This window comes from Pseudomonas sp. NBRC 111132 (genome assembly GCF_001320565.1).
GTDB classification, from domain to species: domain Bacteria; phylum Pseudomonadota; class Gammaproteobacteria; order Pseudomonadales; family Pseudomonadaceae; genus Aquipseudomonas; species Aquipseudomonas putida_P.
On sequence record NZ_BCBI01000012.1, the window covers coordinates 1 to 55,706 of the forward strand.

The 55,706-nt window shown below is 63.1% G+C and carries 50 protein-coding genes, 4 tRNA genes and 1 riboswitch (1 of these 55 running past the window's edge); of the genes, 37 read left to right on the forward strand and 17 right to left on the reverse strand.

The annotated features are described in order from the left end of the window. From APH35_RS07965 to APH35_RS29290, 3 genes are all read left to right on the forward strand, one after another. Nucleotides 1–505: C40 family peptidase (locus tag APH35_RS07965; RefSeq protein ID WP_256213728.1), on the forward strand; the 505-nt coding region annotated here is incomplete at its 5' end. Nucleotides 506–680: 175 nt separating this feature from the next. Then, nucleotides 681–1,919: a dermonecrotic toxin domain-containing protein gene (locus APH35_RS29285; RefSeq protein WP_256213729.1), complete on the forward strand. Its 1,239-nt coding sequence runs from the start codon at nucleotides 681–683 to the stop codon at nucleotides 1,917–1,919. Beyond that, nucleotides 1,916–3,226, forward strand: a complete 1,311-nt coding sequence (locus APH35_RS29290) for a hypothetical protein (protein WP_256213730.1) — start codon at nucleotides 1,916–1,918, stop codon at nucleotides 3,224–3,226. Before APH35_RS29285 ends, APH35_RS29290 begins: the two co-directional genes overlap by 4 nt. Nucleotides 3,227–3,237: 11 nt before the next feature. On the opposite strand, the gene APH35_RS07975 is transcribed toward APH35_RS29290, so the two are convergent. Further along, nucleotides 3,238–4,602, reverse strand: coding sequence for a PQQ-dependent sugar dehydrogenase (locus APH35_RS07975; protein ID WP_060514518.1), 1,365 nt, complete (start codon nucleotides 4,600–4,602; stop codon nucleotides 3,238–3,240). Nucleotides 4,603–4,837: 235 nt separating this feature from the next. Then, nucleotides 4,838–5,059: riboswitch (cobalamin riboswitch) on the forward strand. Between the two features lie 119 nt (nucleotides 5,060–5,178). Here APH35_RS07975 and cobO point away from each other — a divergent pair. From cobO to APH35_RS08040, 14 genes are all read left to right on the forward strand, one after another. Continuing rightward, a complete protein-coding gene (gene cobO, locus APH35_RS07980) occupies nucleotides 5,179–5,790 on the forward strand; it encodes a cob(I)yrinic acid a,c-diamide adenosyltransferase (RefSeq protein ID WP_012270953.1) in 612 nt (203 codons plus the stop codon). Beyond that, the gene (locus tag APH35_RS07985; RefSeq protein WP_060494392.1) at nucleotides 5,787–7,082 is read left to right on the forward strand and encodes a cobyrinate a,c-diamide synthase; all 1,296 of its coding nucleotides are present in this window, start codon (nucleotides 5,787–5,789) and stop codon (nucleotides 7,080–7,082) included. Before cobO ends, APH35_RS07985 begins: the two co-directional genes overlap by 4 nt. Next, entirely contained in the window at nucleotides 7,079–7,729 is a 651-nt protein-coding gene (gene bluB, locus APH35_RS07990; protein ID WP_012270955.1) for a 5,6-dimethylbenzimidazole synthase, read from the forward strand. The genes APH35_RS07985 and bluB overlap by 4 nt, the downstream gene beginning before the upstream one ends. Beyond that, nucleotides 7,726–8,634, forward strand: coding sequence for an adenosylcobinamide-phosphate synthase CbiB (cbiB, locus tag APH35_RS07995; RefSeq protein ID WP_012270956.1), 909 nt, complete (start codon nucleotides 7,726–7,728; stop codon nucleotides 8,632–8,634). The genes bluB and cbiB overlap by 4 nt, the downstream gene beginning before the upstream one ends. Beyond that, a complete protein-coding gene (gene cobD, locus APH35_RS08000; RefSeq protein ID WP_060514519.1) occupies nucleotides 8,627–9,619 on the forward strand; it encodes a threonine-phosphate decarboxylase CobD in 993 nt (330 codons plus the stop codon). The genes cbiB and cobD overlap by 8 nt, the downstream gene beginning before the upstream one ends. Beyond that, a complete protein-coding gene (locus APH35_RS08005) occupies nucleotides 9,616–11,070 on the forward strand; it encodes a cobyric acid synthase (RefSeq protein ID WP_012270958.1) in 1,455 nt (484 codons plus the stop codon). The genes cobD and APH35_RS08005 overlap by 4 nt, the downstream gene beginning before the upstream one ends. Nucleotide 11,071: 1 nt before the next feature. Further along, the gene (gene cobU, locus APH35_RS08010; protein WP_060494396.1) at nucleotides 11,072–11,593 is read left to right on the forward strand and encodes a bifunctional adenosylcobinamide kinase/adenosylcobinamide-phosphate guanylyltransferase; all 522 of its coding nucleotides are present in this window, start codon (nucleotides 11,072–11,074) and stop codon (nucleotides 11,591–11,593) included. Further along, nucleotides 11,590–12,645 carry a nicotinate-nucleotide--dimethylbenzimidazole phosphoribosyltransferase gene (gene cobT / locus APH35_RS08015; RefSeq protein WP_060494390.1) on the forward strand — a complete coding sequence of 352 codons (1,056 nt, stop codon included), beginning with the start codon at nucleotides 11,590–11,592 and terminating at the stop codon, nucleotides 12,643–12,645. Before cobU ends, cobT begins: the two co-directional genes overlap by 4 nt. Continuing rightward, on the forward strand, nucleotides 12,642–13,208 hold the full coding sequence (gene cobC, locus APH35_RS08020) for an alpha-ribazole phosphatase family protein (protein ID WP_060514520.1): 567 nt from the start codon (nucleotides 12,642–12,644) through the stop codon (nucleotides 13,206–13,208). The genes cobT and cobC overlap by 4 nt, the downstream gene beginning before the upstream one ends. A 1-nt stretch (nucleotide 13,209) precedes the next feature. Beyond that, nucleotides 13,210–13,932 carry an adenosylcobinamide-GDP ribazoletransferase gene (locus tag APH35_RS08025; protein ID WP_012270962.1) on the forward strand — a complete coding sequence of 241 codons (723 nt, stop codon included), beginning with the start codon at nucleotides 13,210–13,212 and terminating at the stop codon, nucleotides 13,930–13,932. 69 nt (nucleotides 13,933–14,001) lie between these two features. Next, nucleotides 14,002–14,406: a MarR family winged helix-turn-helix transcriptional regulator gene (locus tag APH35_RS08030; RefSeq protein ID WP_060514521.1), complete on the forward strand. Its 405-nt coding sequence runs from the start codon at nucleotides 14,002–14,004 to the stop codon at nucleotides 14,404–14,406. A 64-nt stretch (nucleotides 14,407–14,470) separates the two neighbouring features. Further along, nucleotides 14,471–15,673: an MFS transporter gene (locus tag APH35_RS08035; protein WP_012270964.1), complete on the forward strand. Its 1,203-nt coding sequence runs from the start codon at nucleotides 14,471–14,473 to the stop codon at nucleotides 15,671–15,673. Then, nucleotides 15,670–15,792: a hypothetical protein gene (locus APH35_RS29295; protein ID WP_012270965.1), complete on the forward strand. Its 123-nt coding sequence runs from the start codon at nucleotides 15,670–15,672 to the stop codon at nucleotides 15,790–15,792. Before APH35_RS08035 ends, APH35_RS29295 begins: the two co-directional genes overlap by 4 nt. Before the next feature lie 46 nt (nucleotides 15,793–15,838). Continuing rightward, complete coding sequence (locus APH35_RS08040) at nucleotides 15,839–16,390, forward strand: glutathione peroxidase (protein ID WP_012270966.1); 552 nt, start codon at nucleotides 15,839–15,841, stop codon at nucleotides 16,388–16,390. Between the two features lie 222 nt (nucleotides 16,391–16,612). On the opposite strand, the gene APH35_RS08045 is transcribed toward APH35_RS08040, so the two are convergent. Further along, nucleotides 16,613–16,873: a DUF2798 domain-containing protein gene (locus APH35_RS08045; RefSeq protein WP_012270967.1), complete on the reverse strand. Its 261-nt coding sequence runs from the start codon at nucleotides 16,871–16,873 to the stop codon at nucleotides 16,613–16,615. Between the two features lie 114 nt (nucleotides 16,874–16,987). Between APH35_RS08045 and APH35_RS08050 the strand changes: the two genes are divergently transcribed. Continuing rightward, on the forward strand, nucleotides 16,988–17,917 hold the full coding sequence (locus APH35_RS08050) for a LysR family transcriptional regulator (RefSeq protein ID WP_060514522.1): 930 nt from the start codon (nucleotides 16,988–16,990) through the stop codon (nucleotides 17,915–17,917). 42 nt (nucleotides 17,918–17,959) lie between these two features. Here the strand turns inward: APH35_RS08050 and APH35_RS08055 are convergent, their stop codons facing one another. The 3 genes from APH35_RS08055 to APH35_RS08065 all read right to left on the reverse strand — a co-directional run bounded on the left by APH35_RS08055 (nucleotide 17,960) and on the right by APH35_RS08065 (nucleotide 20,329). Next, nucleotides 17,960–19,225 (reverse strand): OmpP1/FadL family transporter, encoded by a 1,266-nt coding sequence (locus tag APH35_RS08055; protein WP_060514523.1) that lies wholly within the window; start codon nucleotides 19,223–19,225, stop codon nucleotides 17,960–17,962. A 147-nt stretch (nucleotides 19,226–19,372) separates the two neighbouring features. Continuing rightward, nucleotides 19,373–19,855 (reverse strand): hypothetical protein, encoded by a 483-nt coding sequence (locus tag APH35_RS08060; protein WP_012270970.1) that lies wholly within the window; start codon nucleotides 19,853–19,855, stop codon nucleotides 19,373–19,375. A 249-nt stretch (nucleotides 19,856–20,104) separates the two neighbouring features. Continuing rightward, the gene (locus APH35_RS08065; RefSeq protein ID WP_009686213.1) at nucleotides 20,105–20,329 is read right to left on the reverse strand and encodes a hypothetical protein; all 225 of its coding nucleotides are present in this window, start codon (nucleotides 20,327–20,329) and stop codon (nucleotides 20,105–20,107) included. Between the two features lie 951 nt (nucleotides 20,330–21,280). On the opposite strand from APH35_RS08065, the gene APH35_RS08070 reads away from it, so the two are divergent. Then, nucleotides 21,281–21,700, forward strand: coding sequence for a tetratricopeptide repeat protein (locus APH35_RS08070; protein ID WP_012270971.1), 420 nt, complete (start codon nucleotides 21,281–21,283; stop codon nucleotides 21,698–21,700). A 205-nt stretch (nucleotides 21,701–21,905) separates the two neighbouring features. Further along, a complete protein-coding gene (gene rmuC, locus APH35_RS08075; RefSeq protein ID WP_176729427.1) occupies nucleotides 21,906–23,279 on the forward strand; it encodes a DNA recombination protein RmuC in 1,374 nt (457 codons plus the stop codon). Here the strand turns inward: rmuC and APH35_RS08080 are convergent. Continuing rightward, nucleotides 23,251–26,730 (reverse strand): hybrid sensor histidine kinase/response regulator, encoded by a 3,480-nt coding sequence (locus tag APH35_RS08080; RefSeq protein ID WP_012270973.1) that lies wholly within the window; start codon nucleotides 26,728–26,730, stop codon nucleotides 23,251–23,253. The two genes, rmuC and APH35_RS08080, sit on opposite strands and share 29 nt — an antisense overlap. A gap of 125 nt (nucleotides 26,731–26,855) precedes the next feature. Next, complete coding sequence (locus APH35_RS08085) at nucleotides 26,856–28,034, reverse strand: MFS transporter (RefSeq protein WP_060492611.1); 1,179 nt, start codon at nucleotides 28,032–28,034, stop codon at nucleotides 26,856–26,858. A gap of 153 nt (nucleotides 28,035–28,187) precedes the next feature. Here APH35_RS08085 and APH35_RS08090 point away from each other — a divergent pair, with 153 nt between their 5' ends. The 4 genes from APH35_RS08090 (at nucleotide 28,188) to APH35_RS08105 (ending at nucleotide 33,133) form a co-directional block, all read left to right on the forward strand. Beyond that, nucleotides 28,188–28,919 carry a GntR family transcriptional regulator gene (locus APH35_RS08090; RefSeq protein WP_060514525.1) on the forward strand — a complete coding sequence of 244 codons (732 nt, stop codon included), beginning with the start codon at nucleotides 28,188–28,190 and terminating at the stop codon, nucleotides 28,917–28,919. 91 nt (nucleotides 28,920–29,010) lie between these two features. Beyond that, nucleotides 29,011–30,285 (forward strand): MFS transporter, encoded by a 1,275-nt coding sequence (locus APH35_RS08095; RefSeq protein ID WP_060492609.1) that lies wholly within the window; start codon nucleotides 29,011–29,013, stop codon nucleotides 30,283–30,285. A 24-nt stretch (nucleotides 30,286–30,309) separates the two neighbouring features. Then, nucleotides 30,310–31,143 (forward strand): amidohydrolase family protein, encoded by an 834-nt coding sequence (locus APH35_RS08100; protein WP_012270977.1) that lies wholly within the window; start codon nucleotides 30,310–30,312, stop codon nucleotides 31,141–31,143. A 112-nt stretch (nucleotides 31,144–31,255) separates the two neighbouring features. Beyond that, complete coding sequence (locus tag APH35_RS08105; RefSeq protein ID WP_060492608.1) at nucleotides 31,256–33,133, forward strand: 1-acyl-sn-glycerol-3-phosphate acyltransferase; 1,878 nt, start codon at nucleotides 31,256–31,258, stop codon at nucleotides 33,131–33,133. A gap of 9 nt (nucleotides 33,134–33,142) precedes the next feature. Here APH35_RS08105 and sugE read toward each other — a convergent pair whose 3' ends face one another. The 3 genes from sugE to rdgC all read right to left on the reverse strand — a co-directional run bounded on the left by sugE (nucleotide 33,143) and on the right by rdgC (nucleotide 35,584). After that, nucleotides 33,143–33,460 carry a quaternary ammonium compound efflux SMR transporter SugE gene (gene sugE, locus APH35_RS08110; RefSeq protein ID WP_012270979.1) on the reverse strand — a complete coding sequence of 106 codons (318 nt, stop codon included), beginning with the start codon at nucleotides 33,458–33,460 and terminating at the stop codon, nucleotides 33,143–33,145. Between the two features lie 105 nt (nucleotides 33,461–33,565). Continuing rightward, complete coding sequence (locus APH35_RS08115) at nucleotides 33,566–34,540, reverse strand: bile acid:sodium symporter family protein (protein WP_060514526.1); 975 nt, start codon at nucleotides 34,538–34,540, stop codon at nucleotides 33,566–33,568. Nucleotides 34,541–34,663: 123 nt separating this feature from the next. Further along, nucleotides 34,664–35,584, reverse strand: a complete 921-nt coding sequence (gene rdgC, locus APH35_RS08120; protein ID WP_003252510.1) for a recombination-associated protein RdgC — start codon at nucleotides 35,582–35,584, stop codon at nucleotides 34,664–34,666. 216 nt (nucleotides 35,585–35,800) lie between these two features. Here rdgC and APH35_RS08125 point away from each other — a divergent pair. The 4 genes from APH35_RS08125 (at nucleotide 35,801) to APH35_RS08140 (ending at nucleotide 36,302) form a co-directional block, all read left to right on the forward strand. Next, nucleotides 35,801–35,876 (forward strand) — tRNA-Val (locus tag APH35_RS08125). 13 nt (nucleotides 35,877–35,889) lie between these two features. Beyond that, a tRNA-Asp gene (locus APH35_RS08130) sits at nucleotides 35,890–35,966 on the forward strand. A 170-nt stretch (nucleotides 35,967–36,136) separates the two neighbouring features. After that, a tRNA-Val gene (locus tag APH35_RS08135) sits at nucleotides 36,137–36,212 on the forward strand. Nucleotides 36,213–36,225: 13 nt separating this feature from the next. Further along, nucleotides 36,226–36,302 (forward strand) — tRNA-Asp (locus APH35_RS08140). A gap of 87 nt (nucleotides 36,303–36,389) precedes the next feature. Here APH35_RS08140 and map read toward each other — a convergent pair. Beyond that, on the reverse strand, nucleotides 36,390–37,181 hold the full coding sequence (gene map, locus APH35_RS08145; protein ID WP_374701320.1) for a type I methionyl aminopeptidase: 792 nt from the start codon (nucleotides 37,179–37,181) through the stop codon (nucleotides 36,390–36,392). A gap of 249 nt (nucleotides 37,182–37,430) precedes the next feature. On the opposite strand from map, the gene APH35_RS08150 reads away from it, so the two are divergent. From APH35_RS08150 to APH35_RS08185, 8 genes are all read left to right on the forward strand, one after another. Continuing rightward, nucleotides 37,431–41,447, forward strand: coding sequence for a bifunctional nitrate reductase/sulfite reductase flavoprotein subunit alpha (locus APH35_RS08150; protein ID WP_060514527.1), 4,017 nt, complete (start codon nucleotides 37,431–37,433; stop codon nucleotides 41,445–41,447). A gap of 301 nt (nucleotides 41,448–41,748) precedes the next feature. Further along, nucleotides 41,749–44,301 carry a nitrite reductase large subunit NirB gene (gene nirB / locus APH35_RS08155; protein ID WP_060514528.1) on the forward strand — a complete coding sequence of 851 codons (2,553 nt, stop codon included), beginning with the start codon at nucleotides 41,749–41,751 and terminating at the stop codon, nucleotides 44,299–44,301. After that, a complete protein-coding gene (nirD, locus tag APH35_RS08160; RefSeq protein WP_012270985.1) occupies nucleotides 44,301–44,663 on the forward strand; it encodes a nitrite reductase small subunit NirD in 363 nt (120 codons plus the stop codon). The genes nirB and nirD overlap by 1 nt, the downstream gene beginning before the upstream one ends. A 40-nt stretch (nucleotides 44,664–44,703) precedes the next feature. Continuing rightward, the gene (gene pcaQ, locus APH35_RS08165; RefSeq protein WP_060492604.1) at nucleotides 44,704–45,636 is read left to right on the forward strand and encodes a pca operon transcription factor PcaQ; all 933 of its coding nucleotides are present in this window, start codon (nucleotides 44,704–44,706) and stop codon (nucleotides 45,634–45,636) included. A gap of 229 nt (nucleotides 45,637–45,865) precedes the next feature. Continuing rightward, complete coding sequence (locus tag APH35_RS08170; protein WP_060492603.1) at nucleotides 45,866–46,630, forward strand: FKBP-type peptidyl-prolyl cis-trans isomerase; 765 nt, start codon at nucleotides 45,866–45,868, stop codon at nucleotides 46,628–46,630. A 288-nt stretch (nucleotides 46,631–46,918) separates the two neighbouring features. Beyond that, on the forward strand, nucleotides 46,919–47,359 hold the full coding sequence (locus APH35_RS08175; protein ID WP_012270988.1) for a YkvA family protein: 441 nt from the start codon (nucleotides 46,919–46,921) through the stop codon (nucleotides 47,357–47,359). A gap of 117 nt (nucleotides 47,360–47,476) precedes the next feature. Further along, nucleotides 47,477–47,815 (forward strand): helix-turn-helix domain-containing protein, encoded by a 339-nt coding sequence (locus APH35_RS08180; RefSeq protein WP_060514529.1) that lies wholly within the window; start codon nucleotides 47,477–47,479, stop codon nucleotides 47,813–47,815. Then, the gene (locus APH35_RS08185) at nucleotides 47,812–48,180 is read left to right on the forward strand and encodes a hypothetical protein (RefSeq protein WP_012270990.1); all 369 of its coding nucleotides are present in this window, start codon (nucleotides 47,812–47,814) and stop codon (nucleotides 48,178–48,180) included. Before APH35_RS08180 ends, APH35_RS08185 begins: the two co-directional genes overlap by 4 nt. A 29-nt stretch (nucleotides 48,181–48,209) precedes the next feature. On the opposite strand, the gene APH35_RS08190 is transcribed toward APH35_RS08185, so the two are convergent. Beyond that, nucleotides 48,210–49,130 (reverse strand): EAL domain-containing protein, encoded by a 921-nt coding sequence (locus APH35_RS08190; RefSeq protein ID WP_060514530.1) that lies wholly within the window; start codon nucleotides 49,128–49,130, stop codon nucleotides 48,210–48,212. A 118-nt stretch (nucleotides 49,131–49,248) separates the two neighbouring features. Next, nucleotides 49,249–51,330 carry a carboxy terminal-processing peptidase gene (locus APH35_RS08195; protein WP_171577290.1) on the reverse strand — a complete coding sequence of 694 codons (2,082 nt, stop codon included), beginning with the start codon at nucleotides 51,328–51,330 and terminating at the stop codon, nucleotides 49,249–49,251. Nucleotides 51,331–51,470: 140 nt separating this feature from the next. On the opposite strand from APH35_RS08195, the gene APH35_RS08200 reads away from it, so the two are divergent. Further along, nucleotides 51,471–52,433: an NAD(P)H-quinone oxidoreductase gene (locus APH35_RS08200; RefSeq protein ID WP_060492600.1), complete on the forward strand. Its 963-nt coding sequence runs from the start codon at nucleotides 51,471–51,473 to the stop codon at nucleotides 52,431–52,433. Between the two features lie 103 nt (nucleotides 52,434–52,536). Here APH35_RS08200 and APH35_RS08205 read toward each other — a convergent pair whose 3' ends face one another. The 4 genes in view from APH35_RS08205 to APH35_RS08220 are tightly spaced (at most 14 nt apart) and all read right to left on the reverse strand, a layout consistent with a single transcriptional unit that may run on beyond the window. Further along, nucleotides 52,537–53,190, reverse strand: coding sequence for an HAD family hydrolase (locus APH35_RS08205; protein ID WP_060514532.1), 654 nt, complete (start codon nucleotides 53,188–53,190; stop codon nucleotides 52,537–52,539). A 14-nt stretch (nucleotides 53,191–53,204) separates the two neighbouring features. Next, entirely contained in the window at nucleotides 53,205–54,194 is a 990-nt protein-coding gene (locus APH35_RS08210) for an ABC transporter ATP-binding protein (protein ID WP_060492599.1), read from the reverse strand. A 1-nt stretch (nucleotide 54,195) separates the two neighbouring features. Next, complete coding sequence (locus APH35_RS08215) at nucleotides 54,196–54,990, reverse strand: ABC transporter permease (RefSeq protein ID WP_012270996.1); 795 nt, start codon at nucleotides 54,988–54,990, stop codon at nucleotides 54,196–54,198. Then, a protein-coding gene (locus APH35_RS08220; RefSeq protein ID WP_012270997.1) for an ABC transporter permease crosses the window boundary here: on the reverse strand, nucleotides 54,980–55,706 show its 3' portion. It continues 113 nt past the right edge of the window; 727 of the gene's 840 nt are visible here — the last part of the coding sequence; its start codon lies beyond the right edge, outside the window — the gene reads right to left on this strand; its stop codon occupies nucleotides 54,980–54,982. Before APH35_RS08220 ends, APH35_RS08215 begins: the two co-directional genes overlap by 11 nt.

Below are 55,706 nucleotides of genomic sequence, written 5' to 3' on the forward strand. Positions count from 1 at the left end.
CTCCCTGGCGGCATTACTCGCTGCCTGCTCCAGCCGTGCGCCTGCGCCGGCCCCTGTGGTACAGCCGCAGGTCACCTACAGCCAACCCAACCCTTCGCCGATTGCCGATGACGTGTTGATTCGCGCCATTGGGCTGGTGGGTACGCCTTATCGTTGGGGTGGCAATACACCGGATTCCGGTTTCGACTGCAGCGGCCTGATCAAATATGTGTACCGTGATGCTGCCGGCATCAGCCTGCCGCGTTCCACGCGAGAAATGATCGTCATGCGCGCGCCGACGGTTGACGCCAAGTCGCTGCAGTCCGGTGATCTGGTGTTCTTCGCCACCAGTGGTGGCTCGCAGGTCAGCCATGCCGGCATATATGTTGGGGAAGGGCGCTTCGTGCATGCCCCTTCCACCGGCGGTACCGTGCGCCTGGACTACCTGTCCAACAGCTACTGGGCCAAAGCCTACCTGCAGGCCAAGCGTGTGATCCCGCAAGGGCACCTCGCACAGAACCCCTGACAGCGCTTGGGGTGTGGCGTTGCAGGAGCCGCTGAGCGCGGTTCCTGCAGCGCAGGTTTTGTCCAGCCTTGCAGGTCTGGCCACCGCGTCACGCTTCGTGGCAGTGCACACCTACCGCTGATTCATGCCATGGCAAGACGATGATGCCTTCTTTGGGTGTCATCTGGAGTGGGCCATGAGCAAGATCGAAGAACAAACCCGTCATAGCCTTGAATTGGCTGATGCCGTGATCCCCTTGATCCGGCTGGTCGATGAAGTGCTGCACGCTTACCCTGATCCCTACCTGCTAGCGAGCAGGCACGCAGAGCAGATTGTGTTCAAACACACTGGCAAACGTGTGGATCCGCGGTTCGTCTGGTGGCACCAGTTCAATACCGAGAGTTCCAGCAGCCGCAGTTTCACGGGGTGGCAGCACAGAGGGCCGCCACAGAAGTCGCTGGTGCTTACCGAGCTGGTAGTAGAGCGGTTCGATGACTACTTTCAGGATGCTGTAGATGAGCTGGACCTGCGCGGCGGCTTCTATTGGCAGGGGCCTCACGCGGCTTTTTACGACGAGCGTAATGAAGTCCGCATGCTGGGTAGCGCGGTGCAGCAGGACCTGTGGGCACTGGATTTCGCATCACTCTACCGCGGAGAGGTCGAGCGTTTTTGGGCGGCTCACGAGAAGAGTTTTCGAGTACTGGCCAAAGTCAACCTGCTGGGTGAAGGAAGGCTTGCGCTGACTTGCCAGCGGATCTCGCAGTCGGACTGGCGACATCTGTGCGCCATGGTAAGCGAGACGCTTTCGGGCGTAGAGCTGCCCACCCTGCAGAAGTTGCGTCAGGACAATGACGAGCCTCCGCTCACGGTCGTTCGCTACGTGTTTGGCGAGGGAGACAGGGGCTGCCTGTTCACCTTCCACGCACAGGGTGGAAGGGTATTGGCGTACTTGCCTTGGCACGCTGAGGCGCTCAGGGCATTCGATTCCGAGCTGGAAATGGTCCGCTGGCTTGTGACGCGATGGCAAACGCCGCAGGCATTGGACAGCTTTATCGCGCAAGGGCATGGCAACCGGCACGATGCCGCCAGGCAGCAGTTGATCAAGGTGCACCTAAAAGGCATCGCTGACAGCCGTTCGGATGAGGCGGCGTTGATCGCGCTCAAGCTGTTCGAGCGTCCGCTCAATGGTAACTTCTTCACCTGCATCATAGAGCAGGCGCTCGACGAGATGCGCCGTAATGCGCAACTGATGCGTGATAACACAAGTTTGCGCAAGGCAATGCTCAGCGGTTATCTGTCAGCATTCATCGGCGTCTTCGGCGGCTTCGTTCCTTTGGGGTGGCCGATATCCCTGATGTTGCTCGGGGGGGTGTGGCGAAGGTCGCCCTGGATATTGATGAAGCCCTTAACGCGACAGACGCGCAATCGCGCATGAGTGCACTGCGTTCTGCAGTGCTCGACAGCGTGTTCGCAAGTTTCAACTTGTTGGATGTAACGACACAGCCAAGTCTGGGGAGTGTTTTGCGCCAGGCACCACCCCATGAAGTTGGTGTCGAGCTAGAGGTCTGGCAGGCCGATAGCAGTGCCACACGCTTAGTGGAGGGCGAGGAGACCAACGCGCTGGTGAGTGGTGAGTTGGGCGCGAGTGGACGCCTGCGTGGTGTTCGCATGACTGACGATGGCAAGTGCTGGATTACATTGAATGGTCTCACTTACCGGGTGCGATACAGTCATGAACTGGCCGTCTGGTTAGTGGTGCCCGTAAACAATCCCTATGCCTTCGTCCCGCTTAGGCCCGTGCGCTTGAACGCGGCGGGTGAGTGGGAGCTGCTGGGGCCTCCTCGGTTGCTGGGCGGCAGCCCTCCGGCGGTGGAAGGCATGCCAAGTGTTCCCTCGCCGTTCTGGGATACCTACACAGCCATTGATGACGCGTCGAGCACGCGGCTGGCCGAGCAGTCTCTACAGCGCCAGAAAGCATTGCTGGAGAAGTGGCCTGTCGCCGAGCTGCCTAATGGGCGGGCACCAGACCTGGACGAGCGTGGGCTGGATTGCGTCAAGGTTGATGGCTTGCCTCGCTATTCCTACCGCTACGGCCATGAGTACTTCAATTCGCTGGTCGAGTGGTACACCAGCAACGAGTCCACCGTGAACGATGTCATGCGCACCGGACGGTACCAGTACGGCGATGAAGACAGTTATATCAATGATCTGGCCGATAGCCTGGGGCGGCTACCCAAGAGCAACGAGGTTACCTTGTATCGCGGTGGGCACCGCTCGCGTGGTACCGGTGGCGAGTTCTATCGAAACGGCCATTTGCGGGTGGGTGATGTGCTGGTCAATACCGACCTGACTTCGTTCACCGAAAACCCGTACAAGGTTACCGAGTTCGCCTGCTTGCCCTTCGCCGGGGCGCCGGGCAGTTTGCCTGGGCTGTTCGACGACAGTTCGGTGGTGTTCGAGCTGGTGGCTGGGCGATATAGGGGGGCAACACCGATCAGCGCGTTTTCCATCTTCTGGCAGGAGGGTGAATCACTGATGTTGCCGGGTAACTACTTGCGCATCGAGGGCCTGGAGCAGGTGTATGGTGAGCATTATCGCTTTATCAAGGTGACGTTGGCCCAAACCGGAAAGCCTGTTTCCGGCCCGGTGTATGACTTGCGTACGGGGCTACTGTTCGATGTGGCCGCTTATCGGGCGCAGTTCCGTACGCCTGCGCTGGCGCAACGTTTTTTCCCGGCCTGATATCGGGTTTGTCATTCGGGACTGCTGTTTGGCCTGGTTTGAGCAGCAGTGCCCTGGTTCAATCGGGCCCTGGCGGTCATGCTTACTCGCCAGACTACATTGCCGACATCGTCGGCCACCAGTACACCACTGCGGCCATCATTGATCACGCCCACCGGTCGCCCCATCGCATTGTCCTCTCTATCCAGAAACCCGGTCAGCAGGTCGATGGGGGGGCCTGCAGGTTTGCCTGAGTGGTCGAATGGCACGAATATCACCTTGTAGCCACTGTGTGGTTTGCGGTTCCACGAACCATGCTGGCCTATCAGTGCGCCTTGTTCAAAGGGTGCTGGCAGTACGCCAGGCTCTATGAATGCCAGCCCTAGCGATGCGGTGTGCGGGCCGACGGCATAATCCGGTGTCAGTGCCTGGGCTACCTTCTGCGGGGCCTGTGGCTGCACTCGCTCGTCTACGTGTTGCCCGTAGTAGCTGTAGGGCCAGCCATAGAAACCACCTTCTTTGACGGATGTGATGTAGTCCGGCACCAGATCGCTGCCGATTTCGTCCCGTTCGTTGACCGCCGTCCACAAGGCGCCGCTGCGAGGCTCCCAGGCCATTCCGTTGGGGTTGCGCAGGCCGGTGGCGAACAGCCGATGATTGCCGCTTGCCGGGTCCACTTCCCAGATCGCGGCACGCGACTGTTCTTTGTCCAGGCCGTTTTCACCCACATTGCTGTTCGAGCCAACCGTCACATAAAGCTTTTGGCCGTTGGGGCTAGCGATTACGTTCTTGGTCCAGTGATGGTTCAGCGGCCCGCCGGGCAACTCGGTAACCAGGTGACCCTTTTCGGTGATCTGCATGGCGCCTGGTTCATAGTGAAAGCGCAGCAGCCTGTCGGTGTCGGCAACATATAGATTCTTGCCTACCAGCGTCATGCCGAAGGGGGAGTTGAGCCCCTCGATGAACGGGGTGCGGATTTCTGCCACACCATCATGGTCTGCATCGCGCAGCAGGGTGATGCGGTTGGCGCTGGGGGCGGTCGCACCGGCGCGCTTCATCGCCTTGCCCATGGCCCAGCCGCGAATACCCTTGCCATCTTCGGGCTTTGGGGGCGCGTTGGTTTCGGCTACCAGCACATCGCCGTTGGGCAGCAAGTAGAGCCAGCGTGGGTGGTCGAGGCCGCTGGCGAAAGCGGTGACCTGAGTGCCTGGTGCTGCGGTGGGCTTGCCGCCCTTTGGCCAGCCGACTGCGGGGGCGATGTTCACGGTGGGGATCAATGTCGTGACGGGGGCAGGCAACTCGGGTGTTGGCCCGCTGCCCTCGCTTACGTTCAACAGGGCCGTTTCGCCGCAGCCTGCCAGGCTGGCGGCGACTAACCAAGGCAACAGGCGGTTCATGGGCAGCGTCCTCTGAAGCAGGCCTATGGGATTGAGAGGGCGCGAGGGCGCGCAGGGTTCCGTCCCTTGGTCTTGCTCTTGCTTCGGCTTTTGCTTCAAAGCGCGCGATAGTCCAGGCGACGCAGATTGCGACTTCAGCGTTCGGCCTCCTGAAGTCGCGAAGATCAAGATAAAGATCAAGAGCATAAATAGCTGCAACACCCGCTTCGATTGACGCTCCCGGTGCAACCCTCTAACCTTCGCGCGTGTTTCAGGTGCCCTGCCAGCTTCGACTGGGCAGGGTGAAACTGGGAAGCCGGTGGGCGCCTGCATGGCGCGAATCCGGCGCTGCCCCCGCAACGGTAAGTGAGCAGAAGGCCGCGCAAGGCCACTGGATGCCAGCATCCGGGAAGGCGCGCAGGCCAGGGCCTAACGCCCACTCACAAGCCCGGAGACCGGCCTGTTACTGCCAACGGCATCACGGAGGGTGATGCGCGGTGCACCGTGGCGCCCTGCCATGGCCCCTGCGCGTTCTCCGTTTGCCTGCCTATTACCTGCCGCCGCGCGTTGCCGTGGTGCCAGCCAGCGGAGAACCCCATGAGCGAATCCACCGAACGCGACGAACGCCACCTGGCGCGCATGCAGCGCAAGAAGGCGGTCATCGACGAACGCATCGCCAATTCCCCCAACGAATGCGGCCTGCTGCTGGTGCTGACCGGCAACGGCAAAGGCAAGAGCAGCTCGGCCTTCGGCATGCTCGCACGCGCCCTGGGCCATGGCATGCAGTGCGGTGTGGTGCAGTTCATCAAAGGCCGCAACAGCACCGGCGAAGAACTGTTCTTCCGCCGCTTCCCCGAGCAAGTGCGCTACCACGTCATGGGCGAAGGCTTTACCTGGGAAACCCAGGACCGCCAGCGCGACATTGCTGCCGCTGAAGCCGCCTGGGCGGTGTCGCGCCAGTTGCTGCAAGACCCAAGTGTGCAGTTCGTGGTACTGGATGAGCTCAACATCGCCCTCAAGCATGGCTATCTCGACCTGGACCAGGTGCTGTCCGACATTCAGGCCCGCCCGCCGATGCAGCATGTGATCGTCACTGGCCGTGCGGCCAAGGATGAAATGATCGAACTGGCCGACACCGTGACCGAGATGGGCATGCTCAAGCACGCTTTCCAGGCCGGTATCCGCGCACAGAAGGGCGTCGAGCTGTGAGTCGATCGCGCCACTGCCCCGCCGTGCTGATCGCGGCACCAGCCTCTGGCCAGGGCAAGACCACTGTCACTGCTGCTCTGGCACGCTTGCACCGTAACCTCGGGCGTAAGGTGCGGGTGTTCAAGTGCGGGCCCGATTTTCTGGACCCGATGATTCTCGAGCGGGCCAGTGGCGCGCCGGTGTACCAGCTGGACCTGTGGATGATCGGTGCAGATGAAAGCCGTCGCCTGTTGTGGGACGCTGCCGGCGAGGCCGACCTGATCCTGATCGAAGGGGTGATGGGGCTGTTCGACGGCACCCCGTCCAGCGCCGACCTGGCCCGCCATTTCGGCGTACCGGTGCTGGCGGTGATCGACGGCACGGCCATGGCTCAGACATTCGGCGCCCTGGCTCTGGGCCTGGCGCGCTATCAGGCCGACCTGCCGTTCGCCGGCGTGCTGGCCAACCGGGTGGGCAGCCTGCGCCATGCGCAACTGCTGGAAGGCAGCCTGACCCAAGGGTTGCGCTGGTATGGCGGCTTGTCCCGCGAGCGTGGCATTGAGCTGCCTAGCCGCCACCTGGGGCTGGTGCAGGCCAGCGAGCTGAATGATCTGGAGGCCCGCCTGGATGCTGCTGCCGAGGCGCTGGGCGCCAGTTGCGACGCGGCTTTGCCGCCGCCGGTAACCTTTGCCGAGCCCGAACCGCAGGCCTGCTCTACCTCGTTGGCAGGTGTACGCATTGGCGTGGCGCGGGACGAGGCGTTTGCCTTCACCTATGGCGCCAACCTCGACCTGCTGCGCAACCTTGGCGCTCAGCTGGCGTTTTTCTCGCCGCTGCACGACCGCGAGCTGCCACCGGTAGACAGCCTGTACCTGCCGGGCGGCTACCCCGAACTGCATCACCACGCATTGGCCGCAAACGCACCGATGTGCGCAGCGATTCGCGCCCATCATGCGCAGGGCAAGCCGTTGCTGGCCGAGTGCGGTGGCATGCTGTACCTGCTCGATGCCCTGACTGACGTGGCAGGCGAACGTGCCGAGTTGCTGGGGCTGCTGCCGGGTGAGGCGAGCATGCAGAAGCGCCTGGCGGCCCTGGCGCTGCAGGCGGTGGAACTGCCGGAGGGTACCTTGCGCGGGCACACCTATCACCACTCGCTGACCAGCACTGCGCTGGAACCGATCGCTCGTGGCCTGAGCCCCAACGGCGGGCGGGGCAACGAAGCGGTGTATCGCCTGGGTCGGTTGACCGCTTCCTACGTGCACTTCTACTTCCCGTCCAACCCCGATGCGGCGGCGGCGCTGTTGCGACCATGAGCGAACACGCTTACAGCGACGCTGAACGCGCCGCGATCTACCGGGCCATCGGTGAGCGCCGCGACATGCGCCATTTTGCCGGTGGCCAGGTGGCGCCGGAGCTGCTTGCCCGCTTGCTTGCCGCCGCGCACCAGGCGCCCAGTGTCGGGCTCATGCAGCCGTGGCGCTTCATCCGGATTACCCAGCGAGACCTGCGCAGCCGCATCCAGGCCTTGGTAGAAGCGGAGCGTGTACGCACGGCTGAGGCATTGGGCGAGCGAGCCGATGACTTCATGAAACTGAAGGTAGAAGGCATCAACGACTGTGCCGAGCTGCTGGTGGCAGCCTTGATGGACAACCGCGAGCCGCACATTTTCGGCCGCCGTACCCTGCCGGAAATGGACCTGGCCTCGCTGGCCTGTGCCATCCAGAACCTATGGCTGGCTGCGCGTGGCGAAGGACTGGGGATGGGCTGGGTGTCGCTGTTCGACCCGCTTGCGCTGGCAGCGTTGCTGGGCATGCCGGCCGGGGCCAAGCCCGTTGCGGTGTTGTGCCTGGGGCCGGTCACCGAGTTCTACCCGGTGCCCATGCTGGTGCAGGAAAACTGGGCCCAAGAGCGGCCCTTGAGTGAAATGCTTTACGAAAACCAATGGGGAGAGCGTCAATGAGCGTGGCCTTGCTGACCGTGGCTGGGGTTGCCCTGGACGCCTTGCTGGGCGAACCGCAGCGGCGCCACCCTTTGGTGGCCTTCGGCAATATGGCCAGTAACCTTGAGCGTCGCCTGAATGCCGGCGGACGTGGCTGGCGCAGCCACGGCGTAAGTGCTTGGTTTCTGGCGGTGGTGCCGCTGACGTTGGTGGCACTGGTGCTGTCGTGGCTGCCGTACATCGGCTGGCTGGTGGACGTGCTGGCGCTGTATTGCGCCGTGGGGCTGCGCAGCCTGGGCGAGCATGTACTGCCGGTGGCCAACGCCTTGCGCCAGGGCGACCTGGAAGAGGCGAGGCGCCGGGTCGGTTACCTGGTCAGCCGCGAAACCCGCGAACTGGACGAGCCGGCGGTAGCTCGAGCAGCCACCGAGTCAGTGCTGGAGAACGGCAGCGACGCGGTGTTCGCCGCGTTGTTCTGGTTTGTGGTGGCGGGTGCGCCGGGTGTGGTGCTGTACCGCTTGAGCAATACGCTGGATGCCATGTGGGGCTACCGCAATGAACGCTTCGAACGTTTTGGCTGGTGCGCGGCGCGCATCGACGATGTGCTCAACTATGTACCCGCAAGGCTGGTGGCGCTGACCTACGCGCTACTGGGCAAGACCCGCCTGGCCCTGGCCTGCTGGCGCAAGCAAGGCCCGCTGTGGGACAGCCCCAATGCCGGCCCGGTGATGGCTGCCGGTGCCGGTGCGCTGGGCGTGGAGTTGGGTGGCCCGGCGGTGTACCACGGCGAGCTGCATGAGCGCCCACGCCTGGGCGAGGGGCCGATGGCCGATGCCGACGCCATCGAACGCGGCTGGGGCCTGGTGCAGCGCGGTGTGTGGCTGTGGCTGCTGGTGATCTGCCTGGGGGCTTATATCAATGCTTGAACACGGTGGTCGCCTGCTGCGCGCGGTGCGGCAATACGGTATCGCCCGTGAGCAGTGGCTCGACTTGTCCAGTGGCATTGCGCCCTGGCCGTTCCCGATTCCGTCGATTCCCGTCGATGCCTGGGCCCGCCTGCCGGAGACCGAGGACGGCCTGGAAGACGCCGCGCGCGCGTTTTACGGCACCCGCCAGCTGCTGCCGGTAGCCGGCTCGCAGGCCGCGATCCAGGCCTTGCCGCTGCTGCGCACAGCGGGCCGGGTAGGCGTGCTGACGCCGTGCTATGCCGAGCACCCGTATGCCTGGCAACGGGCGGGCCACCAACTGCTTGAGCTGGATGAAGCGCAGGTCGAGGCGACGCTCGACAGCCTCGATGTGCTGGTGTTGGTCAACCCCAACAACCCGACCGGCCGCCGGGTATCGCGCGAACGCCTGCTGGCTTGGCATGCTCGCCTGGCTGCTCGTGGTGGCTGGCTGCTGGTCGACGAAGCCTTCATGGACAACACCCCGGCAGACAGCGTGGTGGATTGCGCCGAACGGCCGGGCCTGATCGTGCTGCGCTCGTTCGGCAAGTTCTTCGGCCTGGCCGGGGTGCGCCTGGGCTTTGTCGTGGCTGAGCACAGCCTGCTGCTACGCCTGGCCGAGTTGCTCGGCCCGTGGACCGTCAACGGCCCGACCCGGGTGCTGGCCCAGGCTAGCCTGGCTGACCAAGCCGCCCAGCGCCAGCAAACCGAGCGCTGTGCTGCCGTCAGCCAGCGGCTTGCGGCAATATTGTGCAGTGCCGGCCTGGTGCCCAGCGGTGGCTGCGACCTGTTCCAGTACGTGCGCAGCGAGCATGCGGCACAACTGCACGACTTTCTCGCCCGTCGCGGCATTCTGGTGCGCCTGTTCGAACAACCAGCGGCGGTGCGCCTGGGGCTGCCGGCTTGCGCCGCGGACGAACAGCGCCTGGCCCAGGCCCTGTCGGCTTATCAAAAGGAAACGGCATGACCACTCTCATGGTGCAAGGCACCACCTCCGATGCCGGCAAGAGCACGCTGGTGACCGCGCTGTGCCGCTGGCTGCTGCGCCAGGGTGTCGGTGTGGTGCCCTTCAAGCCGCAGAACATGGCGCTCAATAGCGCAGTGACCGCCGATGGCGGTGAAATCGGCCGTGCTCAAGCAGTCCAAGCTCAGGCTTGCCGGCTGGCACCCCATACCGACATGAACCCTGTATTGCTCAAGCCCAATAGCGATACCGGTGCCCAGGTGATCATTCATGGCCGCGCAGTCACCAGCATGAATGCAGTGGCCTACCACGACTACAAGGCCACGGCCATGCAGGCAGTGCTGGCATCGCACCAGCGCCTGAGCGCCGCGTACCCGGTGGTCATGGTCGAGGGCGCAGGCTCGCCGGCAGAGATCAACTTGCGTGCCGGCGACATCGCCAACATGGGTTTTGCCGAAGCGGTGGACTGCCCGGTGATCCTGGTCGCCGACATCAACCGTGGCGGTGTGTTCGCCCATCTTGTGGGCACGCTGGAATTGCTGTCGCCCAGTGAGCAGGCGCGGGTCAAAGGTTTTGTGATCAACCGCTTCCGTGGCGATATCGCCTTGCTGCAACCGGGGCTGGACTGGCTGGAGCAACGCACCGGCAAGCCGGTACTGGGCGTACTGCCCTACGTCACCGACCTGCATCTGGAAGCCGAAGACGGTATTGATGTGCGCCAGGGCGCCAAGCTCGCGCGTGTACTCAAGGTGATCGTGCCGGTACTGCCGCGCATCAGCAACCACACCGACTTCGACCCGCTGCGCCTGCACCCGCAGGTAGACCTGCAGTTCATCGGCCCAGGCCAGCCGATTCCGGCTGCCGACCTGATCATCCTGCCGGGCTCCAAGAGTGTGCGCGGTGACCTGGCACAGCTGCGCGAGCGCGGTTGGGACAAGGCCATCGAGCGGCACCTGCGCTATGGTGGCAAGCTGATCGGTATCTGCGGTGGCTTGCAGATGCTCGGGCGCCAAGTGCATGACCCACTGGGGCTGGAAGGGGCCGCCGGCTCAAGCCAGGGGCTCGGCTTGCTTGACTACGCCACGGTGCTTGAAGCCGAGAAGCAACTGCGCAACGTTGCCGGCACACTGAACCTTGAAGCTGCAGCGGTTGCCGGTTATGAAATTCATGCCGGGGTCACCTCGGGTCCAGCCCTTGAGCGACCTGCCGTGCAACTGGCCGATGGCCGCTGTGATGGCGCTGTCAGCGCGGATGGCCAGATCCTCGCCACCTACCTGCACGGTTTGTTCGAAGGCAGCCAGTCGTGTGCCGCGCTGCTGCGCTGGGCCGGGCTGGAGGATGTGCAGGCGATCGACTACGAAGCGTTGCGCGAACGCGACATCGAGCGCCTGGCCGACCTGGTGGAAAAGCACCTGGACACCGCGCTGTTGCGCCAACTGTGCGGGGTGGCCTGACATGCGCAACCTGATCCTCGGCGGCGCCCGGTCCGGCAAGAGCCGGCTGGCCGAACAGCTGGCCAGCGCCAGTGGCCTGCCAGTGACCTACATCGCCACCAGCCAACCGCTGGATGGTGAAATGAACGAACGCGTGTTGCTGCATCGCCAACGTCGCCCCGATGACTGGGGGTTGATCGAAGAACCCCTGGCCTTGGCCGCGGTGCTGCGCGCCGAAGCGGCCGAAGGGCGATGCCTGCTGGTGGATTGCCTGACCCTGTGGTTGACCAACCTGCTGATGCTGGAAGACGACCAGCGCCTGGCCGAGGAGCGTGATGCCCTGCTGGCCTGCCTGGAGCAGTTGCCTGGCACCCTTGTCCTGGTCAGTAACGAAACCGGCCTGGGCGTCGTGCCCATGGGCGAGCTGACCCGGCGCTATGTCGACCTGGCCGGCTGGCTGCACCAAACCGTGGCCGAACGCTGTCAGCGCGTCGTGCTGACCGTGGCCGGCCTGCCTTTAATGCTCAAAGGACCTGCACTATGACCCAAGTCTGGTGGCGTGACGCCTGCCATCCCCTCGACAACGCCGCCATGGACCAGGCCCGCGCCCGTCAGCAGCAACTGACCAAACCTGCCGGCTCACTCGGCCAACTGGAGGGCTTGGCTATCCAGTTGGCAGGCCTGCAAGGGTGTGAGCGGCCGATCCTGGATCAGGTCGCAATTACCATTTTTGCCGGCGACCACGGGGTGGTCGAAGAAGGCATCTCGGCCTACCCGCAGGCGGTGACCGGGCAGATGCTGCGTAACTTCGTCGGCGGCGGTGCGGCGATCAGTGTACTGGCGCGGCAACTGCAAGCCAGCCTGGAAGTGGTCGACCTGGGCACCATCGACGCGCAGTTGGAGCTGCCCGGTGTGCGCCATCTGCGCCTGGGCGCCGGCACCGCCAACTTTGCCTGCCAGCCCGCGATGACCGAGAACCAGTTGCAAGCAGCCTTGCAGGCCGGCCGCGACAGCGCCCTGCGCGCCGCTGAACAGGGTGCTCAGCTGTTCATCGGTGGCGAGATGGGCATCGGCAACACCACGGCCGCCGCAGCCCTGGCCAGCGTCCTGCTGAGCTGCCCGGCGGCACAGCTGAGCGGCCCAGGCACTGGGCTGGACAATGCCGGCGTGCGGCACAAGGCCGAGGTCATCGAGCGGGCGCTGCGCCTGCACGGCCTGCGTGCTGAAGACCCGTTGCAGGCGCTGGGCTGTGTTGGCGGATTCGAGATAGCGGCGTTGGCTGGCGCCTACATCGGCTGCGCGCAGGCGGGTGTTGCGGTGCTGGTGGATGGTTTCATCTGCAGTGTCGCCGCGTTGGTGGCAGTGCATCTTAACCCGCAGTGCCGGGCCTGGCTGCTGTTCGCCCACCAGGGTGCCGAGCCTGGGCACAAGGCCTTGCTGGCTGCGCTGCAGGCCGAGCCGTTGCTGGCCCTGGGCCTGCGCCTGGGCGAGGGCAGTGGTGCTGCCCTGGCGGTGCCGCTGCTGCGCCTGGCCTGTGCGCTGCATGGGCAAATGGCGACCTTTGCCGAGGCCGCGGTGGCGGACCGCCCGGCATGATCCTCGACCTGCTGCGCCATGGTGAAACGGAACAGGGCGGCCTGCGCGGCAGCCTTGACGATGCCCTGACCGACAAGGGGTGGGCGCAAATGCGCAGTGCCGTGGCCGAGGCCGGCCCGTGGCAGGTTTTGGTCAGCTCGCCGCTGCAGCGCTGTGCGCGGTTCGCCGATGAGCTGGGCGCGCGGTTGAACGTGCCGGTGCAGCGTGAGCCTGCCCTGCAAGAGCTGCATTTCGGCGATTGGGAGGGGCGTAGCGCCGCGCAGATCATGGAGGACCAGGCCGACGCGCTTGGGCGGTTCTGGGCGGACCCTTACGCCTTCACACCGCCCAACGGCGAGCCGGTCGAGGCGTTTGCCGAACGGGTGCTGGCAGCTGTCGAGCGTTTGCACCTTCAACATGCCGGCAAGCGCGTGCTGTTGGTCACCCATGGCGGGGTAATGCGGTTGTTGCTGGCGCGTGCCCGGGGTTTGCCGAGGGAACAATTGCTGCAGGTCGAAGTCGGGCATGGCGCGTTGATGCGCCTGGTGCCGGGTGTTGACGGGCAGTTGGTCGAGGCCCGCTGAGATGCTGCCTTTCTTGATCGCCTTGCAGTTTCTCAGCAGCCTGCCGGTGAGCTTGCCGGGCATGCCGGCAGCGCGTGAGGTGGGGCGTTCGCTGCTGTACTACCCGCTGGTCGGGCTGCTGTTCGGGCTGCTGTTGTGGTTGGCCAGCCATCTGCTGCAAGGTACACCGGCGCCGCTGCATGCGGCGTTGCTGCTGACAGCGTGGGTGCTGCTCAGTGGCGCCTTGCACCTGGATGGCCTGGCGGACAGCGCAGACGCCTGGTTGGGTGGCTTCGGCGACCGTGAACGCACCCTGCAGATCATGAAGGACCCGCGCAGCGGGCCGATTGCCGTGGTCACCCTGGTGCTGGTGCTGTTGTTGAAGTTTTGCGCCTTATGGGTGCTGGTCGAGCAGGGTGTCGGGGCGCAATTGCTGCTGGCGCCGTTGATCGGGCGAACGGCAATGTTGGGGTTGTTCCTTTGCACGCCGTATGTGCGACCCGGTGGGTTGGGGCAGGCGCTGGCCGAACATCTGCCCCGGCGTGCTGCCGGGTGGGTGTTGCTGTGTTGTGCGCTTTTCTGCCTGCTCTTGGGCGGATGGGTAGTGCTGCTGGCGGTGGCGGTGTTTGCCTGGCTGCGACATCTGATGTACCGACGGCTGGGTGGGGCCACTGGGGATACTGCCGGCGCGCTGCTCGAGTTACTCGAATTGGCGGTGGTGCTGGGGTTGGCCTTGGGCCTCTGAAGCCTTTTCAGGCCTACGCAGATATGAAATTTCTTGCAACATCTAAGGTGCGGGTATATACACGTATCCATGCTGACCAGTGAATGCATCTGTACCCATCTGCGTCGTGCCGCCCGTGGGGTGAGCCGGCATTACGACGAAGCCCTCTCCGGCTTCGGGGTCAATGTTGCGCAGTTTTCCTTGCTGAGACACCTGCAACGGCTCGACCGCCCCAGTATCACCGCCTTGGCCGAGGCCATGGGCCTGGAGCGCAGTACCCTAGGCCGCAACCTGCGGGTGCTGGAGGCGGAAGGGCTGGTGGCCCTGGCTGATGGCGACGACCAGCGTAACCGTGTGGTGCTGTTGACCGAGGCCGGTACGCAGCTGCTGCGTGCTGCGTATCCGGCCTGGGAACAAGCCCAGATCAAGCTGGTGGAGCGGTTGGGCGAAGGGCCGCGGGATGAACTGGTGCGTTTGCTGGACCAACTGGCGTGAATTGATACGACTATAAGCGGGTATATACCCGCAAAAACCTTGCGATGTGCTGGAGAAAACGACAATGACTTCGGTGTGGCGAACCAGCGGGTGGGTATTGGTGGGGGCGGCCTTGATCCTGGCGCTGTCCCTGGGTGTGCGGCACGGCTTTGGTTTGTTCCTGGCGCCGATGAGCGCCGATTTTGGTTGGGGGCGGGAGGTGTTCGCCTTTGCCATTGCCTTGCAGAACCTGGTCTGGGGGCTGGCGCAACCATTCGCCGGTGCCTTGGCCGACCGTATGGGCGCAGCGCGGGTGGTGATCATCGGTGGCATTCTCTACGCCATCGGCTTGGTCTTCATGGGCATGGCCGACTCCGCCTGGTCGTTGTCGCTCAGTGCCGGCTTGCTGATTGGCATCGGCCTGTCTGGCACATCGTTTTCGGTCATCCTCGGCGTGGTCGGGCGTGCCGTACCGGCAGAGAAGCGCAGCATGGCCATGGGCATTGCCAGCGCCGCCGGTTCGTTTGGCCAGTTCGCCATGCTGCCGGGCACCCTCGGCCTGATCCAGTGGCTGGGGTGGTCCGCAGCCTTGCTGGTGCTGGGCCTGATGGTGGCGTTTATCGTGCCCTTCGTCGGCCTGCTGCGCGACCGCCCGTTGCCCAGCCATGGTGCCGAGCAGACCCTGGGCCAGGCGCTGCGCGAAGCATGTTCCCATCCTGGGTTCTGGTTGCTGGCACTGGGCTTCTTCGTTTGCGGCTTCCAGGTGGTGTTCATCGGGGTGCACCTGCCGGCCTACCTGGTTGATCAGCACCTGGCTGCGACCACCGGTACCACGGTGCTGGCGTTGGTTGGCCTGTTCAATATCGTCGGAACCTTCACTGCTGGCTGGTTGGGCGGGCGCATGTCCAAGCCGCGCCTGCTGACCGGGCTGTACCTGCTGCGAGCGGTGGTGATCGTGCTATTCCTGTGGGCGCCGGTAAGCGAGTTCAGTGCTTATCTGTTCGGCATCGCCATGGGCCTGTTGTGGCTGTCCACGGTGCCGCTGACCAATGGCACCGTGGCCACGGTATTCGGGGTGCGTAACCTGTCCATGCTCGGCGGTATCGTGTTCTTGTTCCACCAGTTGGGTGCGTTCTTGGGCGGCTGGTTGGGTGGGGTGGTGTATGACCGCACCGGCAGCTACGACCTGGTTTGGCAGATTTCCATCCTGCTCAGCCTGCTGGCCGCAGCCCTCAACTGGCCGGTGCGCGAACGCCCGGTCGCCCGCCTGCAGGCCCAGGCCGCATGAACCGCTACCTGGCCCGTGGGCTGCTGGCCATCGCCGCCCTGCTGCTGCTGGCACTGGTGTGGTGGGGCTGGCATCAAGGTGGGATGGCGCTGATGCAACTGGGCATGAGTGTTTGTTAGGCGCTACCCTGCAAGCTCAAGGATTGTCATGCGGGAGAAACGAGTCATGCGTGCACATTGGTTGACGGTGCCGGTGCTGGCCCTGCTTGCCAGCACATCCAGCTGGGCTGCCGATTGCCCGGCATTGTTGCAGGGTAGCCTGCCAGAGTTGCGCGGCAAGGGGCAGGTCGAGCTGTGCGAGCGCTTTGCCGGCAAGCCGCTGGTGGTGGTGAACACCGCCAGCTATTGCGGTTTTGCCCCGCAATTCGAGGGGCTTGAGGCGACGTACAAGGAATATCACGGGCAGGGCCTGGAAATGCTGGGCGTGCCGTCCAATGACTTCAAGCAGGAAGACGCCGATAGCGAAAAGACCGCCAAGGTTTGCTATGCCAACTATGGCGTTACCTTCACCATGACCAAGACGCAAGCTGTGCGGGGCAAGGATGCGATACCGCTGTTTGCGGAGCTGGCCAGCCAGAGCAGTGCGCCGAAGTGGAATTTCTACAAGTATGTTGTCGATCGTAAGGGGAAGGTGATTGGTAACTTCTCCAGCCTGACCAAACCGGATGATCCTGCGTTCCGTGCAGCCATCGAAAAGGCCATCGCTTCACAGCCGTAGCTGAAGTGCGTGGTGGTTGGGTACATGACAACCTCCAAGATAGCGATGTAGGTATCGCTTCTTGGCGTCTGTTGTCACGGGGCAGGCCCACCAAAAAACGCTGCGCTCCCCTCATCCGGCCCAGCGCTTGACGGGCATCCATGCCCGTCACCTCCCTCCGCAAGGCCTGCGTTCGGCCTCCTGAAGTCGCGAAGATCAAGAGCCGGGCCGTGGTTGGGTGGGTTACTGTGCGTGCACCGTTATCGCCACCAATCGCACCACCACCGGCCTGACCACCAACACACACAAAAACGCCACTGGCATCGCCAACTGATAAGCCTTGAGCACATTGCCCAGATACTCCGGTGTCACCCCGGCATTAGCCGCGGTGATCACGAAGCACATCAACAGCGCCATGATCGATGACATGTAGAACGCGAAAACATAGGGCGTGGCGACCGGGTGCAATTTGCGTCGGCTGCGCGACTGGGACAGGTTGCTCATGCGAACTCCTGAAAGTTGAATGGAGGCGCAGGTTAGCAATGCTCCGGCACGTAACTGTAGACCTGTGCTATTGAGTTCTTTATAAAGAAATTCTTACGAATCAAAGAGCGTTTCATGGACCTGCTCAACGCCATCCGCTGTTTCATCAAGGTGGTCGAGGCTGGCAGCATCGCCGCTGGTGCGCGTAATCTCGGCCTTAGCCCGGCAGCCGTCAGCCAGAACCTGGCGCGACTCGAAGGCCACCTGCGGGTACGCCTGCTCAGCCGCACCACACGCAGCATGGCCTTGACGCCTGCAGGCACCCAGTATTACGAGCGCGTGAAGCACATCGACCGTGACCTGGCCTTGGCCGAACAGGCGGTTACAACCCCAGACAGCGAGCCCCAGGGGCGGCTGTGCATCGCCTCGACGTCCGCCTTTGGCCGACACGTGCTGGCGCCGCTGATACCCGCATTCAGTGCCCGATATCCCCTACTTTCGATAGAGTTGATAACGACTGATCGCCGGGTAAACCATGCCCGTGAAGACATCGACGTAAGCCTGCGCATTGCCCCGCAACTGGAAGACCGACTGCTGGCCCGGCACATTGCCCGCATCCCGTTCATTTGCTGTGCCTCACCCGGATACCTGCACAGCGCAGGTGTACCCGCTACGCCCGAGTCATTGCTCACTCACCGGTGTCTGGTGTTTCGCTACCCGGTGGATGGGCGGTTTCTGCGCTGGGGTTTCGTGCGCGACGGGCTGCGTTTTGACGCGGAGTTCGGCAGCGTATTGATCAGTGACGATATCGATGCCCTGACCCAAATGGCACTGCATGATGGTGGTATCGCCCGCCTGGCCGAGTTCATTGTCCGGCCTCATCTTGCCTCCGGTGCGCTCGTACCGCTATTCGAATTCAGCGACAGCGGCCAGGCCTATGCCCAGACCGAGCCGATGGATATCTACCTGTGCCTGGCCGACCGCTTTGCCATGACCACCAAAGTGCGGGTGTTCATGGACTACCTGCGCGACTGTCTGGGGGCTCGCTGGCAGGTGCAGGCATGAAAAAACCGCCACGAGGGCGGTTTTTCATGTGACGCGTACGAATCAGAAGCGGTAGGTGAGGGATGCACCGATACCGTGAGCGCTGTTCTCGTACTTGGCCTGGTAGCTGCCCTTGGTCGCGCTGACCTGGTTGACCTTGGTGTCCTCCTCCCACAGGTAGGAGTAGGCAACGTCGATGGTCATGTCGTCGCTCGGGCTCCAGCCAGCACCCACGCTGAACACTTTACGGTCGCCAGTCGGGATGCGTGGCGAGCGGTCGTGGTTGTTGGTTGGCGACTGGTCGACGGTGAAGCCGGTGCGCAGCACCCACTCCTTGTTGACCTTGTACGATGCACCAATGGCGTGAGCCCAGGTGTCATGCCAGTTCTGTTCCTCGGTAATGGTCTGGAACGGCGAGCCTGCCAGCGGTGCGGGGACATCGTTCTGCACGGTGATGTCTTTCAGGCGGCTCCAGCGCGTCCAGGTGCTACCTGCGTACAGGGTCCACTGGTCGTCCAGCTCATGGGTAACCGAGAGGTCGACGGACTCAGGCGTTTTGATCTTCAAGCTGGCGTCGAACTTGTTGCCGTTGAATGGCCCGATCAGCGGGGTGCTGACGCGGGTCTTGCCCTCGAGCTTGTAGTCCACCATCGAGTGATAGGTCAGGCCGACGCGGGTACGGTCGGTGGCCTGTACCAGAACGCCGATGTTGTAGCCAACGGCGGTATCGTCACCCTTGATCTTTACTTCGCCGTCGTTGCGGCCTGGGGTGAACGGGTTGATCAGGCTCGAGCCCAGCTCACCCTTGATGCGGTTGATGGTAGGACCGAAACCGATAGATACCTTGTCGTTGAAGGCGTAGCTGACGGTCGGCTGGAAGGTGACTACCTCGACGTGGCTCTTCTTGCCCCAGTAACGTGCGGCATCATCGCTGCCGTAGTCGGTTACCAGGCCAAAGGGTACATAGACACCGAAGCCGACGCTCCAGTGGTCATCGATTGGCTTGACGTAGTAACCCATGGGTACGCCAACGAAAGGCACCATGTCACCATCGGTTTCCCCCCCGAGGTTGCTGCCCGGGCCCGAGATATCGGACTTGGCGATGACGGCAGCGCCGCCCACGGTGAATTGTTCGCGTTTGAGGCGGGACATGCCTGCAGGGTTGCCAAACACGGTGCTGGCATCATCGGCAGAAGAAGAACGTCCCGCGAAACCTGTCCCCATGCTGCTGATGCTCTGTTCGTTGAGCGCAAAGCCGCTGGCGAGCAGATGGCTGGATGCAAGAGCAACGGCAACGCCGAGGGAGGTTTTGAGCATTACTTTTTTCATTATTAGAAAACTCCTTGGGATCTCCGGGGCGAAAAGCTACCAACAAATCACGCGCCGCGCTATAGGCTCAATCGCAGGAGTTAGAGCGGTTTTGTAGGACAATCCGACCAAAATTCCCTTTTTTCCGGTTCAGTTGTAGGACGTGTCTCAAGATGCCTGTGGCAATTTCTGATCTATGCAGGCATGCCAGGCATGGGTGAAGTCGCGCAGGCGGCCTTGTGGGTTGAAAATTTGGCGCCAGATCCGCGCCAGTGCAAGCAAGTCGTCAGCGGCAGGGAGTGGGGTGGCCTGCTCTTCGATGAGCATCCAGGCAATCGCAGTGGAATAGCGCAGGTTGACGGTGAGCTCCAAGTGCGGGCCACCCAGGAAGGCGTGTTGGCTGGCCAGGCCGCGGATCAGGCTGGCGAGGTCGGGGTCACGGGCTAGATAATCGTCCCAGAGCGCCTGGTGACGATGTTCGCCAATACGGTAGAGGCCGTGGCCGCGCCGGTCATGCAAGGCTGAGCCGAGTGCCGACTGGCTGGCGGCGATGCCCAGCAACAAGGCTTCGGCGCTGGCGCAGTGACGGTTCAGGTAGACCAGGGTGGGTCGGATCACATACAGACACAATTCATTCGCCGCGATACCCATGATGCCCTCGAGCAGGTAAGGGCCGGACGGGCGCTGGAGCTTGGCAGCTGGTGAATGATCAGGCCCGCCGGAAGCGGCAAGCACCGCTCGAGTTGAAGTGTAGTGTGATAATCGTGGTGTAAAGAGCTGTTTTTAAATCGATTGCTGCCTGACGTTCCACGCTATATGCCCTAAGGCAATTACGCCAAGAACGTTCAGGCAGGCTTGCGACTCGATGATTCAGCGCTTGAATGACGCGGTATTCGCCGCTCACGCGGTGAGCGACTGGCGAGTCCGGGCGATCACCGCCTGCAGCGGTTCATTGCGGCTGTACTGTTCGGGGTACAGGCGCTCGGTGTGGCAGGCGACGCCGTGTTCGTCTACCAGGGTAAAGCTGAAGCTGCCCTTGCGTGGGGCAACGATAAGGCACTTCAACGGCGAGAAGGCCTGGGAGAGGGTGCCAATGGCAGCCTGAATTTGATGATGAGTTTGCATATTGTTGGAGGTTCCTGCTTTAAACACGGGGGATATGATCCGTGCATGATAGAAACGTTCCAGTGACGCCTTTATTAAGGGACGAACGAACCTGACTGGAACAGGGCAGCCAGAGGGGGCGCAATCAAATGTGGGCGCTTGGGCTGACTGGTAGGTACTTCGGAAGGCAGGCAGCACGCCGGGGCCAAGGTTCTAGGCCGTCGGGGTGGGATCCTGATCAATCTGTCATGTGATTCGTGCTTGAACAGCGCAAGGCTGGCGACAGAATCATTGAATGGGCCGGTCCTGGTTTCAGCAGGGTCGCTCTTGGGGGGAGCGGTTCTGCAAGGACGCTTGTGGCCAGAATTGACTTTCAGCTTGGTACTAACGAGGCGCACCTTACCGCAAGTGCAGAGGTATAGCAAGCATTGCGTTTGTTCAGGTGAGCCGCGCAGTATGGCGCGAATTCTCGCTGCTGTGAAGAGGGGGCAAATGGCCCGTATGCGGGCCGATGTGCCCTTTTCGTGCACTCAATTGGAGGGTTATGGTGCACTTGTTCACATTCGGGGCATCCTCTGTAACAGCCTGGCAACAGGCTTCGAGAACCTCGCCAATGACTTGACTGCATGGTTAAGTCAATGAAAAAAAACACTATTTTTAGCTGGTGAAAAAATCGTCAGTTTGAGCAAAGCCCCCAATTTACGGGGGTTTGCGGGGAATAGGAGAGGGTTGTCCACCGAGTTATCCACAGGAACTGTGGATTGTCCCGGGCGCTTGCTCTAGCACGGGCGTGCCAGCAATAGAAGGAACTGTCCGACAATCGACATGCCCCGACAGACCGGGTGGTCACCCTCCTGAAAACGTCAAGAAAAGATCATTGAAATTTTTTTTCAATCCTCCAGAAATCGACAGGTCAGGGTGAAAAAAAAAGAGTAGAGTGGCGCGCCTTTCGAGTTGCCAAACCTGTTGCTCATGAAGTTCCGCGGTAAACACCTCGCCAGCCCCGCTGCATCGACACCTGCGCCTCCCGCCAAACGCTTTTCCCTGAAAGTGGCCTTGTGGCTGCTCGACAGCCCGCGCCTGGGCGACAAGCCCCAGGTCAAGCATCTGGCCGGGCGCCTGTTGAAGCAGCCAGCGCGCCAGGGCGTGGTGGTGGCGCAAAGCCGCTTGGGGCAGATGCTGTGCCGCGATTGTGGCAACGCCCGCGACCGGCGCATTGGCCATGAGCTGCTGCGCCAGGCCGCCCGTGCAGGGGATCGGCGGGCGCAATTGGAGTACGCGCGGCAGTGCCAGCATAACGAGCCTGAGCAGGCGCGCTATTGGCTGGAGCTTGCGGCAGGGCAGGGGTCGCAGGAAGCGCGGCGGCTGTTGCGGCAGTGGTTTCCTGGCTGAGGTGTGCTGACCCCGAACAGGCCCGCACAGGCAACACAGTGCTCAGGCTGATAAGCTGCGCATCAATCGTCCAGGATCTTTCGGGGTAAGCATGACAGTGGATCTGGCCAGCATTCTGCTGGGCTTGGTGGCGGGCGCTTTACCCTGCCTGGGGTGGGTCATGCAGGTGCAGCGCCGCCAGGGCGCGCGGCAAGGTGAGCAGGCTTTGCTCGAAGAGCGTCTGAACGCCGCCCAACTGGCTCAGGCCGGCTTGCAGGCGCAATTGGACGCCAGCCGCGACGAAGTCAGCGACCTCAGCGAAGCGAACACCGTCAAGCAGGCCCAGCTGGCCGCCCAGGGCCGCGAGCTTGAGCTGCTGCAGATAGACCGCGACAACGCCCGTGACGCAGCTCACGCCTGGCACCTTGAACGTGCCAACCGTGAAGCCGAACTGCGCCGGCTGGAAGCGCAAACCGCCCGCCTTGAGGCCGAACTGCGTGAGCAGCAGGAAAGCCACCAGCAGCGTCTGGAAGACCTGCAGGAGGCCCGTGACACGCTGCGCGCCCAGTTCGCCGACATGGCCACCAAAATTTTCGACGAGCGCGAGCAGCGCTTCGCCCAGACCAGCCAGCAGCACCTCGGCCAGTTGCTCGACCCGCTCAAGGAGCGTATCCAGTCCTTCGAAAAACGCGTGGAGGAAAGCTACCAGCAAGAAGCCCGCGAGCGCTTCTCGCTGGGCAAGGAGCTGGAGCGACTGCAACAGCTCAACCTGCGCCTCTCCGACGAAGCCACCAACCTCACGCAAGCCCTGAAGGGCCAGAAAACCCAGGGTAACTGGGGCGAGCTGATCCTCGAGCGGGTGCTGGAGCATGCCGGCCTGGAAAAAGGCCGTGAATACCAGACCCAGGTCAGCCTCAAGAGCGCCGATGGCGAGCGCTTCCAGCCCGATGTGCTGATCATGCTGCCTGGCGACAAGCAGGTGGTGGTGGACGCCAAGGTCAGCCTTACCGCGTACCAGCAGTTCGTTGCCGGCAATGATGAGGCCGCGCTCAAACAGCACGTGCAGTCGCTGCGCAGCCACGTCAAAGGGTTGTCGAGCAAGGACTACAACCGCCTCGAAGGCCTGCACAGCCTGGATTTCGTGCTGCTGTTCGTACCCATCGAGGCGGCCTTCTCGGCAGCCCTGCAGGCCGAGCCGAACTTGTTCCAGGAAGCCTTCGACCGGCAGATCGTGATCGTCAGCCCCACCACGTTGCTTGCCACCCTGCGCGTGATCGACAGCCTGTGGAAGCAGGAGCGCCAGGGCCAGAACGCCCGTGAGATCGCCGAGCGCGCCGGCTGGCTGTACGACAAGTTCGTGCTGTTCATCCAGGACCTGGACGAATTGGGCAACCGCCTGCAGCAGGTGGACAAGGCCTATGCCGCCGCTCGCAATAAACTGTGCGAAGGGCGTGGCAACCTGGTCAGCCGCAGCGAACAGCTGAAGTTGCTGGGCGCCCGGGCCAGCAAGAGCCTGCCGGCAGACCTGCTGGAGCGGGCGCTGTCCGACGAGGCACTGCCTGACGAGGCGGTTACTGAACCAGGCTCAGATGGCGATTGAGCATGGCGCGCAGGGCTGCTGGCTTCACCGGCTTGGCCAGGTAATCCAGGCCCGATGCATGCACCAGGGCGATGGTTTCCTTGCTGCCGTCGGCACTGATCACCACACCGGGCACCGGTTCACCCAGGCGCGCCCGTAGCCAGCCCATCAACCCGGTGCCGGTTTCACCGTCATCCAGGTGGTAGTCCACCAGCGCCAGGTGCGGGCGCATGCCTTTGGCCAGCAGGGCTTCGCATTCGGCCTGGTTGCGCGCGGTCCATACCTGGCAACCCCAGCGGCTGAGCAGGCTGTTCATGCCAATCAGGATGCTGTCTTCGTTGTCCACGCACAGCACTTGCAGCCCGGCCAGTGGCTGGCCGCCTTGTTGCTCCACCGGGGCACTTGGCACCGGGGCGGCCTGGCGGGCAATCGGCACGCTGACGCGGAACACCGTGCCCTTGCCCGGCCATGAGCGCACTTCCAGCGGGTGCCCCAGCACCCGGCACAGGCCGTCGGCGATCGCCAGGCCCAGGCCCAGGCCCTTCTCGGCGCGGGTCTGGTGGCTGTCCAGGCGCTTGAACTCCTGGAAGATCACCTGCAGCTTGTCGTCGGCAATGCCCGGGCCGCGGTCCCATACCTCCAGCCACAGGCGCTCGCCCTGTCGGCGCGCGCCCAGCAGGATTGGGCTCTTGCCGTAGCGCAGGGCATTGGTGAGGAAGTTCTGCAGCACCCGGCGCAGCAGTTTCATGTCGCTGTCCACCCGCAGGCGGCTGCCGCGCAGGCGGAACTCCAGGCCTTTTTCCGCCGCCAGCAATTTGAATTCGGCCCCCAAGGTGTCGAACAGTTCGTTGAGGGCGAACGGCTTGGCATCCGGGGTGATCTTGCCATTCTCCAGGCGTGAGATGTCCAGCAGGTCGCTGATCAGCTCTTCGGCCGAGCGCAGCGAGCTGTCCATGTGCTGCACCAGTTGCTGGGCTTCTTCATTCATGCCCTCGGCCTGCTGCGACAAGGCGGCGGAGAACAGCCTGGCGGCGTTCAGTGGCTGCATCAGGTCATGGCTGACCGCCGCCAGGAAGCGGGTCTTGGACTTGCTTACCGCTTCGGCCTGGCTCTTGGCTTCGGACAGTGCCTGGTTCAGTTGTGACAGCTCGTGGGTGCGCTCCGCCACCCGTTGCTCAAGGCCTTCGTTGGCATCGCGCAGGGCCTGTTCGGCCTCGCGGAACGGGGTGATGTCGGTGAAACTCATGACAAAGCCGCCGCCGGGCATCGGGTTGCCGATCAGTTCGATCACGCGGCCATTGGGGAACAGCCGCTCGGAGGAGTGCGCGCGGCCCTGGCGCATCCAGTGCAGACGACGCGCCACATGCACCTGGGCCTCGCCCGGGCCGCACAGGCCGCGTTCGGCGTTGTAGCGGATGATATCGGCAATTGGCCGACCGACGCTGATCAGCCCGTCAGGGTAGTTGAACAGCTCCAGATAGCGACGGTTCCAGGCCACCAGATGCAGGTTCTGGTCGACCACGCTGATGCCCTGGTTGATGTTCTCGATGGCGCCTTGCAGCAAGGCGCGGTTGAACTGCAGCACCTCGCTGGCTTCGTCGGCGATGCGCACCACGTCTTCCAGTTGCATGTCGCGGCCTTCGATGGCGGCCTTGACCACAGCGCGGGTCGACGAGGTGCCGAGCACCCCGGCCAGCAACCGTTCGGTGTGCTCGATCCAGTCACCGTCGGCGTTCTGGTTGGGGTTGAAGCCCTTGCCCTGGCGGTAGGCGAAACGGATGAAGCTCTGCCGCGCGCGCTCCTCACCGACAAAGCGCGAGGCCAGGGTCAGCAAGTCGTCGATCTGCACCGCCAGCAGCGGCTTGCTGCTGGGCCGGGCGCTGGTTTGCTGGCCGATGAAGCGGCCGGCCTGCCAGTGTTCGGAAACCCGCGTGCGCGACAGCACCGACACCCAGGCGAACAGGGTGAAGTTGCCCGCCAGTGACAGCACCACGCCCTGGGTCAGCGGGCTGATCGGCAGGTTCAGCGGGTTGCCGTGCAGCCACGCCAACCCTGGGAACAGCTGCAGCGACCAGCCCAGGCTGTGCGCGGCGATTGGCAGCACCAAGGTGTAGAACCACAGGAAAATGCCAGCGGCCAGGCCGGCGAACACGCCACGGCGGTTGGCCTGCTTCCAGTACAGCGCGCCGAGCATGGCTGGGGTGAGCTGAGTCACGGCGGCAAAGGCGATCTGGCCGATGGTCGCCAGGCTGGCGGTAGAGCCCAGCAGGCGATAGCTGACATAGGCCAGCAGCAGGATCACGACGATGGTCACCCGGCGTACCGAAAGCATCCAGTGGCGGAACGCTTCGAACGGCCGCTCGGCGTTGTTGCGCCGCAGCAGCCAGGGCAGCAGCATGTCGTTGGACACCATGGTCGATAACGCCACGGCCTCGACGATGACCATGCCGGTGGCCGCCGAGGCGCCGCCGATGAACGCCAGCAGGGCCAGGCTTGGGTGCGCCTCGGCCAGTGGCAGGCTGATGACGAACGAGTCGGAAATCACCGTGCCTGGCAGCAGCATCTGCCCGGCCAGGGCAATCGGCACCACGAACAGCGCGGCCAGTGCCAGGTACATTGGGAAGACCCAGCGCGCCAGGCGCATGTCCTGGGGTTCGATGTTCTCCACCACGGTCACATGGAATTGCCGTGGCAGGCAGATGATCGCCATCATCGCCACGGCGGTTTGCACCACCATCGACGGCCAGTTGATGGTCTCCTGCCAATAGTCCTGCAGGTGGATCGACTGGCGGGCCTGGCTGAACAGGTCGTCGAAACCGTCATACAGGTTGAAGACCACGAAGATACCGACGGCGAGGAAGGCCAGCAGCTTGATCAGCGATTCGAAGGCAATCGCCAGGACCATGCCACGGTGGTGTTCGGTCACGTCCAGGCTGCGGGTGCCGAACACGATGGCGAACAGTGCCAGCACCAGCGACACCACCAGCGCGGTGTCCTGCACGCGGGTACCGGTTGCGTCAGCGTTGGCGCCGATCAGCAGGTTCACGCCCAGCACGATGCCCTTGAGCTGCAAGGCGATGTACGGCAGCACGCCGATCAGGCAGATCAGCGCCACCACCACCGCCAGTGTCTGCGACTTGCCATAGCGCGCGGCGATGAAGTCGGCGATCGAAGTGATGTTCTGCTGTTTGCTGATCAGCACCATCTTCTGCAGCACCCAAGGCGCGAAGATCAGCAGCAGCACCGGGCCCAGGTAGATGGGCAGGAACGCCCAGAGCTGTTCGGCGGCCTGGCCGACGGCGCCGAAGAAGGTCCAGCTGGTGCAGTACACGGCCAGCGACAGGCTGTACACCCAGGCACGCAGCTTCGGCGGCAACGGCGTGCTGCGGCGGTCGCCATAGAAGGCGATGGCGAACATGATGGCCATATAGGCCAGGGCGACCACGGCGATCAGCCCGCTGGACAACGACATGAAGACTCCGAAGCAAAAAAGGTAACGCGGTCCCGATCAATCAGTCTGGCACGCAGGTGCCGCTTCGTCAGCGCAGACGATGGTTGTAGGCCTGAGCTTGCGCGTGATTGATCTGAAACAAAACATCAATCTTTTCGGGTGCCCATCCCATAAAACACGCCCGCCAGTATCACCGACAACACCAGCAGGTAGAAGATCGCCCCCGGCCACAGATGCACCAGGGCGAACCCCACCATCACCGGCCCCAGCGCCGCCCCCAGGTTGGACAGGTTCTGCGCACCGTAATACACCCCGCGCAAGTGTTCCGGTGCGATCAGGTCGATGAACATGTACTCGGCCGGGATCACGATGATCTCGCCCAGGGTGAACACCAGCATCGCCAGGCACCAGGCCAGTACCGAGCCGGCCAGCGCGAAACCCAGCAGCCCGGCAATGAACAGGCCCATGCCGGCCAGCAGCCAGGGCATCAGGCGCTGGCGGCTGATGCGGCGACCAATCAGGTACTGCAGGGCAATCACCGTCACCGCGTTGGTGGTCACCAGGTAGCCGACCAGGCGCGCCGCTTCGGCCGGGCTGCTGGTTACCACCAGGTACTGGGACAGGTAGGCGGTGAACTGGCCGAACACCACCGCGCTGAGCACCCCGCCCAGGGTGAAGCACACCAGCCGGCGATCACGCGCCAGCCCCAGCGCCACCTGGCCGAAGCCGGCCGCAGGCTTTTCGGGTGCGCTGGCCTGCAGGCTGCGGTCGCCAAGGCGCCAGTAAGCCACGCACATGACCAGGCCAAGCACGGCAGAGGCGATGAACGGCAGATGGTCGTTCAGCTCCAGCATGGCCACGCCCAACAGCGGGCCGGCGGCGTAGCCGACGTTGCTGAGGGTGTACTTGATGGCGAACACCTCGGCCCGCTCCTCCACCGGCAGCAACGCGCAGAAGCCCGCCTTGGCGGCGATGTCGACCACTGCCAGGGCCAGGTTGATCAGCACCAGGCACAAGAAGAACAACAGCGCCGAACGGCTGGCGACCGCGCCGATGAAGGCCAGGGCGAACAGCAGCGTGCTGGCGCTGACCAGCGTGTGGTTGCGCAAGGTGTCGACCAGATGGCCGCCATACAGGCTCAGCAGCGAGGCAATGATCAGCGCGCCGCCGATCAGCAGGCCGATCTGGCTGATCGGCAGCTGAAAGTTGTCGGCCAGGTACACCACCAGGTAGGGCAGGGTGAGGGCGCGGGCGACGGTTAGGCTGAAGGTGGTGAGCAGCAGCAGGCGTACGGTGTGCGGGTAGCGTTTGATGGCGGCGAGCATTGCCACGTCCTTGTTGTTCTGGTGTTCCCAGGCACAAGCATAAGCCAGGCGCGGTGCCTGGCGACAGGCGGAGGATTGACAACCCGTATGTCACGGGGAATACTCACGAAAAATTCATATATATGTTTATATAACAAGACGAGAGCGAGACCCATGCACCCATTGACCGGTGATGCTCGACTGCCCCGCTACCAACAACTGCGCGACCACATGGTCGATCAGATCGCCAACAACCGCTGGCGGCCCGGCGAAGCGATCCCGACCGAAGCAGCCTTGGCTTCCGAATTCGATATGTCGGTCGGCACCGTGCGCAAGGCCGTCGATGTGCTGGTGGCCGAAGGCGTGCTGGAGCGCCAGCAGGGCCGCGGCACTTTTATCCGCCGCCCACAGTTCCAGTCTTCGCTGTTTCGCTTCTTCCGCTTCGAGGCTGCCAATGGCGAGCGCGTGGTGCCAGAAAGCCTCATCCTGTCCATCGAGCCGCTGGCGGCGCCATCGGCGGTGGCTGAGGCCCTGGGCCTGGCGCTCGAAACCGATGTGATCCGCATCGTTCGTACCCGTCTGCTTGGCGCCCAGCCCGTGCTGGCGGAGGAAATCTGGCTGCCGCGCCAGACCTTCCAGCCGTTGCTGGATGTGGAGTTGAACAGCAAGGGCCCGCTGCTGTACCCGATCTACGAAGAACTGTGCGGCCAGGTAGTCGCCTACGCCGAAGAGACCCTGACTGCCGAAGCGGTCGACGCGGTGCATGGCCGCCTATTGCAACTACCAGTCGACAGCCCGGTGGTGGTGATCGAGCGCCTGGCCCGTGACTACGCCGGCCAGCCGCTGGAATGGCGCCGCTCGCGCGGCCATGCGCAGCACTTCCGCTACCGCATCGACATCCGCTAAGCCGGCCGCTTCACCCCCGTTACCCGTCTGCGCCGCTTTGCCACGGCGCAGTGGCTTCGCCTGCCCGCAACACACTAGAAGGATAACAATCATGTTCAGTTGGTATCGCCAGATCACTTCACGGGAACGCAAGACGTTCTGGGCCTGCTTCGGCGGCTGGTCGCTCGATGCGCTGGAAGTGCAGATGTTCGGCCTGGCTATCCCTGCGTTGATCGCTGCGTTCTCCCTGAGCAAGGGCGATGCCGGCCTGATCAGTGGCCTGACCCTGGTGACCTCGGCAATCGGTGGCTGGCTGGGCGGCACGCTGTCCGACCGTTACGGCCGTGTGCGAACCCTGCAATGGATGATTCTCTGGTTCTCCTTCTTCACCTTCCTCTCGGCATTCGTCACCGGCTTTTACCCGCTGCTGTTCGTCAAGGCCATGCAAGGCTTCGGCATCGGTGGCGAATGGGCGGCCGGCGCGGTGTTGATGGCCGAAACCATCAACCCGAAATATCGTGGCAAGGTCATGGGCACGGTACAGAGCGCCTGGGCCGTGGGTTGGGGCCTGGCGGTGGCGCTGTTCACGTTGATCTACTCGCTGGTGCCGCAGGAATTCGCCTGGCGGGTCATGTTCTTCGTCGGCCTGCTGCCGTCACTGCTGATCATCTGGGTACGCCGCAATGTGCCCGAGCCGGACAGCTTCCAGCGCCTGCAGAAAGAAAACGCCATCCCCACCAGCTTCCTGCAGTCGATGGCTGGCATCTTCCGCCCGGAACTGCTGCGCGTGACCCTGCTGGGCGGCTTGCTCGGCCTGGGTGCTCACGGTGGCTACCACGCGGTGATGACCTGGTTGCCGACCTTCCTCAAAACCGAACGCAACCTTTCAGTGCTGAACTCCGGCGGTTACCTGGCGGTGATCATCCTGGCCTTCTGGTGCGGCTGCGTGGTCAGTGGCCTGCTGATCGACCGCATTGGGCGCCGCAAGAACATCCTGCTGTTCGCGCTGTGCTGCGTGCTGACCGTGCAGGCCTATGTGTTCTTCCCGCTGACCAATACCCAGATGCTGTTCCTCGGCTTCCCGCTGGGCTTCTTCGCTGCCGGCATCCCGGCCAGCCTGGGCGCGTTCTTCAATGAACTGTACCCAGCTGATGTGCGCGGGGCCGGGGTGGGCTTTTGCTACAACTTTGGCCGCGTGCTGTCGGCGGTATTCCCGTTCCTGGTCGGCCACATGAGTGAGTCGATGTCGCTGGGCAGTGCCATTGGCATCGATGCTGGCATTGCCTATGGCGTGGCGGTGATCGCTGCCCTGTGCCTGCCGGAAACCCGTGGCCGTAACCTTGAATCTGCACCCGCGCCGGAAATGGCCGGTGCTGCTGCCAAGTAACCTGACCTTGTTTGTATGAGAACCATGCCCGACGCTCCTGCTTTACACCTGACTGCCATCGACAGCCACGCCCACGTATTCAGCCGTGGGTTGAACCTGGCCAGCGTGCGGCGTTACGCGCCCAGCTACGATGCGCCGCTGGGCGACTACCTGGGCCAGTTGCTGGCCCATGGTTTCAGCCATGGCGTGCTGGTTCAGCCCAGCTTCCTCGGTACCGACAATCGTTACCTGCTCAGTGCCTTGCAGACCGTGCCGGGGCAATTGCGCGGGGTGGTGATGCTGGAGCGAAATGTCGAACGGGCGAGCCTGGACGAAATGGCAAGGTTGGGCGTGAGGGGTGTGCGCTTGAACCTCATGGGGCAGGCCTTGCCTGACCTGACCGGCGCCGAATGGCGGCCTATGTTGGAGCGCATTGGCGAGCAGGGCTGGCACCTGGAGCTGCATCGGCAAGTGGCCGACATACCGGCGTTGGTGCGGGCCCTCGAACCCTATGGGCTGGACATCGTGATCGACCATTTTGGCCGGCCCGATGCCCGCCGTGGCCTCGGCCAGCCGGGGTTCGCCGAGCTGCTGACCCTGGGCGGACGGGGCAAGGTCTGGGTGAAGGTGTCTGGCATCTATCGGCTGGAAGGTTCGCCCGAGGAAAACCTTTCATTCGCCCGTCAGACGCTATGCGCGCTGGAAGCCCATTACGGGGCGCAGCGGTTGATGTGGGGCAGTGACTGGCCGCATACCCAGCATGAATCGGCAGTGAGTTTCGGCACCGCTGTCGAGCAGTTCGACGCCCTGGGCTGTTCGGCGCAGTTGCGCCGGGCCTTGTTGCTGGATACCGCGCAGGCGTTGTTCGGTTTCGAGTGATGCAGTACCTGTTCTGAAGGCACGGCTTGCCAGTCAACGCATTTCCCATGCAGATTTGTGGCCTGGCGTGCCCGGCGCGCCTCCAATTGAAAAGCCCTCAGGACCATGGACGATGAGTCACTCCTCGCAATTCACCTTGCTCGGCAAGCGGCGTTTCCTGCCGTTTTTCATCACCCAGTCGCTGGGTGCCTTCAACGACAACCTGTTCAAGCAGTCGCTGATTCTGGCGATCCTGTTCAAGCTCAGCCTGGGCGACGGCGACCGGTCGATCTGGGTCAACCTGTGCGCCTTGCTGTTCATCCTGCCGTTTTTCCTGTTCTCGGCACTGGGCGGGCAGTTTGGTGAAAAGTTCGCCAAGGACGCGTTGATCCGCGCGATCAAACTGGCCGAAATCGCGATCATGGCAGTGGGTGCGCTGGGCTTTATCACCAACCACCTGGCGTTGATGCTGGTGGCGCTGTTCGGCATGGGCACCCATTCGGCGCTGTTTGGCCCGGTGAAGTATTCAATCCTGCCGCAGGCCCTGCGTGAGGAAGAGTTGGTCGGCGGCAATGGGCTGGTGGAAACCGGCACCTTCCTCGCCATCCTCGCTGGCACCATCGGCGCCGGGGTGATGATGTCGGCCGACAGCTACGCCTCGGTGGTGGCCGGTGGCGTGGTCGGCACGGCGGTGCTCGGCTACCTGGCCAGCCGCTGGATCCCCCGGGCTGCCGCCGCATCGCCGCAGATGACACTGGACTGGAACATCTTCAAGCAGTCCTGGGCGATTCTGCGCATGGGCTTGGGCCAGCCGCCAGCGGTGTCGCGCTCGATCGTCGGCAACTCGTGGTTCTGGTTCGTCGGCGCCATCTACCTTACGCAGATCCCGGCCTACGCCAAGGACTGGCTGCACGGTGACGGCACGGTGGTGACCCTGGTGCTGACGCTGTTCTCGGTGGGTATCGCCCTGGGCTCATTGCTGTGCGAGCGCCTTAGCGGGCGCAAGGTGGAGATTGGCCTGGTGCCGTTCGGCTCGTTCGGCCTGACCCTGTTCGGCTTGCTGTGGTGGTGGCATTCCGGTGATGTTCCGGCTGCGGCGGCGCCGCACGACTGGCTGGCGCTGCTGGGCATGAGCCAGGCCTGGTGGATCTTGTTGTCGATCGTCGGTCTGGGGGTATTCGGCGGCTTTTACATCGTGCCGTTGTATGCGTTGATCCAGGCCCGCACGGCCGAAGACCAGCGGGCCCGGGTGATCGCGGCCAACAACATCCTCAATGCCTTGTTCATGGTGGTGTCGGCGGTGCTCACCATTGTCCTGCTGGGGCTGGCAGGCTTTACCATCCCGCAGCTGTTCCTAGTGGTGTCGCTGCTCAACATCGCGGTCAACGCCTACATCTTCAGGATCGTGCCCGAGTTCACCATGCGCTTCCTGATCTGGTTGCTCAGCCATTCGATGTATCGCGTGCAGCATCGCGACCTTGAACGCATCCCTGACGAAGGCGCGGCGTTGCTGGTGTGCAACCACGTTTCATTCGTCGATGCGCTGCTGCTGGGTGGGGCTATCCGCCGGCCGATCCGCTTTGTCATGTACTACAAGATCTACAACCTGCCGGTGCTCAACTTCGTGTTCCGCACAGCTGGCGCCATCCCGATAGCCGGGCGTAACGAAGACCTGGCGACCTACGAGCGCGCCTTCGCGCGAATTGCCCAGTACCTGGCCGAGGGGGAGCTGGTGTGCATCTTCCCGGAAGGCAAGTTGACCGGTGATGGCGAAATCGATGTGTTCAAGGGCGGCGTCAACCGCATCCTCGAAGAAACGCCGGTGCCGGTGATTCCGCTGGCCTTGCAGGGGCTGTGGGGCAGCTTCTTCAGCCGCGACCCGGCCAAGGGCTTTTTCAAGCGCCTGTGGTCGCGGGTGACCATTGTGGCAGGCGCCGCCATCCCAGTGGAGGCGGCGCAGCCAGAGTTGTTGCGCGAGCAGGTCAGCCGTTTGCGCGGTAACCTGCGCTAGGGGAGGGGGTTAGCTGGCGCTGACTTTAAGGCCGACCAGGCCGCAGACGATCAGTGCCACGCTGACCAGCCGTACCAGGGCCATCGATTCGCCGAACAGGATGATGCCAGCGATCACCGTGCCCACGGCACCGACGCCAGTCCAGATGGCATAGGCGGTGCCCAGTGGCAGCTCCTTCATGGCCAGGCCCAGCAGGCCAAGGCTGATGACCATGGCGCCGACGGTAAGTACGGTGGGAATCGGCTTGCTGAAGCCGTCGGTGTATTTCAGGCCGACGGCCCAGCCGACCTCGAACAGGCCGGCAAAGAACAGGATGATCCAGGACATGAGTGTGTCTCCATCGTTTGAATGATGGGGCCGTCCCCGGAATGGTCACGCGGTGCGTCGTGAGGTCGTCCTCACAGTGGCCACTATGGTGCACACCTGAAGGTTTCAGGGCAAGCCTGTGCGGGCGGGTTCCACTGCTTCGGTTTCCACCGCCGGCTCATTCATCCGCCGGAACCAGGTGGACAATAGCGCCCCGGAAATATTGTGCCAAACACTGAACAAGGCGCTCGGCACCGCCGCCAGTGGCGAGAAGTGCGCTGCTGCCAGTGCCGCGCCAAGCCCGGAGTTTTGCATGCCCACCTCCAGCGCCAGCGACTTGCGCTGGGCCAGCGGCAGTTTGCACAGCTTGCCGGTCAGGTACCCCAGCAAATAGCCGAAGCTGTTGTGCAGCATCACCACCGCCATGATCAGCAACCCCGACTCGGCGATTTTCGCCTGGCTGGCCGCCACCACCGCACACACGATCATCACGATACTCACCACCGACACCAGCGGCAGCACCTGCACCGCCGCCTGCACGCGGGCACCGAGCAAGCGCTGGGCCAGCACGCCGAGCACGATCGGCAGCATGACAAGCTGCAGGATCGACCAGAACATGTCCATGAAGGACACCGGCAACCAGGCCGATGTCAGGAACCAAATCAGCGCCGGGGTCAGTAGCGGTGCCAGCAGGGTGGTGACCGCAGCGATCGCCACGGCCAGCGCCAGGTCGCCACGCGACAGCCAGACCATCACGTTCGATGCCGTGCCGCTTGGGCAGCAACCAACCAGGATCACGCCCACGGCAATTTCCGGCGGCAGGTGGAACAGCTGGCACAGCAGCCAGGCCATGCCGGGCATGATCACGAAGTGCGCGACCACGCCCAACATCACCCGCCAAGGCTGGCGGGCGAGGGCGGCGAAGTCGTCGAGCTTGAGGGTAAGGCCCATGCCGAACATCACCAGCCCCAGCAGCGGCACAATGGCCACCTTGAGGGCGATGAACCATTGCGGTTGCAGGAAAGCCAGCACGGCGAAAACCAGCACCCACAGGGCGAAGGTATTGCCGACGAAGCGGCTTAAGGCGGCGAGGGCACGCATGGGCAATTCCTTTTCTTTTTATAGCTGTGTGGATTTTATTGGCCCTTTCGCGGGTTTACCCGCGAAGAGGCTGGTGCAGGCAAAAAATCACTTCCAGGCCAGCACCGGTCCTTCAAGAGAACATCAGACCCCTTGCGGAATCTCTTCCCCACCCAGCGCTTCGAACAGCACCGGCAGGAACTCGGCAAAGGTCATCATCATCAGCTGGAAGCTGGCATCGAACTGCTGCGCTGCCTCATCGCCACCGTCCTGCTCGGCCTGCTCCTGCAGCAGCTCTTCGAATTTCAGGCGCTTGATGACCATCTTGTCGTCGAGAATGAACGACAGCTTGTCCTGCCAGGCCAGGGCCAGCTGGGTCACTACCTTGCCAGTGCTCAGGTGCAGCTGGATTTCCTCGCCCGTCAGGTCCTGGCGCTTGCAGCGCACGATACCGCCGTCTTCGGCAGTGTCGCGCAGCTCGCATTCGTCCAGCACATAGAAGCCTTCGGCGGCTTGCTGCGACTTGACCCAGTCGGTCATGGTGGCAACCGGCGCAATTTTTACCGTGGCAGGGCGCACCGGCAGCGAGCCCATCACTTCACGTAGGGTCGACAACAGGTCTTCGGCACGCTTGGCGCTGGCCGAGTTGACCAGAATCACGCCCAGGCGTGGGGCGATGGCGGCGAAGATCATCGAGCGGCGGATGAACGCGCGCGGCAGGAAGGCCTGGATGATCTCATCCTTGATCTGGTCGCGTTCCTTTTTATAGACCTTGCGCATTTGCTCGGTCTCGATCTCTTCGACCTTTTCCTTGACCGCGTCGTTGACCACGCTGCTAGGCAGGATACGTTCTTCCTTGCGTGCGGCAATCAGCAGGTACTCGCCGCTGACATGCACCAGGGGAGCGTCTTCGCCTTTGCCGAACGGCGCGACGAAACCGTAGGTGGTCAGCTCCTGGCTGGCGCATGGGCGGGCCGGCTTGCTGGCCAGGGCGGCTTCCAACGCTTCAGGCTCGAACGGAACTTCCTGGGTCAGGCGGTAGGTCAGCAGGTTCTTGAACCACATGAGGGGCAATCTCTCCTTAATGCATAAGGCGGGCATTATTCTCCGTGCGCTGATCTGAGGCCAGCCCTGTCACAGGGCCAGCAGTGACTAATGCGGGAAAGAAACGCACGCCAACGCTAGGTCTTTGAAAGGCATGAGGTTTTTTTTGAAAAAAGTTTAAAAAGTGCTTGCCAGGGTGTGGGGCCGTCCGTAGAATGCGCGCCACACCGAGACGAAGGGTGATTAGCTCAGCCGGGAGAGCATCTGCCTTACAAGCAGAGGGTCGGCGGTTCGATCCCGTCATCACCCACCACTCGATGTATAGCGCAGCGGTAGTTCAGTCGGTTAGAATACCGGCCTGTCACGCCGGGGGTCGCGGGTTCGAGTCCCGTCCGCTGCGCCATATTCCACTTCCAGGGCCCACTGAACACCCGGAAGTAACAAAGAAAGCGACCTTAGGGTCGCTTTTTTTGTGCCTGTATTTTGCTGTTTGATCCAAGTTTGAAAAAACTTCGATAAGTGCTTGCCAGAGCGCAAAGTCGCCCGTAGAATGCGCGCCACACCGAGAGACATGGGTGATTAGCTCAGCCGGGAGAGCATCTGCCTTACAAGCAGAGGGTCGGCGGTTCGATCCCGTCATCACCCACCACTCGATGTATAGCGCAGCGGTAGTTCAGTCGGTTAGAATACCGGCCTGTCACGCCGGGGGTCGCGGGTTCGAGTCCCGTCCGCTGCGCCATATTCCACTTCCAGGGCCCACTGAACACCCGGAAGTAACAAAAAAAGCGACCTTAGGGTCGCTTTTTTTGTGCCTGCAGTTTCAGCGTCAGCGCTCTTCCTCCCGCAGCGTCAGCACCTCGAACCCTTGCTCGGTCACTGCCACGGTGTGCTCCCATTGCGCCGACAGGCTGTGGTCACGGGTAATCACCGTCCAGCCGTCCTTCATTTCTCGCGTGCCACGCTTACCCTGGTTGATCATCGGCTCGATGGTAAACACCATGCCCGGCTTCAGTTTCATGCCCATGCCGCGCTGGCCAATGTGCAGCACCTCGGGCCCCTCATGCATCTGCTGGCCAATGCCGTGCCCGCAATACTCGCGTACCACGCTGTAGCCCGCAGCCTCGGCATGGGCCTGCACGGCATGGCCGATATCACCCAGCGTCGCCCCAGGGCGCACCTGCTCGATGCCTTTCCACAATGCGTCGTAGGTAGTGTCGACCAACCGCCGGGCTTCATCGCTGATCGCTCCGATGCCATACATCTTCGAAGAGTCGGCAATGTAGCCGCCCTGTTCCAGGGTGATGTCGACGTTGATGATCGAGCCTTCCTTGAGCACTTCATCGACTTTGGGTATGCCGTGGCACACCACATGGTCCACCGAAGTATTGAGCGAGTAGGGGAAGCCGTACTGGCCTTTGCTCGCTGGCCGCGCCTTGAGTGTATCGACGATGAATGCCTCGGCGCGATCGTTGATCTGCATGGTGGTGACACCGGGGCGGATGAAGCTGTCGAGGTCGGCGAACACCTGGGCCAGCAGTTGGCCGGCGCGGCGCATCAGGTCGAGTTGGGCGGGGGTCTTGATGATCACCTGAGGCATAGGGGGAGGGCAGTTGCTCATGCTGGAATGTGCCCCAGCATAGCGCCTGGGGCTGTGAAGTTGCCACCGCATGGTGCGCAAGATAGGCCACAGCACGGCCTTTGTGGGAGCGTGAGGCGGCTGGCCCATTAATTGCTGACTTACCTCCCATCCAGGGCGGTCAACGTCGACAGCCCACACAACCTCACGACAAAGGCGCCGTGTTGTCCCGCTTGCTTGCGCAAGCCGGAGCAGCCGGCGCCTTTTTGCGTTCCCCACAGGAGCCCGCCCATGGCCAACAGCGAAGTGCGCAGCGTCTGCCCCTACTGCGGCGTTGGCTGCGGCATCGTCATGAGCGTTGCCGATGGCAAGGTCGGCAAGATCAGTGGCGACAAGCAGCACCCCAGCAACTTCGGCCGCCTGTGCACCAAAGGCCTCACCGCACACCTGCCGCTGAGCGCCGCCGGGCGCATGGCTGACGCCTACGTGCGCCAACAACGTAGCCAGCCGCCGGTGCGCACCAGCATGGACCAGGCCATCACCGACACTGCCATGCGCCTGCGCGGCATCATCGACCAGCACGGCGCTGACGCCGTGGCGCTGTACGTGTCCGGGCAAATGTCGCTGGAGGCCCAGTACTTGGCCAACAAGCTGGCTAAAGGCTTTATCCGCACCCGCCATATCGAGTCCAACTCGCGCCTGTGCATGGCCAGCGCCGGCAGCGGCTACAAGCTGTCGCTGGGCGCCGATGGCCCACCCGGCAGCTACCAGGACTTCGAGCACGCCGACGTATTCCTGGTGATCGGCGCCAACATGGCCGACTGCCACCCCATTCTGTTCCTGCGCCTGCTCGACCGGGTCAAGGCCGGGGCCAGGCTGATCGTCGTCGACCCCCGGCGCAGCGCTACCGCCGACAAGGCTGACCTGTTCCTGCAAGTACGCCCAGGCAGCGACATGGCCCTGCTCAACGGCCTTTTGCACTTGCTGCAGCGCAACGGCCACACCAACCCCGACTTCATCGCCCTCTACACCGAAGGCTGGGACGAACTGCCACCCTTCCTCGACGACTATACCCCCGAGCGCGTAGCCGCCATCACCGGGCTGGCGGAGGCCGATATCATCCAGGCCGCCGATTGGATCGGCAGCGCCAGCAACTGGATGAGCTGCTGGACCATGGGCCTTAACCAGAGCATCCACGGCACCTGGCACAGTAACGCCATCTGTAACCTGCACCTGGCCACGGGGGCCATCTGCCGCCCCGGCAGCGGCCCGTTCTCGCTGACCGGCCAGCCCAATGCCATGGGTGGCCGCGAGATGGGCTACATGGGGCCTGGCTTGCCAGGCCAGCGCTCGGCGTTGGTGGCAACGGACCGCGCCTTTGTCGAGCAGCAGTGGCAGCTGGCGCCGTGCAGCCTGCGCAGCGAAGGCGGTGAGGGCACCGTGGCGCTGTTCGAGCAGATGAAGGCCGGAGAAGTGAAAGCCTGCTGGATCATCTGCAGCAACCCGGTGGCCAGTGTCGCCAACCGCCAGCAAGTGATCGACGGGCTGCGCGAGGCCGAACTGGTGATTACCCAGGATGCATTCCTCGACACCGAAACCAACCGCTACGCCGACATCTTGCTGCCGGCCGCGCTGTGGGCCGAAGGCGAGGGTGTGATGATCAATAGCGAACGCAACCTGACGCTGATGCCGCGCGCCGTCCAGCCGCCAGGGCAAAGCCTGCCCGACTGGCAGATCATTGCCCGTGTGGCCTGTGCCATGGGCTACGCCGACGCATTCGACTACCCCGATGCCGAAGCGGTGTACGAGGAAATTCGCCGCTTCCACAACCCGCTGACCGGCTACGACCTGCGCGGCATCGGCTATGCCGAACTGCGTACGCAACCGCACCAGTGGCCCTGTGCGCCGGGCCGTGAACAGGATCGCAGCCCGCTGCGCTACCTCAACGACGGCAGCAGCCAGGCGCTGTTGCTCGATGCCCAGGGGCAGCGGCCGGCACTGGCCTTCCCGACCGCCAGCGGCAAGGCGCGCTTCTTCGCTCGGCCTTGGCTGCCGGCGCCGGAGTTGCCGGATGACGACTACCCCATGGTGCTGAATACCGGCCGCGTGCAGCACCAATGGCACACCCTGACCAAGACCGGCAAGGTGCCGGCGCTGAACAAGTTGGAGCCTGGTCCCTTTGTCGAAATCCACCCCGATGATGCTGCCCGGTTGGGAGTGGCAGAAAAGGACCAGGTGGCCATTCGCTCGCGACGTGGTCAAGCCGTGCTACCGGCGCGTATCAGCGACCGGGTCATGCCGGGCAACTGCTTCGCGCCGTTTCACTGGAACGACCTGATCGGCGAGCAGTTGGCAATCAATGCCGTGACCTGCGATGCGGTCGATCCGTTGTCACTGCAGCCTGCCTTCAAACATTGCGCCGTGGCCCTGGAGCGGGTCGCAAGTGAGCGCATCGATGCCCTTGATCTGAACACTGCCAATCGGGAGCCTGCTCGCATGCCGACCGCCACCCTGTCCCGTCTGCTAGGCCTGGACACCCTGCCGACCCCGGTGCTGGCCGAAGAAGAGCGCCATTACCTGCAAGGTTTCCTGCTGGGCCTGGACCAGGCTCGCGCCGAGGGTGTGCCCGCCCTGCCGGCCAGTGCGCCCCTGGCTGCCAACCGCCGGCTGTTCGTCGACGGTTTGCTGGCCGGGCTGTTCGCCCAGCCTGCCACTGCGCCCCTTGCGGCGCTGGCAGTGCCACTGCATCAGGTGCTGTGGGCCTCGCAGACCGGCAACGGCGAACTGCTGGCCGAACGCTGTGCCGAACGCCTGCGCGGTGCTGGCCTGAGTGTGCAACTCAGTTGCATGGAGGCGGTCAGCCCAAGCCAGTTGCGGGGCGCTGCCAGTGTGGTGTTGATTGCCAGTACCTTTGGCGATGGCGATGCACCCGACAGCGCTGCGGCATTCTGGCAGGCGCTGCAGGGCGAGGAGGGCGCCCATTGCGCCGAGCTGCCCTATGCCGTGCTGGCCCTGGGCGACTCCAGTTACGATCAGTTCTGCGGCTTTGGCCGCAAGCTCGACCTGCGCCTGGCCGAGCTGGGAGGGCGGCGCCTGCTGCAACGGGTGGACTGCGAGCCGGATTTTGACGAAGCCTTTGCGGGCTGGCTCGAGGCATTGCTAGCCGAGCTGGGCAGTGCCACGGCGCCACTACCGGCCAGCGACCCCGCACCCGTGGCGGCCTACAGCAAGCAACAACCCTGGGCTGCCACCTTGCGGGAAAATCGCCTGCTCAATGGCCCCGGTGCCAGCAAGGAAACCCGCCAGCTGGTCTTCGACCTGAGCGGTAGCGGATTCACCTACGCCGCCGGTGACGCCTTGGGTGTGTGGCCGCGCAATTGCCCGGCCCTGGTCGACGAGCTGCTGGCACTGACGCAGCTTGATGGCCAGGCCATGGTCGAGTTGAAAGGCCAGCCTGCCATGCCACTGGCCGAAGCCCTGCAGGCGCATCTGGAAATTGCCAAGGTAAGCCCTCAACAGCTGCAAGCATTTGCAGGCAATGCGCCCGACCTGCAGCGCCTGCTGCAGCCCGCGTGCAAGGCCGAGCTGCAGGACTGGTTGTGGGGCCGGCAGTTGACCGATGTGCTGCGCGCCTTCCCCCAGCAGTTGCCACTGGCCCACTGGCTGGAGCTGCTCAAGCCGTTGCAGCCGCGGCTCTACTCGATCAGCTCCAGCCCGCTGGCGCACCCGGAGCAGGTGCACCTGACGGTTTCCACGGTGCGTTATGGCGAACGTAAAGGCGTGTGTTCAAGCTTCCTTGCTGACCGTGCGCAGGCACTCAAGGTGGCAATTTTCCCGCAGGTGTCGAAGCACTTTCGCCTGCCCGAGGACGACAATGTGCCGGTAATCATGGTTGGCCCTGGCACTGGTATTGCGCCGTTTCGCGCCTTCCTCGAAGAACGGGAGGCGCGGGGGGCGAAAGGCGGTAACTGGCTGTTCTTTGGCGAGCAGTACGCGGCAACCGACTTCTATTACCGGGAACAATTGCAGGCCTGGCAGGCAGGTGGTCATCTACGGCTGGATACAGCGTTTTCCCGCGACCAGGCCGAGAAGATCTATGTACAGCAACGCCTGCGAGAGCAGGGAGCACAGGTATGGCAATGGCTGGAGGCAGGCGCGTATTTTTATGTCTGCGGGGATGCCCAGCGCATGGCCAAGGATGTGGATGCGGCGTTACGTGAAGTCATTGCCGTGCACGGGAAAGTGGATGCGGATGCCTATGTCGAAACATTGAACAAGGCCAAGCGGTATAGGCGCGATGTGTACTGAGCGCACCGGGATGGGCTGTTGTGCACTGTGAATGTGCATACCTGTGCCGGCCTCTTCGCGGGTGAACCCGCTCCTACAGGTACCGTACAAGTCTGCCGACCTTTGGAGATCCCTGTGGGCGCGGGTTCACCCGCGAAGAGGCCGCCACAGGTAAAGCAATTGGCACAGTCCCTGCTTTATCTCCAATACAACAAGCCCCGCTGATCAACGGCGATCAACCCGGGCCCCTACCGTGATGAATACAGGCAAAGGCGCCTGGAGCTTCGGCTCCAGGCGTTTTTTTTTGATCGAGGATCGGCTTATGAAGGCAACAGTGAGCAGCGGGCAACGAGAGCGACTGGTCATCGTCGGCAACGGCATGGTCGGCCACCATTGCGTCGAACAACTGGTCAGCCGTGGCGCCCTGCAGCGCTTCGAGGTGCGGGTGTTCGGCGAAGAGCGCCAACGCGCTTACGACCGCGTGCACCTGTCCGAATACTTCGGTGGCAGTTGTGCCGAAACCCTGGCCCTGTGCGAGCACGATTTCTACAACGCCAACGGCGTGCACCTGCACCTGGGTGAGGCTGTGCTGGAGATCGACCGCGAGCGCTGCGAGGTGGTCACCGCCGAGGGCCGATACGGCTACGAGCAACTGGTGCTGGCCACCGGTTCCTACCCCTTCGTACCGCCGATCGAAGGCTCCAGCGGCAATGCCCGGCTGGTGTACCGCACCCTGGACGACCTTGATGGCATTCGCGCTGCCGCAGCCGGTGCGCGTCGTGGCGTGGTGGTCGGTGGCGGCCTGCTTGGCCTGGAAGCCGCCAACGCCCTCAAGTCGCTGGGCCTGGAGGCCCACGTCGTTGAATTCGCTCCACGGCTTATGCCGGTGCAGTTGGACGGTGAGGGCGGTGCCGCGCTTAAAGCGCAGATCGAGGCGCTGGGCGTGGGGGTGCACCTGTCACGTGCCACCCAGTCGATCAACGACGGTGAAAGCTACCGCTATCGCATGAACTTCGACGGCGGCGAGCACCTGGAAACCGACCTGGTCGTGTTCTCCGCTGGTATCCGCCCACAGGATGCCTTGGGCAGAGCCTGCGGCCTGGAGATCGCCGCGCGCGGCGGTGTGGTGATCGACAATCACTGCCGCAGCAGCGACCCACGCATCTTTGCCATTGGAGAGTGCGCCTCGTGGAACGGCAGCGTTTTCGGCCTGGTTGCCCCAGGCTACGGCATGGCCCGCAACCTGGCGGCGTTGCTGATGGGGGAGGCGGCGGTCGCGTTCACCGGCGCCGACATGTCGACCAAGCTCAAGTTGTTGGGTGTGGATGTCGGCTCGATCGGTGATGCCCACGGCGCCACCCCTGGCGCGCGCAGCTACCGCTTCATCGACGAGGCCAACAGCGCCTACCGCCGGCTGGTGGTGGACGCCAGCGGCAAGCATGTGCTCGGCGCGGTGCTGGTGGGCGACAACAGCTATTACGACACCCTGCTGCAATACGCCCAGAACGGCATTGCCTTGCCGGCCGACCCGGCAGCGCTGATCTTGCCGCAAGGCGGTGGCGCACCGGCCTTGGGCGCTGACGCATTGCCCGACAGCGCGACCATCTGCTCCTGCCACAACGTCAGCAAGGGCGCGGTGTGCGCGGCCATCGACAGCGGTTGCAGCGATCTTGCGGCGGTCAAGGGCTGCACCAAGGCTGCCAGTGGTTGCGGTGGTTGCGCGGCCCTGCTCAAGCAGGTGTTCGAGCATGAATTGACCGCCCGCGGCGTGGCGGTGGACAAGAGCCTGTGCGAGCACTTCGCCTACACCCGTCAGGAACTCTACGGGCTGGTGCGGGTTGAGGGTATTCGCACCTTCGGCGAACTACTCGAACGCCACGGCAAAGGCCACGTTGGCTGTGACATCTGCAAGCCGGCGGTGGGCAATATTCTCGCCTCGTGCTGGAACCAGCCGATCATGGACCCGGCGCTGGTGCCGCTGCAGGACACCAACGACACCTTCATGGCCAACATGCAGAAAAACGGCACCTACTCGGTGGTGCCGCGCATACCGGGGGGGGAAATTACCCCCGACAAGCTCATCGTCATTGGCCAGGTGGCCAAGAAGTACGATTTGTACACCAAAATCACCGGCGGCCAGCGCATCGACCTGTTCGGTGCCCAGTTGCATGAACTTCCGCTGATCTGGGGCGAGCTGATCGAAGCCGGCTTCGAAACCGGCCACGCCTACGGCAAATCGACCCGCACGGTGAAATCGTGCGTGGGCAGCACCTGGTGCCGTTACGGCGTGCAGGACAGTGTCGGCATGGCCCTGCGCCTGGAGGATCGCTACAAAGGCCTGCGCAGCCCGCACAAGCTCAAGTTCGCCGTGTCCGGCTGCACCCGCGAATGTGCCGAGGCGCAGAGCAAGGACATCGGCGTGATCGCCACTGACAAGGGCTGGAATCTGTACGTGTGCGGCAACGGCGGCATGCGCCCACGGCATGCTGAACTGTTCGCCACCGACCTGGACGACGAAACCCTGGTACGCCTGATCGACCGCGTGCTGATGTTCTACATCCGTACCGCCGACAAGCTGCAGCGCACCTCGGTTTGGCGCGAGAGCCTGGACGGTGGGCTGGACTACCTGAAGCAGGTGATCATCGACGACAGCCTGGGCTTGGCCAGCGAGCTGGAAGCGCAGATGCAGCATGTGGTCGACCAGTATGAATGCGAATGGGCCAACGCCCTCAACGACCCGGAGAAGCTCAAGCGCTTCCGCACCTTCGTCAATGACCGGCGTGCCGACCCGGACATGCACTTCGTGCGCGAACGCGAACAACGCCGGCCTGCTGCGCCGCTGCACCTGATTCCAACTATCGAGGAAGCTGTCTGATGAACCTGTCCAATGCTGCTGTGAAAACCCAAGCGACCTGGCAGGTGGTGTGCCGGGTGCAAGACCTGGTGGCCGAGTCCGGGGTGGTCGTGTGGCTGGATGGCACCCAGGTGGCGCTGTTCTACCTGCCGGGGCAGGCCCAGCCGCTGTATGCCGTGGACAACCGCGACCCGCGTTCCGGCGCTAACATCATCGGCCGTGGGTTGGTAGGCAGTGTGCAGGGTGAGTTGGTGGTGGCGGCGCCGTTGTACAAGCAGCATTTCAGCCTGCAGAGCGGCGAGTGCCTGGAGGATGCCGGGCAACAGCTTCGGGTGTGGTCGGTGCGATTCAATGGCGAGGCGGTGGAGTTGGCGGTGGCCTGATGTTCAGCTGCTGCTTGCGGCGATGCGTTAAGCTTGCCGCATGAACCTCGATACCCGCATTAAATACCGCCACCTGCTGTGCTTCCTGGAGATTGCCCGGCAGGGCAGCCTGGCCAGGGCTGCCGACGTGCTTGCGATCAGCCAGCCGGCCATCTCCAAAACCCTCAAGGAACTTGAGGACCTGTTGGAGGCGCGCTTGTTCGCGCGCAGCCGTCAGGGTGTCGAGCTGACCCCCGCCGGGACGCGCTTCATGCGTTATGCCGGGCCCAGCGTGCAGGCCCTGCGCGATGGTGTCAGCAGTTTGCGTGGCGAAGCGCGGGCGCCGTCACAGGTACGTATAGGCGTGCTGTCCACGGTCGAGGGCCTGCTCATGCCCGAGGTGTTGTGCCGCCTGCACCAGCGCCATGACGCGCTGGTGATCAGTGTGGTCACCGGGGTCAGTGCTCAGCTGCTCGGCCAACTGCACCTGGGCGAACTGGAGCTTGTGGTCGGGCGCATGACCGACAGCCCGCAGATCCAGGGCCTGTCGTTCGAGCACCTGTACAGCGAATCGATGAGCCTGGTGGTACGCCCCGGTCACCCGCTGCTGGCCAGCGCGCCGGTGGAGCGAGCCCAGGTGGGGCGTTACCCGTTGGTGCTGCCCCCGGCGGGCACCACCATCCGCCAGCATGCCGACAGCCTGTTTGTGCAATGCGGTATCCAGATGCCGGCGCAGCGCCTGGAAACCTTGTCGCTGGCCCTGAGCCGGCGTTACCTGCTGGGCAGTGATGGACTGTGGGTGGCGCCCCGCGACGCGGTCTTGCTGGACCTGCGCCGTGGCGAGTTGGTCGAGCTCGACCTGGGCGTGCGCGAGCCGGGCGGTTCGGTCGGCATCTGCCGTAACGCCGCCCTGCCGCAAAGCTTGCCTGGGCAATGGGTGTGCGAGGTACTGCGTGAGGTGGCAGGGGAGTATCGCGAGGGTCAATATCCCTGATTGCAGGCTTTTCAGAATCCAGCGAAATAAATCCCTGGTTGGACCGCGCAAAAACGGCACAACGGGTCAATACTGGCCAATGGCTGCAAACGCTCGCATTAATAAGCGTTTAACAACTGAACTTCCTTACTAAAACCCGCTCCTATGCCGGTAGCCATTGGTCATGGCCGCCTGCTAAGCTCGCGGCTTTACCCTGATTGCCCTTATGGCGCATGAACAAGGAAATAGCATGAAACAGCATCGTTTGGCGGCTGCGGTTGCCCTGGTAGGCCTGGTACTGGCTGGCTGTGACCAACAGGCCAGCAGCCCCGAGCTGAAGACTCCGGCGCAGAAAGCCTCCTACGGTATCGGCCTGAACATGGGCAAGAGCCTGGCTCAGGAAGGCATGGAAGACCTTGATTCCAAAGCAGTCGCCCTCGGCATCGAAGACGCCGTCAGCAAGAAAGAGCAGCGCATCAAGGATGAAGAGCTGGTAGAAGCGTTCACCGCATTGCAGAAGCGCGCCGAAGAGCGCCTGGCCAAGGCCAGCGAAGAAGCCGCCTCCGCCGGCAAGAAGTTCCTCGAAGAAAACGCCAAGAAGCCAGGCGTGGTCACCACCGCTTCGGGCCTGCAGTACGAAGTGGTCAAGAAGGCCGACGGCCCGCAGCCTAAGCCGACAGACGTGGTCACTGTCCACTACGAAGGCAAGCTGATCGATGGCAAGGTATTCGACAGCTCCGTAGAGCGTGGCAGCCCGATCGACCTGCCGGTCAGCGGCGTGATCCCAGGTTGGGTCGAAGGCCTGCAGCTGATGCACGTTGGCGAGAAATACAAGCTGTTCATTCCGGCTGAACTGGCCTACGGCGCACAAAGCCCGAGCCCGTTGATCCCGGCCAACTCGGTACTGGTGTTCGACCTGGAACTGATCGCCATCAAGGACCCGGCCCAGCTGCAAGGTGCCGAGCCTGAAGGTGAGGCCCCGGCCGAAGCGCCTGCGGAAGCACCTGCCAAGTAACATTGGCTGGTAGTCGCAAACGCCCCGCACTGACGGGGCGTTTTCGTTTGTGCCGATTGGACGAACCTGCAACAGCTGATACTGTCCGAGGAGATGAAGCGTAAAGATGTAGGACGTTTCTGACGCAAATCGTTTGCGGCTTAGCCAGCCCCGGTGTGAAACGACTGTGTAAAAAACGCCCGATCTGACCGGGACCCTTGCCTGGCAGGCACCGGAGGTCAGAAATATCGCCCTGTTCACAAGGTTATCCACAATAAATGTGGATAACCTTTTCTTCTCGGAGGCTCCATGAGCGCACCCTGGAATTTCGCCCGCTTTCTGCCATTGGCCGAGCGCCTGCTCAGCCGCGGCCGCTTGCCGGCCTTGCTGTTCGCGGTGGCGCGCAAAGGCCCGCGCCTCGGCCAGCTGCGTGAAGATGTGAAGCTGTTACAGTCGCTGTGCCTGGCCTGGTGGCGCGGCGAGTACCGCGCCATCAGCCCTGGGGCGCTGGTCACCATCGTGGCTGGCCTGCTGTATTTCGTCAGCCCCATCGATGCCATCCCCGACTGGCTGCTGGGGGTGGGTTTTCTTGATGACATCGCGGTGCTGGGCTGGGTGCTGAAAACCGTGTCCGACGAGCTGGCGCGCTTCAAAGCCTGGCGCGATAGCCAGGCGCCCGAACGGCTGCGCGTGGTCGAGCGCCTGCCAGCCACCCCGCAGGCGCTGCGGCTGGAACGCAATACGCACTAAGAGCGGCCTGAGCCTTCACTGCACCTCAACTGCACAGACCCCAGAGTTGGTAATATAATTGGCATAAGGGTTATGCCTACGGATTACATGCTGTAATCCTTTTTAAAGGGGTTTGTAATGGGTATTCAGGTCATCAGCCGGGACGGTCAGCCCGAGTACGCAGTCGTTCCCTGGGAGCAATACCAGGCCTTGCTCAAGGCTGCGGGGCAGGCACCTGCCGAGGCGGTTGTCAGTGAAGCGCAGGGGGGGGCGGCCAGTGCGCCATTACCGGCCTTCAGCGAAGTCGCCCAGATTCGCCAGGCCAAGGGCATTGCCCCTGAGCAACTGGCGCGCAATGTCGGGGTGAGCCCGGCGTATCTGGCCATGATCGAATCGGGCGAGCGCCAACCGGATGCTGCCATCCGCCGCGCCTTGGCCTGGCATCTTGGGGTGGCTGGCTGGAGCGAGCCATCATGAGCCAGGTCAGGATCAGCCGTCAGCACTGGGATAACCTGCTGGGCGAGCTTGACCTGGCCCGTCGACAACGTCACCTGCTGACGTACCGAGCGTTGATCGAGCGCTTGCAACTACCCAGCCCGGCCATGCAGACGCTGACCGCCGCGCTGGAATACCTGGCCGTGTTGGATGCCCGTGCCGAGCAGCCCTTGCGCAGTTCGCTGGTGATCAGCCAAGGCGCCAGCCGTTTGCCGCGTACTGGCTTTTTTGAGTGTGTCGAGCGGCTGGGGCGGTTTACCGGGCCGGTCGATGGTATGGAGGCCGCTTCTTGGCATGCCTCCGAGGTGGTCCGGGTGTTCGAGTACAGCTACCCCGAGTCTGCCTGATCAGGCTTCTTCACGGGTGAATCGGTCCGTTAAGAGGTCGTAACAAGCAGTGCATCCCTGTGGATCAATCCGCAGGCCCTGCCGTCCGCATCCACCACCTCCAGTACATTCAGGTGCTGATGCCGTCCAAGCAGCTCCAGCAATTGCCCGATCGTGGCATTCAAGCGCACTGTCGGTTGCTCGGCCGGCGGCAGGCTCGTCAGCGCCGGTAGTTCCCGCACCCCCAGCTCCTGCGGCCGTCCCAGCAGGTAACCCTGCACCAGGTCTACCCCCATCTCCCTCAGCACCGCCAGTTCCTCCGCCAGCTCGATGCCTTCGGCAATCACCTGCGCCTTTGACGCCCGGGCGATCTGCAAGATTGAGCCGACGAACTCGCGTTTGAGCGGGTCGCGGTGGATACCGTCGATGAAATGCCGGTCGATCTTCACGTATTCGGGGCGCAGCTCCGACCACAGGCGCAAGCTCGAATAGCCCGCCCCCAGGTCGTCGATGGCGATCGAAAAGCCCATATCGCGGTAATGGTGCAGGGCATTGGACAGCAGCTGGAAGTCGTCGGTGGGGGTGTGTTCGGTCAACTCGATCACGACCCGGCTGGGGGGCAGCCCGACCTGTTCGAGCAGTTTGAGGGTAAGGCCGGAGGGGTAGTGTGGCTCCAGCAGCGATTCGGGCGAGATGTTGAGAAACAGTTTGCCTTGCAGTTGCTGCTCACTGAAGCGTCGGCAGGCACTCTCCCGGCAGGCGGCCTCCAGCTCGGTCAGGCGGCCGGCCTGGCGGGCGATGGTAAACAGGTTCAGCGGCGCGTGCAGCGGGCTGTTGGAAGGGCCACGGGTCAGCGCTTCATGGCCGAACACCCGTTGCTCGCTCAGGCACATGATCGGCTGGAACAAGCTGTGGATACTGCGTTGAGCCAGGATGGCACTCAAGGCATCGAGCTGTTCGGCAACGGTCATGACGTAATCCTGAAAATGAAAGGGCCGGGCATCTGCATGCCCGGCCCTCGTATTTCACGACAGCGCGATGACTGTTTGATGACAGGTCACATTAATTTGCCATCATTGCCGCGTTGCCTTACTTCTTGGCCACCTTGGTGCTGGCGCTGAGGTAGTCGATCAGGATGCGACCGGTTTCCGACAGGTAGGCGTCGTCTTCCGGCTTGGTGTTTTCATCTTCGGCCGGCAGCGCGTCTTCATCCTCTTTCTTCAGCTCTTTCAGCGGCTCTTCACCCTTGGCCTTGCGGCGGACGTTTTCCAGCGCCAGTTGCTTGGCCTCGATTTCATCATGGCGTGCACGGCGTTCCTGTTCGTTGAGGCTGACGGTTTTTTCATTCATCAGCTTCTGGGTCAGGGCCAGCCGGTCGCGGATGTAGGTGAACTCGGCATCCTTGTCACTGCGTGCTTCATGCTGCGCCTTGAGCTGGGCCAGGAACGGCTTGAACGGGTCGGACGCCGGCCTGATCGCCGGGCGAATGGTGTCCCACGGCATGGCTTCGGGCAGCGCGCTCTCGCCGATTTCCTTGGTGTCGATGATCGACGGGTAGTCGATGTCCGGCAGCACGCCTTGGTGCTGGGTGCTTTGCCCAGAAACCCGGTAGAACTTGGCCAGGGTCAGCTTCAGTTCGCCATGGTTGAGTGGCTGGATGGTCTGCACGGTGCCTTTGCCGAAGGTCTGGCCACCGATGATCAGTGCGCGGTGGTAGTCCTGCATGGCGCCGGCGAAGATCTCCGAAGCCGAGGCCGACAGCCGGTTCACCAGCAGCGCCAGCGGGCCTTTGTAGAAGGCACCTGGGTTTTCGTCTTCCAGCACGTCGACGCGGCCATCGCTGTTGCGCACCAGCACGGTCGGGCCTTTCTCGATGAACAGGCTGGTCAGCTCAGTGGCTTCCTGCAACGAGCCGCCGCCGTTGTTGCGCAGGTCGATGACCACGCCGTCGACTTTTTCCTTCTGCAGTTCGGTGAGCAGTTTTTTCACGTCACGCGTGGTGCTCTTGTACTCCGGGTCACCTGCACGGTAGGCCTTGAAGTCCAGGTAGAAGGCCGGGATCTCGATGATGCCCAGCTTGTAGTCACGCCCGTCCTGCTTGAGCTTGAGCACCGACTTTTTCGCTGCCTGCTCTTCAAGCTTCACCGCTTCACGGGTGATCGAAACGATCTTGCTGGTCTGGTCGCTAGGCGCGTTGCTGGCCGGGATGATTTCCAGGCGCACCACCGAACCTTTCGGGCCGCGGATCAGCTTGACCACTTCGTCCAGGCGCCAGCCGACCACGTCGACCATTTCCTTGTTGCCCTGGGCCACGCCGATGATCTTGTCGGCCGGGGCCACTTGCTTGGTCTTGGCGGCCGGGCCTGCCGGCACCAGGCGCACAATCTTGACCTGGTCGTTGTCGCTTTGCAGCACCGCGCCGATGCCTTCGAGCGACAGGCTCATGTTGATGTCGAAGTTTTCGGCGTTGTCCGGCGACAGGTAGTTGGTGTGCGGGTCGTAGGACTGGGCGAAGGTGTTGATGTAGGCCTGGAAGATATCCTCGGCACGGGTCTGGTCCAGGCGCGCCAGCTGGTTCTTGTAGCGCTTGGTCAGGGTTTCCTGGATCTGCTTGGGTTCCTTGCCGGCGATTTTCTGGCGCAGCACTTCGTCTTTCACGCGCTTGCGCCACAGGTCGTCGAGCTCGGCCTGGTCCTTCATCCACGGTGCGTCCTTGCGGTCGATCAGCAAGGTTTCCTTGGTGGTGAAGTCGATCTTGTCCACGCCTTTGTTCAGCTCGGCCAGGGCGAAGTCCAGGCGTTGCTTGACGCGGTCGAGGTAGCGTTTGTAGATGGTGAAGCCTGGGTCCAGGTTACCGCTCTTGAGGAAATCGTCGAATTGCGTTTTCCACTTGTCGAACTCGGCGATGTCGGCAGCGGTGAAGTAGCTGCGCGCCGGGTCCAGCAGCTTGATGTAGCTGTCGTAGATGATGACCGAGCGGGCATCGTCCAGTGGGGGCTTGCTGTAGTGGTGGCGCTTGAGCAATTCCACCACGTTGAGGCTGGCGACGATCTCGTCGCGGTCCGGTTGCAGGCTGTCCCACTTGTTGGCGGCCGCCGCATTGCCGCCGAGCGTGAGGCTGCCCAGGCCGATCATGACAGCGAGGGCGGTGCTTGGGAGGAAATGCTTCATGCTGATTCGACGTGGAGGCAATTGATCACGCATAGTAGGCCGTCTTTTCCGTTGCCGGTTCCATGGAACCGGGCAAATACTGCAAAAAGCCTGGGGTGTGCGTTCCCCAGGCCCAGTCATGATTCAACTATGGAGGCACTGTGAAGGCATTGCAAGGCGTTGACGGACATGTGGAGTGGGTCGAGGCCGAACGCCCGGCCTGTGACGCGGGCCAAGTGCGCATTCGCGTGGCCGCAGCGGGGCTGAACCGCGCTGATCTGCTGCAGATGAAAGGTTTGTACCCGCCACCACCAGGGGCCAGCCCGTACATGGGCCTGGAGTGTGCCGGGGTGGTTGAAGAGGTAGGTGCGGGTGCCGATTGGCGGGTGGGCGACCGCGTTTGCGCGCTGCTGGCCAGCGGCGCGATGGCCGAGGAAGTGGTGGTCGATGCCCGTCACGTACTGCCGGTGCCCGAAGGCCTGAGCCTGCAGGAAGCAGCGGCGTTGCCGGAGGTGTATGCCACCGCCTGGCTGAACATCTTCCAGCTCGGTGCTGTGAAGGCTGGCGAGAAGGTGTTGGTGCACGCCGGTGCCAGTGGCGTTGGCTCGGCCGCCATCCAGCTGTGCAAGGCGTTTGGCAGCCCGGTGTGGGTCAGCGTCGGTTCGCAGGACCGCCTGGCTTATTGCCAAGCGCTGGGTGCCGCGGGTGGTGTGGTACGTAACGAGAACCTGGACGCGCTGGAAGGTTTTGGCCCGTTCGACGTGATTCTCGACCCGGTGGGCGCCAGCTACGGTGAGCTCAACCTGAAGCTGCTGGCCCGTGACGGGCGCTGGGTGATCATCGGCCTGATGGGCGGGCGCAAGTTCGAGCTGGACCTGGCGCAGGTGCTGGGCAAGCGCCTGGAGATTACCGGCTCCACGCTGCGTAACCGTGATGACGGCTTCAAGGCCGAACTGCTGAGTGAGTTGCAGCAGCAGGTGTGGCCGCTGTTTGCCGAAGGGCGCTTGTCGCCGCAGCTGGTCGATACCTACCCGGTGGAGTTTGCCCAGGCGGCGTATGCCGAGCTTGAGACCAATCAGGTGTCAGGAAAGCTGGTGATGGTGATCGACGCGAGCCTGGTGTAAGCAGGCCTGGCCCCTTCGCGGGTACCCCGCTCCCACAGGGATCGCACCCTTTCGTGGAAGCGGGTTCACCCGCGAAGAGGCCAGAACAGGCAATGAAGTACTTTCAGGTCCAGCTCAGGATCGGCCAGCCATTGGTCTGGGCATGTTCACGCAATACCGCATCGGGGTTCACCACATGCGGATGGTCCACCTTCAGTAACAACGGCAGGTCATTGCGTGAGTCGGAATAGAAACTCGCCCCCTCCAGATTTTCCTGCTCCTGATCCAACCACTCCAGCAGCCGGGTGATCTTGCCCTCGCGGTAGGTCAGCACCCCTCGGGTTTTGCCGGTATACACCCCATTCACCGCCTCCAGCTCGATTGCCAGGTACTCGTCCACCCCCAGCCGCGCCGCAATCGGCCCCACCAGGTGCGTCCCCGAAGCAGAAATGATCAGAATGCGATCGCCACGCTTGCGGTGTTCGGCAATGCAGCGGCAGGCGTCGCCATAGATGATCGGTTCGATCACGTCTTCCACCCACGGCTCCACCAGGTGCTCGACTTCTTCCAGGGTACGCCCGGCAATCGGCTCCAGGCTGAAGGCCATGTAGTCCTCCATCTGCAGGTGGCCCTTGCCGTAGGCTTCCATCAGTTCATGGTCGCGGCGCAGGAAATCCTTGCCGTCGACCCAGCCCAGCCGGGCCATCTGCTCGCTCCACAGCGACGCGCAGTCGCCGTGGATAAGGGTTTCGTCCAGATCGAAAATTGCCAGTGCCATTGTGTTGAGTCTCCTTAGGCCACTTCCCGCAGCGCCGTGGGGTCGATCGACAAGCTTACCCGTTTTCCGTCCGCGTGCAGGTCTGCCGGCGAGCGGTTGAGTACATCGACCACCAGCTCCACTTCGCGCACCTTTACGCGGTAGCGAATCACGTTGCCCAGCAGGCTGTGGCTACGCACTTCTGCGTCTAGTTCGCCGTTCACGCCCAGGGTGATCGACTCCGGGCGGATCGCCAGGCGGCTGGCCACCGGGCGCTGCAGCAGGCGGCTGGCGCTGTCGGCGTCGAGCAGGTTGTAGTTGCCGATGAAGCCGGCGGCAAACAGGTCCACAGGCGCTGTGTACAGAGTTTCGGCATCACCACTCTGGACGATGCGGCCCTGGTTCATCAGGAAGATGCGGTCGGACAGGGTCAGCGCCTCTTCCTGGTCGTGGGTGACGAAGATGGTGGTCAGCCCCAGCTCGCGCTGGATGGCGCGAATCTGCTCGCGCAGGTGCTTGCGGATACGCGCATCCAGTGCCGACAGCGGCTCGTCGAGCAGCAGCAGGCGCGGGCGGGTGACCAGCGAGCGGGCCAGGGCCACGCGTTGGCACTGGCCGCCAGACAACTGGTGCGGGTAGCGCCCGGCGAATGTGCCCAGCTCAACCAGCTCCAGGGCCTCGCGCACTCGCAGCTGGCTTTCGTCGGTTTTGACTTTCTGCATGCGCAGGCCAAAGGCGACGTTCTGCTCCACGGTCATGTTGGGGAACAGTGCGTAGCTTTGGAACACCATGCCGATGCCACGTTTTTGCGGGCTTAGCGGCACGATGTCGTGGCCGTCGAGGAGGATCTGCCCGCTGTCCACCGGGGTCAGCCCGGCGATGCAGCGCAGCAGGGTGGATTTGCCGCAGCCGGACGGGCCCAGCAAGGTGACGAACTCGCCGCGTTCGATGTGGCAGTCGATGTTCTCGAATACCGGGCTGCCGGCGTAGCTCTTCTGCAGTTTCTGTACGCTGACGAAGCTCATGTCAGGTCTTGTCCTTGTTCAGGCGGTTGGCGACCCAGGTCAGTATCAGCACGAAGGCGAAGTAGGAGATCACCAGTGCGCTGTTGAAGTGGCCGCTGCTGTTGCGCATGTTGTTCAGGTACACCTGCAGGGTCTCGTAGCGGGTGCCGACCAGCAGGTTGGCGAATACGAATTCGCCGAACAGGAACGAGAACGACAGCAGCAACGCCACCATCAAGCCCTTGCGTAGGTTGGGCAGCACCACCAGCAGTGCTGCCTGCCAGGTGCTGGCGCCGAGCAGCTGCGCGGCGTCCATCAGGTCGCGCAGGTTGATGGCCTGCAGGTTGTTGGTAATGGCTCGGTACATGAACGGCAGCGCGATGGTGAAGTAGCAGCCGATCAGGATCCACGGTGTGCCGACCATGGCCATCGGCCCGCTGCCGTACAGTTGCAGCAACCCCACCGACGACACCACCGGCGGTACCGCGAAGGGCAGCAGGATGAGGATGTTCATCAGTGCGTCGAGTTTGGGGAAGTGGTAGTGCACCACGAACAGCAGCGGCAATATCAGCACCACCGACAGCAACAGCGCGCCCACGCACACCAGCAGTGACTGGCCGAAGGCTGCCAGAAAGCGCGGCTCGCTCCACAATGCCGCATACCATTTCAGGGTCAGGCCACTGGGCAGCAGGCTGGCCGACCAACTGGTGGCCAGCGAGTAGAGCAGGGTGCCGGCCAATGGCAGCAGCAGGATCAGGAACAGCAGGTACACCACCACGCGATGGTACCAGCCGCCGGAAAGGGCGTCAGCGCGCATGGTAGCTCCTCTTCAGCAGCCATTGATGCACCACCGTGACCAGCGTCATCAGCCCCACCAGCACCATGGCCAGGGCGCTGGCCAGGTTCGGGTCGAGGCTGATATCGCCGGCCACCAGGCCGGCGATACGGATCGGCAGTACGTTGAAATTACCCGTGGTCAGTGCGTACACGGTGGCGTAGGCACCGAGGGCGTTGGCCAGCAGGATGACGAACGTGCCCAGCAGTGCCGGGGTCAGCACCGGCAGGCCGATGTGCCGCCAGTACTGCCAGTGGTTGGCGCCCAGCAGTGCGGCCGACTCGCGCCAGTCTTCACGCAGCGCGTCGAAGGCGGGGTACAGCAGCAATACGCCCAGCGGGATCTGGAAGTAGGTGTACACCAGGATCAGCCCGCTCTTGGAATAGATGCTGAAGTCTTCCAGCAGGCCGACCTGCTTCAGCAGCAGGGTCAGTGCGCCGTTGAAACCCAGCAGGATGATGAAGGCGAAGGCCAGCGGCACCCCGGCAAAGTTGCTGGTCATGTTGGCGAAGGCACTGACGAAGTCGCGCAGCTTCGAGTCCACCCGGCGCAGTGAATAGGCGCCGAGGGTGGCGATGACGATGCCGAACAGGCTCGACCAGAAGCTGATTTCCAGGCTGCGTTGCAATGCCTGCAGGTAAAACTTCGAGGCGAATACCTTGCTGAAGTTGTCGATGCCCCAGCCGGCGTCCGATTGC

Excerpts from the sequence above, each read along its gene's own strand:
- APH35_RS29285 (WP_256213729.1), top strand. The coding sequence starts at position 681 with ATGAGCAAGATCGAAGAACAAACCCGTCATAGCCTTGAATTGGCTGAT.
- APH35_RS29290 (WP_256213730.1), top strand. The coding sequence starts at position 1,916 with ATGAGTGCACTGCGTTCTGCAGTGCTCGACAGCGTGTTCGCAAGTTTC.
- APH35_RS07975 (WP_060514518.1), bottom strand. The coding sequence starts at position 4,602 with ATGAACCGCCTGTTGCCTTGGTTAGTCGCCGCCAGCCTGGCAGGCTGC.
- cobO (WP_012270953.1), top strand. The coding sequence starts at position 5,179 with ATGAGCGAATCCACCGAACGCGACGAACGCCACCTGGCGCGCATGCAG.
- bluB (WP_012270955.1), top strand. The coding sequence starts at position 7,079 with ATGAGCGAACACGCTTACAGCGACGCTGAACGCGCCGCGATCTACCGG.
- cbiB (WP_012270956.1), top strand. The coding sequence starts at position 7,726 with ATGAGCGTGGCCTTGCTGACCGTGGCTGGGGTTGCCCTGGACGCCTTG.
- cobD (WP_060514519.1), top strand. The coding sequence starts at position 8,627 with ATGCTTGAACACGGTGGTCGCCTGCTGCGCGCGGTGCGGCAATACGGT.
- APH35_RS08005 (WP_012270958.1), top strand. The coding sequence starts at position 9,616 with ATGACCACTCTCATGGTGCAAGGCACCACCTCCGATGCCGGCAAGAGC.
- cobU (WP_060494396.1), top strand. The coding sequence starts at position 11,072 with ATGCGCAACCTGATCCTCGGCGGCGCCCGGTCCGGCAAGAGCCGGCTG.
- cobT (WP_060494390.1), top strand. The coding sequence starts at position 11,590 with ATGACCCAAGTCTGGTGGCGTGACGCCTGCCATCCCCTCGACAACGCC.
- cobC (WP_060514520.1), top strand. The coding sequence starts at position 12,642 with ATGATCCTCGACCTGCTGCGCCATGGTGAAACGGAACAGGGCGGCCTG.
- APH35_RS08025 (WP_012270962.1), top strand. The coding sequence starts at position 13,210 with ATGCTGCCTTTCTTGATCGCCTTGCAGTTTCTCAGCAGCCTGCCGGTG.
- APH35_RS08030 (WP_060514521.1), top strand. The coding sequence starts at position 14,002 with ATGCTGACCAGTGAATGCATCTGTACCCATCTGCGTCGTGCCGCCCGT.
- APH35_RS08035 (WP_012270964.1), top strand. The coding sequence starts at position 14,471 with ATGACTTCGGTGTGGCGAACCAGCGGGTGGGTATTGGTGGGGGCGGCC.
- APH35_RS29295 (WP_012270965.1), top strand. The coding sequence starts at position 15,670 with ATGAACCGCTACCTGGCCCGTGGGCTGCTGGCCATCGCCGCCCTGCTG.
- APH35_RS08040 (WP_012270966.1), top strand. The coding sequence starts at position 15,839 with ATGCGTGCACATTGGTTGACGGTGCCGGTGCTGGCCCTGCTTGCCAGC.
- APH35_RS08045 (WP_012270967.1), bottom strand. The coding sequence starts at position 16,873 with ATGAGCAACCTGTCCCAGTCGCGCAGCCGACGCAAATTGCACCCGGTC.
- APH35_RS08050 (WP_060514522.1), top strand. The coding sequence starts at position 16,988 with ATGGACCTGCTCAACGCCATCCGCTGTTTCATCAAGGTGGTCGAGGCT.
- APH35_RS08055 (WP_060514523.1), bottom strand. The coding sequence starts at position 19,225 with ATGAAAAAAGTAATGCTCAAAACCTCCCTCGGCGTTGCCGTTGCTCTT.
- APH35_RS08060 (WP_012270970.1), bottom strand. The coding sequence starts at position 19,855 with ATGGGTATCGCGGCGAATGAATTGTGTCTGTATGTGATCCGACCCACC.
- APH35_RS08065 (WP_009686213.1), bottom strand. The coding sequence starts at position 20,329 with ATGCAAACTCATCATCAAATTCAGGCTGCCATTGGCACCCTCTCCCAG.
- APH35_RS08070 (WP_012270971.1), top strand. The coding sequence starts at position 21,281 with ATGAAGTTCCGCGGTAAACACCTCGCCAGCCCCGCTGCATCGACACCT.
- APH35_RS08080 (WP_012270973.1), bottom strand. The coding sequence starts at position 26,730 with ATGTCGTTGTCCAGCGGGCTGATCGCCGTGGTCGCCCTGGCCTATATG.
- APH35_RS08085 (WP_060492611.1), bottom strand. The coding sequence starts at position 28,034 with ATGCTCGCCGCCATCAAACGCTACCCGCACACCGTACGCCTGCTGCTG.
- APH35_RS08090 (WP_060514525.1), top strand. The coding sequence starts at position 28,188 with ATGCACCCATTGACCGGTGATGCTCGACTGCCCCGCTACCAACAACTG.
- APH35_RS08095 (WP_060492609.1), top strand. The coding sequence starts at position 29,011 with ATGTTCAGTTGGTATCGCCAGATCACTTCACGGGAACGCAAGACGTTC.
- APH35_RS08100 (WP_012270977.1), top strand. The coding sequence starts at position 30,310 with ATGCCCGACGCTCCTGCTTTACACCTGACTGCCATCGACAGCCACGCC.
- APH35_RS08105 (WP_060492608.1), top strand. The coding sequence starts at position 31,256 with ATGAGTCACTCCTCGCAATTCACCTTGCTCGGCAAGCGGCGTTTCCTG.
- sugE (WP_012270979.1), bottom strand. The coding sequence starts at position 33,460 with ATGTCCTGGATCATCCTGTTCTTTGCCGGCCTGTTCGAGGTCGGCTGG.
- APH35_RS08115 (WP_060514526.1), bottom strand. The coding sequence starts at position 34,540 with ATGCGTGCCCTCGCCGCCTTAAGCCGCTTCGTCGGCAATACCTTCGCC.
- rdgC (WP_003252510.1), bottom strand. The coding sequence starts at position 35,584 with ATGTGGTTCAAGAACCTGCTGACCTACCGCCTGACCCAGGAAGTTCCG.
- map (WP_374701320.1), bottom strand. The coding sequence starts at position 37,181 with ATGAGCAACTGCCCTCCCCCTATGCCTCAGGTGATCATCAAGACCCCC.
- APH35_RS08150 (WP_060514527.1), top strand. The coding sequence starts at position 37,431 with ATGGCCAACAGCGAAGTGCGCAGCGTCTGCCCCTACTGCGGCGTTGGC.
- nirB (WP_060514528.1), top strand. The coding sequence starts at position 41,749 with ATGAAGGCAACAGTGAGCAGCGGGCAACGAGAGCGACTGGTCATCGTC.
- nirD (WP_012270985.1), top strand. The coding sequence starts at position 44,301 with ATGAACCTGTCCAATGCTGCTGTGAAAACCCAAGCGACCTGGCAGGTG.
- pcaQ (WP_060492604.1), top strand. The coding sequence starts at position 44,704 with ATGAACCTCGATACCCGCATTAAATACCGCCACCTGCTGTGCTTCCTG.
- APH35_RS08170 (WP_060492603.1), top strand. The coding sequence starts at position 45,866 with ATGAAACAGCATCGTTTGGCGGCTGCGGTTGCCCTGGTAGGCCTGGTA.
- APH35_RS08175 (WP_012270988.1), top strand. The coding sequence starts at position 46,919 with ATGAGCGCACCCTGGAATTTCGCCCGCTTTCTGCCATTGGCCGAGCGC.
- APH35_RS08180 (WP_060514529.1), top strand. The coding sequence starts at position 47,477 with ATGGGTATTCAGGTCATCAGCCGGGACGGTCAGCCCGAGTACGCAGTC.
- APH35_RS08185 (WP_012270990.1), top strand. The coding sequence starts at position 47,812 with ATGAGCCAGGTCAGGATCAGCCGTCAGCACTGGGATAACCTGCTGGGC.
- APH35_RS08190 (WP_060514530.1), bottom strand. The coding sequence starts at position 49,130 with ATGACCGTTGCCGAACAGCTCGATGCCTTGAGTGCCATCCTGGCTCAA.
- APH35_RS08195 (WP_171577290.1), bottom strand. The coding sequence starts at position 51,330 with ATGAAGCATTTCCTCCCAAGCACCGCCCTCGCTGTCATGATCGGCCTG.
- APH35_RS08205 (WP_060514532.1), bottom strand. The coding sequence starts at position 53,190 with ATGGCACTGGCAATTTTCGATCTGGACGAAACCCTTATCCACGGCGAC.
- APH35_RS08210 (WP_060492599.1), bottom strand. The coding sequence starts at position 54,194 with ATGAGCTTCGTCAGCGTACAGAAACTGCAGAAGAGCTACGCCGGCAGC.
- APH35_RS08215 (WP_012270996.1), bottom strand. The coding sequence starts at position 54,990 with ATGCGCGCTGACGCCCTTTCCGGCGGCTGGTACCATCGCGTGGTGGTG.